The sequence below is a fragment of the Paenarthrobacter sp. OM7 genome (genome assembly GCF_029873575.1).
In the GTDB taxonomy this organism is placed as follows: domain Bacteria; phylum Actinomycetota; class Actinomycetes; order Actinomycetales; family Micrococcaceae; genus Arthrobacter.
On the sequence record NZ_CP123579.1, the window covers coordinates 2,228,463 to 2,286,133 of the forward strand.

Below are 57,671 nucleotides of genomic sequence, written 5' to 3' on the forward strand. Positions count from 1 at the left end.
CTTCGGCCGGCGGGAAGGATTCGGTCATGGAGTGCGGCATGGCGCCGTTCTTGTAGAAGTTGTTGGATCCTTCAGAAGGCTTCCAGGTGTTGGCGTCCCAGTCCGGGACGTAGTTGCGGTATCCGCCGGAGTTGAGCTCGACGCGGAGACCTGAGGGGTCGCGGAAGTACAGGAAGTTCTGCTCGCCCACGCCGTGGATGGAGGGTCCGTATTCCATGGGGGTGCCGTGTTCCATCATGACGTCTGCAGTGCGGAGCAGGTCTTCGGTGGCGTCCACCCAGAAGGCGATGTGGTTGACGCGGCCGGCGCGCTGGGAGGTGTCCAGGACCACTCCGAGGTCGTGGGACTTCTCGTTGGTGGTCAGGACTGAGAAGACCGTGATGGGTGCTTCATCCAGGTCCACGAAGGCCATGACGCGGAACCCCAGCGCTTCGTTGTACCACTGGGCGAACCCCCGGACGTCGGAGGCAGCCACCGTGACGTGGTCCAGGAAGCGTGGAGCGGCTGCGTGGCTGCTGCGGCGCTCGGGACGGTCCGGGTAGGTGGATTCGAAGCCGGGCTCTGCAACGAACTTCTCTACGTCGTAAAACAGGCGCATGTGGTGGCCGTAGGGACCGGTGAACTCATAGGCCTTGCCAAAGCCGTGACCACCCGCAGTCCACGTGCCCTGCACGCCGGTTGCTTCAACACGGGCTGCGGCGGCTTCGAGTGCGGCCTGGGAGTTGGTGCGCCACGCCATCCGGCCCAGGGATGCCTCGGGGCCTTCAGTGATGACCAGGCTGTAGCGGTAGTAATCGCCCCAGCAGCGAAGGTAGACATTGCCCTCCACGCGGTCGATGATGCGCATGCCGAACTTCTCCTCGTAGAACCGTGCCGAGGCGTCGACGTCCGGAGCGGTGATCTCGAGGTGGGCAAGATGGGAGAGGGGAGTTTCCACGATGAATTCCTTCTATGTACTGATGGCTCGGACAGTTCTCTGCAGGGTCCTGTAACCACCATGAGCCACATCACGTATCCGGAGAAGAGCAAGTATCTGATAGGAGCTATCCGTCAAACAAATAGTTGGAGTCGGTGCGGCTATCAGCCGTATGAATACCAGCTATACCCAAACAGCTATTCTCCGATGGAGTGAGGCTTGTCACAGTGATGGAAATCCCCTCGGCGACCCTGCCGGTACCAGGGACTCTTCAATGGCGAAGGAACACCCATGAGCATCATTGATCCCACTGCGCTCGAGTCGCGCCGTCCGGTCTCCACCCGGGAAGCGGGCAAGGCGCAAGCCGCACTTCTTGTGGCCGGAAGCTGTATGCCGGTCCTGGGCGCCGTTTTGCTGGCACCTGTCCTGCCCACCCTGAACCAGGTTTTCGCGGACACTGCGGGTGTCGCAATTCTTGTGCCGCTGGTCCTGACGCTTCCAGCGTTGTTCGTGGCATTGTTTTCGCCCTTGGCGGGTTACGTCGCTGACAGGATGGGCCGTCAGCAGTTGTTGATCTACGCCATGCTGGCCTACGCACTTTTTGGCACGGCACCGCTATGGCTGGACACCCTTGAGTCCATTGCCGCATCAAGGATCGGCGTAGGTATTGCAGAGGCAGCCATCATGACGTGCTGCACAACTCTGATCACCGACTACTATGCGGGGCAGCAACGGAACAAATACCTGGGCCTCCAAACCATGGTGAGCGCACTTGCTGCGACGGCATTCTTTGCGCTGGGTGGCGCCTTGGGCAGTATCAGCTGGCGGACGCCCTTCTGGCTGTACGCAGTCAGCGCCGTCCTGGTGGTCCCCATGATCTTCAAGCTCTGGGAACCAGCCAGGAGCCAAGCCACGGGCCTGGCAGCGAAACAGCCGGTGCCCTGGCGTCAGATCGGTGTACCTGCTGCTGTGACACTGTTTGGCGGCATGGTGTTCTACGCGTTGATAGTCCACCTGCCCTACGTCATCACAAGTTTGGGCGTCCAGGATGCCGCCCTCATAGGTGGTGCGGCTGCGATCGCTTCGCTTGCAACGGCAGCAGGGGCAATCTCCTTCCGTTTCCTGGCCAAGCTGGGCACCCGAAAACTGTTGGCAGGCGCTTTCGGCCTCGCCGCCGTCGGGCTCTGCGTTGTTTCCGTGGCGGGCAGCGTTCCCGTGGCTGTCCTTGGGGCAGTGATCGCCAGTGCGGGCACGGGTGTTTTGTTGCCGACGCTGCTGACGTGGGCGGTCAACGGGCTGGACTTCTCCCAGCGCGGCCGGGGCACCGGTATCTGGACTGGAACCTTGTTCATCGGCCAGTTCCTGACGCCTATAGTCCTGGGCGCGACAGCCGCTGCTCTGGGCAACCTGGGCCTTGCGCTCGGGGCGCTGGGCCTGGCCTGCGCGCTGGCGTTGCTTGCTGTGCTGATTCGTGGGCCGCGGCTGGTACCTGTCAGCCACTGATGAAGACCGTGGCTGGATAACCTAAGAGGATGAAGAACCTGGACCTCAACCTGTTGCCCCAATTGCAGGTGCTGTTGGAACTGCGGAACGTTTCCCGGGCGGCCGAGCGGCTCCAACTCAGCCAGCCGGCAACCAGTGCAGCCATGGCCAGGCTCAGGCGGCATTTCGACGACGAACTCCTGGTGCGTCACGGCCGCACGTACGATCTCACACCCTTTGCGCAGTCGTTGGTCCCGCTGGTGGATGAAGCCATGCTTCATGTCCAGCGGGCCACGCGTGTCCGGTCCGGATTCGATGCCACCACAAGCGAACGCGAGTTCGTCATTGCGGCTTCCGATTATGCAGCTGCCCTCATTGTGGGGCCGCTGCGGGGCATCCTGCAGCAGGAAGCACCACGCGTGGTGGTGGACTTCGTTCCGACCTCCGGACTTGAGGGCACCATGGCCGAATACTCCAAGATGGACCTGTTGGTGGGGCCCACTGGTTACAAGATGCAAGGCGACTCCAAGCAGCTTTTCCGTGACAGTTTTGTAGCAGTGGTCGATGCCGCGAATCCTTTGCTCCGGATGCCGGCCATGACGTTGACGGATCTTATTGGCGTCCCGCACGCGGTGGGGTACTTCGGCGAGGGGATCAGCACCCCGGCTGACAAACTTTTTGAGTCCCGGGGCGTTCGACGGCGGGTGGCAGCGACAGTGGCAGGCTTCCTGTCCCTGCCCCTCCTGGTGGAGGGTACGGACTTGGTGGCCTTGGTGCCGAGGATGCTGGCGTCCAGGGCCCAACGCGGGGCAAGGATCGAGGTTCTGGAGTTCACCGGAGACTTGGAGGCCTCATTGGTCGAGGCAATGTATTGGCATCCATCACAGACCGAAGATCCAGCCAACGCCTGGCTGAGGTCAGTGGTTCAGCGGGCCTGTTCCCAACTGCACGCTCTTTTCCCGGTGACGGCACATCCCATACCCGTCGCAGCAACGTATCCCGTTGGGTTGGACGGATGATGCTGTCGACGAACAGCATGCTTGATATGACAGACGCCATGGTGGTGATTACAGGCGCCAACGGTGGCCAAGGCCTGGCCGAAACCCTGCTGCTGGCCACTACCGGGGCGACCGTGCTCGCGGCAGATCTGACCGCGGAGCCATCCGCAGCCCTGAAGGCCGTAGCCGCTTCACACCCGGACCGCATTGTCTACCGCCAACTCGATGTCACCGAGCCAAGTGGGTGGGCGCACTTGGCGAAGCTCCTCCACGACGAATACGGCCGGGTGGACGGCTTGGTCAACAACGCCGGCATCACCCGACGCAGCCGCCTGCTCGAGGCAACACCGGCCGATCTCGCCGCCGTATCGGAGGTGAACGTTACTGGGCCTCTGCTGGGAATGCAGGCCTGCGTTCCGTTGATGAAGCCCGGGGCTTCCATCGTCAATGTTGGATCAGTGGCGGCCCTCAGCGGGCATTACCCTGTTGCCTACACCGCCAGTAAATGGGCGCTGCGGGGGCTTACCATCGCCGCCGCCACGGAACTCGGGCCGCAGGGCATCCGGGTGAACTCGGTTCATCCTGGATTTATCGAGACGCCCATGACGTCCGGAGCCAACCCGGCTTTCAGGGAAGCCAGCATCGCCGAGACGCCGCTGGGGAGAACCGGGACTCCCGAGGAAGTTGCGGCCGTCGTGCTTTTCCTCCTGAGCCCAATGGCCGCTTTTGTCACGGGAGTGGACCTGCCGGTTGACGGTGGACAGAGCAGCCACGGCGGAGCGAAATCAATCTCAGATGCGGTGCGTTGACCGATAACACGTGGCTAGCGCCGTTGAACTCCTAGGTCCCCGGGCCCACCAACCGGTAGTTCAACAGGACGATTCCGGACGGGTAATGACGGCACTCCATGAGTTCCAACTTCGTCCACTGACCCACCCGGCCGAAGAACGGAATGCCACCGCCCAGGATGACGGGGATCACGGAAATACCCAGCTCATCGATCAAACCCTGCTCGATGAATTCCGTCACCAACTCACCGCCGCCAAACAGGCAGATGTCTTTGTCCCCGGCAATGGTTTCCTTGATATGCGCAACGAGTTCCCGCAGATCGCCGGAGAACAGTTCGGTAGTGCCCTTGGTAGCGAGTGTTTGGTGGTGGGTGACCACGTACGTTGGGACCTTGGACACCCCGCCGCCCATCGCTGACACCTCACGGTAGGTGTTGGCCCCCATGATGTAAGCCCCGGTCCTGCGCTCGGTGGCTTCAAATCCGTAGTCTTCGTCCCTGGCCATGGCATCGTTCAGCCATGAAAGATCGCCGCCCTCTGAGGCGATGTATCCGTCCAAGCTGGAGGCCATGCCCCCGAACACCTTACTCACGGCAAGGATTCGGTGTCCGGGGCGATTTCAGTTGTGACGGCCGTGTCCGCCGCTGCGCCTTGCTTCCGGCTTGCCAGCAGGAACGGCACCGCGATCAGCTCGATGACGCCGGCCACAGCCAAGGATGCCGGGTAGCCGTAAAGATCAGCCCCCCGGCCAAGGAGTGGCTGGATGACCACGCCACCGCTGGAACCCATGAGCGAATCGAAACTGAGTACGGTGGCCCGTTGCTTCGAAGGGATCATGTCATTGATATACGCCTGTCTGACCGGAGTTGCGGCGGCGCCCACTACGCCCCACAGGGCCAGGAGCACCAACGCAAGCCAGAAGTTGCGGGTGAACCCGAGGATCAGCAGGATGACGGCACCCACCAGGCCACCAAGAATCAGGACGGACGTGCGTTTGTGGAACAGTGTTCGTGCGTGGGGAGCGAGCCAGCCGCCCAGGATCTGCGAACCAGCCACAATGGCGGCAGCCAGTCCGGCGATGGAGTAGGCGCGCGGGTCGCCGAACAGATCAAGCAGGAACGGCTGAAGGGCGTAGAAAACATAGATTCCGACGCCGGCGCTGAACGGTGCGGCGAGCATCACGTAGCGTACTGGCGGTTTTTTCAATCCGTTCTCAATGGACGCGGAAAGCACTGCCCGGGTAGCACGAAGGGGGTGCGTCGAGCGTTCAGGCGAGAACCCGACGTCGTGCATTAGGGCGAACGCTACTGCGAACATCGCTGCCAACACAGCTACCCGGAGGATGAACGGCACCCCGAGATTGCTTGCCTGGGCTATGACGCCGCCGGCCACGGAGCCGAGCAACATGGCCACGCCTTGCACCATTTGCCCCCTGCCCAGCACGGACTCGAGCCCGCCTTCGTAACCCGAGAAGCGCAAAGCGTCCACTAGCCAGGCCTCCACAGCCCCGGAGAAGAACGTAAAGCCCAAGCCCAGCAGGACGGAGACCACTGCCCACATCCAGAATGGCGCCGAGATCTGCCACAGCACAAAGTACAAATAGGTGGAGACGGCCAGCGTCACCGTGCCCAGCAAGAAGGAAACCCTACGGCCCCAACCGTCGGCGATGACCCCGGTAGGAACCTCGAAAAGGACCATCCCTGCTGTGAAGAACGCATTGGCGGCGAATGCCTCAAGGTTGCTCAGCCCGGCATCAAGCAGGAAGAGAGTGTTGATACCCCAGATGAACGAGGCAGCAATGGTGTTTCCCAGCGTCAGCGTGAGGTAGACACGTTGAATCTTGCGGGCTTCCTCGTTCACCTTGCCCACCTGCACCATCGACCGAGGGCCTTTTGGGCGGCCACGTCCGCCTGCAACCCATACTGATCGCCCATAGAGCCGTTCTACGCCGAAGCCACCGCGAATGCCAGACCACGGAGAAACTGCCGATGGCTGTCGAGTCCACCGGCAGTTTTCCAGCGTTGAAGCTTCTACGCCTGGACGAGTCCAGCGCCCGGGTGTGAAGCCAACAGCGGCGCGAAAAACCGGCCAAGTTCGGCCGTCGCGGTCAGGGGCAGCACATTGGCGACGTACTGGTCCGGGCGGACCACCACAACGACGCCGTCCCGGCTGAGTCCGCGCAGGTCGAAGATGTCGTTGTTGGGGTCGGTACCGAACACTTTTTCGAGGTAGGTGAGCTTGAAGGGTCCTACCGTGGGTTTGAAGGCCTCGGGTACGGCGTTGATGTCCACGTTGGTGTGGTCTTGTTGGTAGATCACCTTCACATCGAACCAGGCGTCGCGGTCAGCGTCCGACGGCGTCGCGGCCAGCGGCGATTCCGGTGAGCTCGCGATCCACTCGGCGAAGTCGGCTACCGGACCTGGGCTGCCCGCCTGGGCAGTATCGGCAAAGACGTAGATGCGCCATCGGCCATCTGCTTTGGCGTGATGGCCAAGGTGCATGGGGTTGGTGTCGCAGACACGGAGGACGGGTGCCGATTTGAAGCGTTTACCGACGGGGAAGCCGGTGGCGAGCTCCTGGTGCTGTGCCTCGGCAACCAGCATGGACGGGGCATATTGGGTCATGAAGCCAGCCGGGAATTCTGCGGTGCTGGTGTAGAAGGTCTCCAGTTCGGCGGGGTCTTCGAATTCTTCTGGTTTCTTGGCCATCAGTGTGGACCATTGCTTGTCGAAATCGATCAGGTTCTTGGCCACCACCTGGCGTTCGGCCGAGTAGCTGTCCAGTAGGCTTTCGGGGCTGCGGCCTTCCAGGACGTGGCCGAGTTTCCAGCCAATGTTAAAGCCATCCTGCATGGAGACGTTCATGCCTTGGCCGGCTTTCGCGCTGTGGGTGTGGCAGGCGTCGCCGGTGATGAACACCCGTGGCGTGCGGGTACCGCGGTCCTCCGGCAGAACGTCGTCGAACCTGTCTGTGAGCCGGTGTCCTACCTCGTAGACGCTGTGCCAGGCGACATTGCGGACATCCAGGGTGTAGGGGTGGAGGATGTCGTTGGCCTTGCCGATGATTTGCTCGATGGTGGTTTTCCGCACGGCGCCTTTGTCGTTGGGATTAACTTCGCCCAAGTCCACGTACATGCGGAACAGGTGGCCACCTTCGCGGGGGATCAACAGGATGCTGCCACCGGCGCCGGACTGGATGGCGCACTTGGTGCGGATGTCCGGGAAATCGGTGACGGCGAGGACGTCCATGACACCCCAGGCGTGGTTGGCCTGATCGCCGGCAAGGTAGCAGCCGATGGACTCGCGAACCTTGCTGCGGGCACCGTCAGCCCCCACCACATAATTTGCCCGGACAGTGCGCTCCCGGCCTTCCTTGGGACCGGACGTATGGGCCAGTGTGACGGTGACAGGGTAGTCGCCGTCTTCGGTGACTTTGAGGCCTTGGAATTCGTAGCCGTAGTCCGGCGTCATCCGCGTGGGGGAGTTGGCCATGAACTCGGCAAAGTAGTCCAGCACGCGGGCCTGGTTCACAATCAGGTGCGGGAACTCACTGATCCCCGCGGGATCGTCCACAGCCCGGGCGGCCCGGACAATGCGGGAGTGGTCGGCCGGGTCCGGCTTCCAGAAGGCCATCTCGGTGATGCGGTAGGCCTCCGCGATGATTCGTTCGGCAAACCCGAATGCCTGGAAAGTTTCGACGCTGCGGGCCTGAATGCCGTCGGCCTGGCCGATGGCGAGCCGTCCGGGGCGACGCTCCACAATGCGGGTTGTGATGTCAGGAAACTGGGACAGTTGCGCCGCGGTCAACATTCCGGCCGGGCCGGTGCCCACAATGAGAACGTCAACTTCGTCGGGCAGCTCGGCGGGGCGGTTGATGCCGACGCCGGCGGCCGGTTCAACTCGCGGGTCACCGGATACGTATCCGTGGTGGTGGAACTGCACGGGCTTTCCTCACTTCTTTGTGGGCCATCAATCAAGGTGTTCTATAATAGAACAGCTTGTTCTATTATCGCTCACACAATAGTAATGCCGCTCACAGCAGGCTTCAAGTGTCCGCAGTGACCCACCACCGAATCTGCCGGAGCTTCCTGCCCAAAGGGCTGTGGACGTGTCAGGATCAGGTATGCCGCGACTGATGCTTTTGGACACTGCCTCTTTGTACTTCCGCGCCTTCTACGGCGTGCCCGATTCCATCCGCCGATCCGATGGCACACCTGTGAACGCGGTGCGGGGGCTCATGGATATGATCGCCCGACTCACCACCGACTACGAAGCCACGCACTTGGTCGCCTGCTGGGACAACGATTGGCGCCCGCAATGGCGCGTGGACCTGATTCCCAGCTACAAGTCGCACCGGGTCGCGGAGATTGTTCCAACTGGTCCGGATGTGGAGGTTGTCCCCGACCCTCTTGAGGCGCAGATTCCCATGATCCGGCGAGTACTTGACCTCGCGGGGATCGCTGTGGTGGGCGTTGACGCGCATGAAGCGGATGACGTCATAGGGACCTACGCGAGCCAGTCCCGGATGCCGACGGATGTGGTCACGGGCGACCGCGACCTGTTCCAGCTCGTCGATGATGACCGTGGAGTCCGCGTCATTTACACAGCACGCGGAATGAAGAACCTGGAAGTCCTCACCGACGTCGTTGTGGTGGGCAAGTACCGTGTGCTGCCCCAGCAATATGCCGACTTCGCAACACTCCGGGGCGATGCCTCCGACGGACTACCCGGCGTTGCCGGCATCGGAGAAAAGACGGCGGCGTCATTGCTTGGCGAACACGGGTCATTGAAGGGGCTGCTTGAGGCGGCGGAAGCTCCCGACGGCGGGTTGTCGGCTTCTGTGCGCGCCAAGCTGTCCGCGGCGGCTGACTACCTCAACGTGGCGCCTACGGTCGTAAATGTGGTGCGCGACTTGGAAGTGCCGACGCTTGATGAAGCAGGTGCCGAGCTGCGTCCCGTCACCGGAGACGCGCGCACGGAACTGGAACAGCTGGCGACGGAGTGGAATTTGGGTGGATCGGTCAAGAGGCTGTTGGAGGCGCTGGACCGAGTCCGCTGACATCCACCCACAGGCTCCGGTTCACTTTCACAGCCGAATGACAGGTTCGGAACAGCCGGGGCTGTGGTGGGTCTCTCATCGTGTTAAGGAGGACGGAACCTTTGACCGTCCCTCAGACACCAGCCGTACCGACGGCTCATTGAGGAGAGGCACATGTCTAAAGTCAAGAGAATCACGCTGGGCGTAGCAGCCGGAGCACTGGCATTGGGCGCAGGCTTGGGCGCGACGAGTATCGCGACGGCGGCCACCACGCCGACGCCGAGCGCCACGGCGTCCCCAAACGGCACGTCGTCAGCGGAAGCAACCACCCCTTCAGACCGGGGCGGAAAGCCAGGCGGACACGGACACGATCGGGGACAGATAGCCGCTGAGCTGGCAACCAAGCTCGGTGTGGATGAGGCTAAGGTCACCGAAGCTTTGAAGGCATTCCGTGAGGCCAACAAACCCACCACGCCGCCTGCTGAAAGAACAGACGGAGCCGAAGGAACCAAGCCGGACCGGACGGAGCAGGACGCGGCACTGGCGAAATCTCTTGCTGTCGCCTTGGGCGTCGACGAAACCAAGGTCACCACGGCATTGGAAGAAATCCGGGCCGCGGGCCAAGCGGAACGCTCCGCTGCACTGAAATCCAGGTTGGACAAGGCGGTCACGGACGGCAAACTGACCCAGGCAGAGGCAGACGCCGTGACCAAAGCCGTGGAGGCTGGAGTCATTGGGGGAGGCGGCCGCTGACACTGCCAAGCTGACCAGCTGACCAGCTGACCGGCTGAAGCAAGGGATCCCCCGGGCGATATCCGGGGGATCCCTTGCGGTCTGGTCCGTACCTTGCTGGACGCACTTGAGCTGTGCTCGAACGCCGCCGAACGTACTGCGTTGGAGCGAAAGATCGCCGAACTGGCCGAGCAGTAAGGCCTCACGCCAATACGGCAGGGCCGCTTGAAGCAAGCCTGAAACGCCGGTGCCCGAGGACTGTCGCGCTTAATGTGGCTCTAGCCAGCGCCTTTACCACCCAGGAATCGGGCCGGGCCAGACGTGGGGTCAGGACATCACATACGGGGGCGCCGCCAGCATCAGGCCCGACCCGCCGCCCATCGATTTACAGGACAGTCCCCCCGTTATTCGGACAGTCCAGGGCGCCATATATGGGCGTGTTGTTGTTCTGCGGACGCTTTCCTATGTTCTGTGGGGTGTGTGGTGGTGGTTGCGTCGGGGTGTTTGGTGTGGGTCGATGTGGGGTGGGGGGATGAACCAGGGGATGCCGGTTTTGATGTCGATGCGCCATTGTTCTTTGTGGATGAGGTGGTGGTGGTGGCTGCAGAGCAGGGTGCCGTTGTCTGTTGAGGTGGTGCCGCCGTTGGACCAGTAGGTGGTGTGGTGGGCTTCGCACCAGGGTGCGGGCATGGTGCAGTCGGGGAAGGCGCATCCTTGGTCGCGGGCGGTGATGGCTTTGCGGATGTGGGGTGGGAAGATCCGGGTGGTGCGGCCGATGTCCAGGATGCGGGAGTCGCTGCCGAGCAGGACGGGGAGGATGTCGGCGTCGCAGGCGATTTTGCGGATGGTGTTCGGGTGCATCGGGCCGGTGAAGGTCGCGGCGCCGGTCCCTACCCCGGCCCCTATCCCAGTTACTGGTGCTGTCCCGGCTCCGGTCCCTATCCCAGCCCCAGCCCCAGTCCCTATCCGAGTCCCTGTTCGGGTGCCGTGCTGGTTCGGGGCGGTGCCGGTGCCGGGGTTGTGGTGGTGGTTGTGGACTTGTTCGAGGAGTTCTTGGTATCCGATGGTGACGGTGAGTTGGGGTGGGAGGCCGCCGTTGGCGGGTAGTTTTTCGGTGCGCATGGCGAGGCTGCAGGCGCTGGTGAGGCCGTTGAGGAGTTTCTGTGGGCGGCTGCGCCGGTCCAGGTCCAGATCCGGGCCGGTACCTGTGCCTGGGCCGTTGTCTGGGTTGTTGTGTGGGGTGTCCCCGTTTTCGGTGTTCTCCGTGGTGCCTGTGCCGGGGGTGGTGAGGCGGGGGTTGGTGGCGACGTTCATGGCGGTGGTGAGGATTTCGTATTGTTCGTCGGTGGCGAAGATTTCGAGGTGGTGGAGGCCGTGGCGGCGTCGGCGGCGGAGGAACACGCCTTGGAGTTGGCGGAGGATTTCTTCGGTGGGTTCGGGGCCGTCGTGGTCGATGACGTCGATCCAGCGTTTGGCCATTGTGGTGACGAAGTCCGGGTCGGTCTCGACCGCGGTGGTGGTGAGGGCGTGTTCCATCCGGGCGAGGGTGTCCTCGTCGGTGAGGTGCCGGACTTTGTCCAGGGCGGTGCTGATGATCGACGCCGAACGGGAAGGCACCAGTGCGGAACCAACCGCTTGCGCTAGTATTGCGTGGCGGGCCGGGATGTCCTGCCCGGTCATCCCGGTCTGGGGGAGGACGTCCGGGGCGAGGGCGAGCCGGCGCTTGGCTTCTCCGATGCCGATCCGCAACCGTGCGCGCAGGAACTGGGCCGCGTTCCGGTACCCGTCATCCAGAACACTGGCCGCTCCCGGAACCGTTACGCCCGGAGCCGTTTCGCCCTTGGCCGGTTCCGTCCAGCCGGTCCGCCATTGCGGTGCTGCCGCCGAGGGTCCGGGCTTGGTTTGCTGGGCTTCGGTCCGGGTCCGTTCCACAGCCTGCGCCGCGACCACCTGCAAGTACTCCACCGACCGGGCGATCTCCTCGACCTCGCCGGCAAAATCCGCCGCTTCAACAAACCCAAACAGCCGCGCCTCACCGGCAGCGGACACGCGCGCGGAGTCCAGAAGTGCCGCGCTGTCGTCAAGGAACGCCGCCAGGTCCCGGCTGCCGGCCGCCTTGGGATCAGGGCGCTGGGTGTCGCGACGTTGGACTGGCGGGACGGTCGGGATTGATCTTGGACTTTGGGCCGAAACGCCGGCCGGGGCGAGGCCGGTGAGCGATGAAGCCCGGGCGGACTTCGTCTGACCGTTGGGCAGCCCGGTGCCGTGGAAGTGGCCAATCCAAGTGACGGTCGCCGTCGAATCCTTGAACCCGGCCTTCAGCACGTCCGGCATGCTCAAGACGCGTCGTGACCGGACAGCGGTCAGGGCAACCACAGCAGGGGAAAATTGCGCCCTGAGTGCTGTCGACTGCCCTGGTTTTTCCATAAAAACAGCATGTCAGGGGCTCTGACATTATTGAGCCGGTCGATGTCACCACGTGCTTTCGGCATCAAGTGAGAGCGTTGGAAGGGAATCAGCCGACATGGTGATGTGCGGAAAGCTACAGACCAGGCAGCGACCACGCGGGTTCGGGCCGGTGGACGCCGCGGGGCCTGTATCCCAGTGCTTCGGCGCTGTCCAGGATGTCGGCGAGGTACCAGATGATGGCCAGCCACATCTCCGTTCCTTGAAGTGTTGGGAGATGGTGGTCTCCGCTCTCCTCCGCAGCGCTGAAAGCCATTCCTTGGCCTGGATGCCACCGGCCCAAGGCCTGCTTCAGCTGGGCTCCGGCCCAGCTGTTGATCTCTGCCCGGCGATATGAGGTCTGCTTGGACGCCAGCCACAAAGGATGGACGACGTCCAGGACGTTGCAGGCATTCTGCCGCCCGGGGGAGAAATAGCGCGGATCCGAGGAGTGCTCCATGACAGTGTCCACGAGGCGTTCAACGTGGGGGACCGGTACCCCGAACTGCGCAAAAGTGCCACGAGTCAGGCGGTAATACCCATTGACGACCGTCATCCGGGTATCTGTCGTGGGCGTACCCCACGTTCCAGCCAACGGATTGACGTGCGTCAGCAGCCAGCCGAACAGCGCCTCCAACGAACCCACGGAGTTGGGATGATTCCGCGCAAGGTTCCAGTAAGCGGCAGTGCCCCATGCGTCCACCCAAGCACCTGATCCCCAGGCTTCCTTTCGCCACGGCAGCGCGTCCAAGAAAGAAATCAGCATTGCCGGGTCCATGTCGGCGATGCAGTACACCGGATGGCGGAACCGGCTCCCCAGTAGATCCAGGGCATAGCCTGCCGAGAGGACGTGATAGGTGGCTGGTCCCTGGCCAAAAATCAGGGGTGCACTGGTGGTGGAGCGGGCGGAGCCCAACTCCGGCACCAGCCCGGAGGTCGGATCCTGGAGTGCCTGGAGCTGCTCGATGTGATCCGCCCGGGTGAGCTGCGGTGGGGCGGAACCCAACAGCAGGTCCGCGATTTCAATGGCATCGCAGTGCGCCCTAACGGTCGGCGATGTGCCAGGACGGTCCATATAACAGCCGCCATCGGCGGAGGTCCAACTCCTTGAAAGAATCAGCGGAGCATCGGTGCGTGCCGCATCGGCGAAGGCTCCCAACTCTGCCAACAGCCCGCCGTCGGCCGCGGTCATATCCCCCAACGTCCTGGCCGGAGCGGCGTCCCGCCTGTCGCGGATCCTGCGGGCGGGGTTTCCGCCCACGATGCACCATTCGGGAACATCCTTGGTGACCACGGCGCCCGCGGCCAGAACTGCGTGCGAGCCAACTGTGACTCCGTCAAGGACCACCACGTTGGACCCAATCCAGACGTCGTCTCCGATGCGGATACCTGTGCTGGTCAACGGCTGTTTAAAAACGGGTTCGGCGGGATCCATGGAGTGGTTGAAGCCGAGGATGGAGGTGTGGGCGCCGATCCTCACGCCGTCGCCCATGGTGATGTCGCCTCGAACCACGGTAAAGGCGTTAACCGTGCAATCGTCACCAATGGTGACGGTACCCGTGACGTAGGCGTGGGCGGCTATGAAGGAGTCTGCGCCAATGGACAGTGAGTCGGGGTCAATACTGGCCATCGGAGACAGGAAAGCCCGCTCACCTATGGTGACGCCATCGCGTGCCGCGAAGCCATTTTGGTGTTCGTGCTGCGCTTCCCGTTCCGCCTCCGAGGCAGAACTCCAAAACGTCCAAGGAGAGTAGTCAAAATTGAGGTGGTGCTGGGGATTCACGTCGTAGGCTCCGCGGTGACAGGTAGTGGAAAGCGCTTCCCCCATTATTTGCGGCCCCTCCCACCCCGGTCAATGTGTCAGACGGAAACAATCAGGGTCGATCACTCCGGGTAGCCGTACTCCTCATCGGTGACCAACCCCACGCCGTCTCTGAGCCATCGGTAGCGCCGGCGGTTTCCCACCTAGCCAAATGACTCATGAAGTGATCCGGGGCAGCGCCATGCCAGTGCCACTCGCCAAGGGCGTGTAGACGGTTTTGCCCGCCGCGTGGGTGTGCCACGCTGTCCGGGAACACGGCGCGAACCTGACGATGTTCATCCTTAACTGCGATGGCTCTTCGCCCTTGGCGATGACGTCAAAATAAACGTCGCCGGTGAAGAGTTCCGCAGGCCCTTTGGTGCTGGTGGTCGCGGGCGGGATATCCATGAATTCCCTGATGAAGGTCTCAGTGATGGTGACGGATGGGCTCTGAGTCCGCGGCCGACGCGGGAGTGGTCGCAGCCCAGCTTGCGAGTAATTGAAGGGCGTCCGCAGTGCCCGTACCGGGTTCGGCGTTGTAGACGGTCAAGGTCAAACCGGCGTCAGCGGATAATTCGAGGGCCTCGTAGAGCAAGTGCAGGTCACCGACTATCCGGTGCCGGAACTGTTTCTTCCCGGTGAAATGCTGGCGGACATTGTGGGATGCCCAGCGGACACGGAATTCCTCGCTGCGGGTGGACAGCTCGCCCACAAGGTCGCTGAGCCCTCGGTCATAAGGATCACGGCCGGCCTCCGTTCGCATGATGGCCACGGTGTCGTTGGCGGCGCGTTCCCAGTCCGTGTAGAAATCGTGGCTGCGGGGATCAAGGAAGAGGAAACGTGCATGGTTGGGCGGTCCGGACGGGCTGTCGTAAATGTCTGCGTACAGGGCCCGACCCAAGGCGTTCGTTGCCAGAAGGTCCAACCTGCCGTTGCGGATGAAAGCCGGCGAGCCGGTGATCGCATCCAGCGTGAGTTGCACCCCCGGCCGGATGGCCTGCTTCCGGACAGGACGACGCCGGAACTTGCCGCCATCGCTTGCCGCGCGGGCGAGGTCATACAGATGGGCGCGTTCGGCGTCGTCCAGCTGCAAGGCGTTGGCCAGCGAGTCCAGCACACTTTCAGAGACCCCGGAGAGGTTTCCCCGTTCCAGCCGGGTGTAATACTCAACACTCATGCCTGCCAACATGGCCACTTCGCCGCGTCGAAGTCCGGGGACCCGGCGGTTGCCGCCATAAGCTGCCAGTCCCGCTTGCTCCGGCGTGATTTTCGCCCTTCGGGTGGAAAGAAAGTCACGCGTCTCAGTCCGGTTGTCCATGGTTTCAACGGTATGGCTTTTGTCCAGCTAAGGGAGTCCCTGTCATTACCCCTTACAGCAGTAACTCCTTGCGTCCAGGGAAACAAGGTTAGATGGAAATATCCACCAACGTTCACAACGCAGGAGAAACATGCCTACCGCTAACGCTTACGCTGCCCCCTCGGCTACGGGCGACCTGACCCTGACCACCATCGAACGTCGCGAGGTCGGCCCGAACGACGTCCACATTGACATCAAGTTCGCCGGCATCTGCCATTCCGATATCCACACGGTCCGCGGTGATTGGGGGCCGCAGCAGTATCCTCTGGCCCCCGGTCACGAAATCGCCGGCATCGTCACCGAGGTTGGCTCCGATGTGACCAAGCACAAGGTGGGCGACCGCGTTGGCGTCGGCTGCATGGTCAACTCGTGCAAGGAGTGCCGGAACTGCCTGGCCGGAGAGGAACAATACTGCCTCAAGGGAAACGTGGGCACCTATGGTGCCGTTGACCGCGACGGCACCATCACCCAAGGCGGATATTCCAGCCATGTGGTGGTGAATGAGGACTTCGTCGTCACCATTCCGGAGGGCCTGGAACTGGACGTTGCTGCTCCGCTGCTCTGCGCAGGCATCACCACCTACTCGCCCCTGCACCACTGGGGCGCCGGTCCCGGCAAGAAGGTTGCGGTTGTCGGGCTTGGCGGACTCGGCCACATGGCCGTCAAGATCGCCCATGCCATGGGCGCTGAGGTCACGGTCCTTTCGCAGTCATTGAAGAAGATGGAGGACGGGCTCGGGCTTGGCGCGGACCACTACTACGCCACCAGTGATCCCGCCACATTCGAGCAACTCGGCGGCACCTTCGACCTCATCATCAACACGGTCAGCGCTTCGATCGATATCAGCGCGTACCTTCAGTTGCTGACACTTGATGGCACATTGGTCAACGTTGGCGCCCCGGCCGAACCGCTGCCGGTGAACGTGTTCTCGCTGATCACAGGTCGTCGCCGGTTCGCTGGTTCCGCCATTGGCGGCATCCGGGAAACGCAGGAAATGCTGAACTTCTGCGCCGAACATGCCCTTGGCGCCGAAATCGAGGTCATCCCGGCCAGCAAGATCAACGAGGCGTACGAGCGTGTGCTCGCCTCCGACGTCCGCTACCGCTTTGTCATCGACGCTTCCACCATCGGCTAGAAACACTGCACGAGAGGAAAGGCCACGCCGGGTTCACACCGGCGTGGCCTTTCCGTACCACCGAACAGGGACAATGGTCTGGTGACTTTCAGACTGGACACCATCGGTAGGGGCCTGGTCTTTGCTCAATCCCTCGCGGACCTGACCGCGGCGCTGGAACGCCAGGGCGATGGCGGCGTGGCAGTCGTACAGGCGCCGCCCGGCACGGGCAAGACCACGCTCGTGCCTCCGCTGCTGGCCAACCTGCTGGCCGAACGGCAATCCGGCCAGCCACGTATCGTCGTCACCCAACCACGGCGTGTTGCTGCGCGTTCGGCTGCACGCCGGCTGGCGGCATTGGACGGCAGCCGCTTGGGCGGCAGAGTGGGTTACACCGTGCGCGGGGAGAGTAGGGCCGGCAAGGATACGGTGGTGGAATTCGTCACGCCCGGCATTCTCCTCCGCCGCCTCCTCAGCGATCCCGGACTGGAGGACGTTCACGCCGTGGTCCTGGATGAGGTGCACGAACGCGCGCTTGATACCGATCTGTTGATTGGCATGCTTGCCGAGGTCCGTGAGCTCCGTGGCGACCTGACGTTGATTGCAATGTCAGCAACCCTCGACGCCCCGCGTTTTGCAGCCCTCCTGAGGCAGAGCGGGACAGCTCACGACGACGGCGGCCCGGCTCCCGTGGTTGACTGCCCTTCTGCGCTGTACCCGCTGGAGGTTCAGTGGGCCCCCTCCGGTGAGCACCGCCTCAACGAACGGGGAGTGGCCCGCACGTTCCTGGATCACGTGGCCCGTACCGCCGCGGCCGCCCACGGACTGGCTTTGGCCGCCAACCCTGAAGTTGATGCTCTGGTCTTCCTGCCGGGCGCCCGTGAAGTGTCCGACGTCGCACATCGCCTTCGCGCCCAGGTTCCCCGGAACGTGGAGGTACTTGAGTTGCACGGCCAGATCGGTCCCGACGCCCAGGATCGGGCTGTGTCCGGGCGTGAGCCCGGCGGCCCGCCGCGGATCATTGTGTCGACCTCGCTGGCTGAGTCATCCCTCACCGTTCCCGGCGTGCGGCTCGTTATTGATTCGGGTTTGGCCAGGGAACCGCGGAGGGACTCGGGGCGTGGCATGTCGGGCTTGGTGACCGTCTCCTGCTCACGGGCTTCGGCCGACCAGCGTGCCGGACGCGCGGCACGGCAAGGGCCAGGCGCGGTGGTCCGTTGTTACGACCACCAGTCTTTCGCAGCGGCCCCGGCCCACCAAACACCCGAGATTTCGGTAGCCGACCTCACGGGAGCCGCACTGGTCCTCGCCTGCTGGGGCGCTCCGGGAGGCATGGGCTTGCAGCTGCCTGACGCTCCACCTTCAGGAGCCATGGACGAGGCTGTGGAAGTCCTCCGGGAACTGGGTGCAGTGGCCGGGGACGGATCCGTCACCGCGCTGGGCAAGTCACTGGCACGCATTCCGGCCGATCCCCGCCTGGCCCGGGCCTTGCTGGATGGAGCTGCAGTGGTCGGCACGCGGGCAGCGGCGGAAACCGTAGCACTCGTGGCTGGTGACCAGCGCGCACCCGGTGCGGACCTCACCGCCTTGCTGACGTCGCTGAGGTCCGGTTCCGATCCCGCCGCGCGACGTTTCGCGGAGGAGGCCAAGCGGATGGAGTCGATGGCCCGGCAGGAGGCGTCCGGCGTCGTGCCTTCACGACTCCCAGCGGACGTTTCCGCCAGGGAAGCGCCCGGCTTCGTGGTGGCGTTGGCTTTCCCGGACCGTGTGGGGCGTCGCGTTCCCGGAGGTGGATCCACATACCTGTTGTCCTCCGGGACACGGGCCGGGCTTCCTGCCGGAAGTCCGTTGTCCGGGCATGAGTGGCTGGCAGTGTCCGAAGTGTCGCGGGCACAGGGCCACGACGCTGCGGGAACGGGCGCGCTGATCCGCTCAGCGGCGCCGTTGTCCGCGGAACTTGCCCACGCTGCTGCCCCCGATCTCATGGTCACCAACGTGCAGGCGAAGTTTGACCACGGGAAGGTGACCGCCCGCCTGGAACGTCGGTTGGGAGCGATCGTCTTGTCCTCCACGCCTGTGCGCCCCAGCGCAGAAGCCGGACGCCATGCGGTGGGTGAGGCCTTGGCAAAAACCGGGTTGTCCATGATCGGGTGGTCAACAGCAGCCGACACCCTGCGGAGGCGGCTCGCGTTGCTGCACCACGAGCTCGGTGCGCCATGGCCCGACGTCCGTGAAGCCAGACTGCTGGCCCGACTCGAGGACTGGTTGACCCCGGAGCTGGAACAGATGGCTACCGGGACGCCTGTTAAGTCGATCAACCTTGCGGAGCCCTTGCGTCGGCTGCTGCCATGGCCGGAAGCATCCCGCCTGGACAGCCTTGCTCCCGAGCGTCTGCAGGTTCCCAGCGGTTCGCGGGTCAGGATCGATTATCCGGAGGTGTCGGAGAAAGGCCCGGAAGAGCACGACGGCGGCAGGCCGGTGGTGGCGGTCAAACTCCAGGAATGCTTCGGCTGGGACCGCACGCCACTGCTCGTCGACGGCAGGGTCCCTGTGCTGTTCCACTTGCTGTCTCCGGCAGGCAGGCCATTGGCCGTCACTGACGATCTCGCTTCCTTCTGGTCCGGTCCCTATTCCCAGGTCCGGGCCGAGATGCGTGGGCGCTACCCCAAGCATCCCTGGCCCGAAGACCCGTGGACTGCGCCGGCCACCGCCAGGACCAAGAACAGGATGCAGTCCGGCCACTCCAGCTAGGCGAGGCGCTCCAGCATGAACTGGATCTCACCGTCGACGAATGTTCCCAGGACCGCACTGGCAGCCAACTCGTCGGGGTCGGTGGTCAGGGGGTCGAGTTCGAAAGCCGTGAAGTCTGCCCGTTTGCCCACCGAGATGGAACCGGAGGCATCCCAGAGGCCTGCCGCTTTTGCAGCATGCGAGGTGTAGCCCTCCAGTGCCTGGTATGCGGTGAGACCCTGCGCCGGCGCGATGGGCTCTTGCTCGGGATGTCCGGATCGCCGGCGCAGTTGCGCATCCGCGATGATGGGAAGGGGCTCAAACGGTGCGATCGGCCAGTCCGAGCCGATGCCCAGTGTCACTCCCGCCTCGCGGAGGTCCCTGCAGCGCCAGGCCCGGTCCGCTCTCTCGGCGCCCAACCGGGTGGACCAGTTGTCGCTGTGGTCCGCCGCTGAATAATGGGTGCAGTGCGTTGGTTGCATACTGGCCACTACACCCGCACTCCTGAAGCGCTCCACGAGCCCGTCCGGAACTGTCTCGATGTGTTCAATGCGGTGGACGGTCCGGCGCAGGACATCAGCCGGCACCGCGCCGGGCAATGACTCCAGCGCATTCAACACGTGTTCCACGCCCGCATCACCGATCGCATGCGTCGCCGTCGGGATGCCCCGGGAGGCGAAGTAGCGGACCGCGGCCGAGTATTCCTCCGGCCTTGGCCAGAACGGCGCAGTGGATTGGCCGTAAGCGTCGGGTTCGTAAAGCCAGGCGGTTCCGTTGTCCACGGTTCCGTCGACGAACAGTTTGATGGCCTCAACAGACCACCGTCGCCCACCGGTCCCCACGGTGCGGGCCAGTTCCTTCCAATCGGATTCATCGGTGCCGGGCATGCACCACGGGGCGCTCCGCAGGCGCAGCGGCAGCCCGCCGTCGATCTCCAAAGCCCGGAAAAGGCGGGCGGATTCGTCGCTGTGGTCCATGATGTGGCCGCCGGTCAATCCTGCTCGGGCAAAGTCCTCCAGCAAGGCAGCGAGCCTGGCTTTCCGTTCGTCGAACGTTTCCTGGGGGATGTGCCGTTGGACGAGCTCCATGGCGGCTGCTTCAAGGAGGAGGCCGGTCGGAACGCCGTCGGCATCGCACACCACCTCGGAAGCCTGCTCGAATTCATGCCTGCCTCGGATGCCCGCCAGGTCCAGCGCCCGGCTGTTGGCGAGGGCTGAATGACCGTCGAACAACCGGATCAGCGCGGGCTTGTCACCGCTGACAGCATCCAGAACGCTCCGGTGCAACGGAACTGCGCCAAAGGCGTTGGGGTTCAGTCCCCAGCCACGCAACCAGCCGCCGTCGTTCTCTGATTCCGGCTGGAGCAGGGCGCGGACTTCCTCCACAGTGGCAGCACTGGACAGGTCAACACCGATGGTCAGGTCCAGCCCGAACACCGGATGGATGTGGCAGTCCACCAGGCCCGGAGTCAGCGTCGCGTTGCCAAGGTCGACCACGCGGGTGCCCGCGTGCGCCCAGTCCTGCGCTTCAACCCGGCTTCCGATGGCGGTAATCACTCCGTCGCGCACGGCTACGGCCTGGTGGGAATCGCCGCGGTGGCCGTCCATGGTGTGGATGGTGTCGGCAAGGACGATGAGGTCAGGAGTCATGTTTTTCGAAGCTTCCAATCCGGGCAAAGACGTCAGGGCGGGTGGTGCGCAGGCGTCGTGCAATCAGCAGGCCTGCCAGGAAAACAACTGGTGCCACCAGGAGGAGGGCGGTGTTGGTGAGGGGATCGGCAAACGTGAGGAGTTCGATGTTGATGGCGATCAACGCCACTACCCCGAACAACAGGATGGCCGAGGCCACGCTCACTGGAATGAGGAAACGGTTGGTCACGGCCGCCGGATGGCGGCGCAGATAGATGAAGGCGGCCACGGACACCAGGCCCTGCAAGGCAACGATTCCGACGATCCCCGGAGTGTTCACCCAGATCAGGAGCTGCTTGTATGGGTCGGCGCCGGCGATCGCACAAATGATGATGACGACGGCGGCCAGGATGGTCTGGATCTGGCCGGCACGGTGCGGGGACTTGTATCTGGGGTGGGTCCTGCCCAGGAACGCCGGGAGCACACCGTCTTCAGCGAGCATGTACACGTAACGGTTGATGGCGTTGTGGAAAGCCAGTTGTGATGCATAGACGCTGGTCACGATCAGGACGTACATCACCACCTCGGCCCACGGCCCCACGTACTGGTTGATGGTGGCGAAGAACATTCCGTCGGCCAGTTCACCGGCTGCGGTGACCACGTTCCCGTCGCCAAAGGCCTGAATGACTGTCCAGACAATGAAGGCATAAAACACGGACATGAATCCAACGGCGATGTACGTTGCACGCGGGACGGACTTGTCCGGGTTGCGGGCCTCGCGCCTATACAGCACGGTGGATTCGAAGCCCATGAATGCCGCGAAGCAAATAGCCAGAATCGCCAGGACACCCGGCGTGAAAGCGTGCTCGGGGGAGAAGGAGGCGAAACTGATGCCGGCAGCTCCGCCGCGGGCAAGGATCGCTGCGCCCATGATCCCCAGGATGGCGGTTTCGGCGATGAGCAGGACTCCGAGGACCTTGGCGCCGACGTCAATGCCGCGGAATCCAAGTAGCCAGACGGCAGCGATGGCAACCAACGCCACAACGGGCCATGGCACGTCCAGGCCAACGAGCGAGCGGAGCATGGCCTGGGTTTGGACGGCGAACAAACCGTAGACGCCGATCTGCAGGCAGTTGTAGGACACAATCGCCAGGATGGCCGCGGCCAGCCCGACTGTCCTGCCCATGGCAAGGCTGATGTACGTATAGAAACCGCCGGCAGCTTTGACGTGTTTGGTCATGGCCATGAAGGAAATGGCGAAAACCAGCAGGACTGCCCCGGCAATGACGTATCCCATGGGGGCGCCAATGCCCCCGATGCCGATAGCCACAGGGGCTACGCCGGCCATCACTGTCAGGGGGGCTGCTGCGGAGATCACCAGGAAGGCGATGCCGCCGGTGCCGATGGCATTCCGTTTGAGCCCATTTCCGGCATTTGCTGCTGGAGGTCGGGTTTCGAGGTCAGACATGGGGATCCTCAGGGGTATTGGGGGGAAGGAATGTTCAAGGAGTGAAAGTCATTAAGCGAAAGGCTTTCGTTTAGCGTAGGGCCTGGTGATCCAGAGCACAACACCTCGGTGCAAAGTTCTGGCTAGAGTCGTAACAACAACCTTGAATGGAGACACCCGTATGGCACGCCCGCTGGTCCCACTGATATCCATCGATGCCCTCGTCACCGCAGCCCTGGAGTTGGTGGACGAAGCCGGGGACTTCAGCCTGCCCAAACTGGCCAAGCGGATCGGCGTCAGCCAGTCCTCCATCTACAACCATGTGAGCGGACGGGAGGAAATTCTTGAGCTGATGCGTGGCAGGATCATCGGCGAGAGTCCTTATGTCCTGGAGGACGAGCAGGACTGGGAGGCGTCCCTTCGCGCCATTGTCCGGAGTTATCGCGATGCCTTCGCCCGTCATCCGAAACTCGCACCCCTGCTGGTGCTCCAAACAGTTCAAGACGATAAAGTGATGGCCCTCTACGAGAACCTTGCGGTTGCCCTTGGAGCCGCCGGGTTCCGGGGCCGGGACGTGATGTCAGCGATTTCCACCATTGACAGCTTCGCCCTGGGTTTCGCCTTGGACCTGGCAGCGCCGGACGTCGTCTGGGCTCCACCTGCGCACGGGTACCCGGCCCTGACCAATGCCCTGGCACAGGCTGGACCTGCTGTGGAGCGTGGCGAGGCAGCTTTCGACTTTGGCCTTGAGATCCTCATCGCCGGGCTGCATTCCCGCCTTCGGTCGACACGGCTGTGAGGCCGTCGGTGGAGGGCATCCGGAAGGCGCCATGACCCTCTTTCAAACGTGGTGGGACGCGGTGGTCCGCGGTTTCACCGAAACGCACACCACTGCGGTGCCACTACCGGCCTTGCTGGGCATCCTTGCGTGTGCCGTTGTCCTCAGCATTCCGCGTGTGACCTGGCGCTGGTTCGGGCTGTACGTCACGTTCGTCCACGAGCTCGGCCACGCCTATGCGGCACTGATGACAGGACGTTTTGTGCACGGGCTCCGTCGGGCTCGACCATTCGGGACGCCTTGTCAGCAGTGGCCGGAGTGCTTTTGGTGCGGCCTGGTCCGGGTTTTGGGGATACCCCGCACCAGCAGTGGTTGGCCTCGGGCTGATCGCCGCGTTTGCGGCAGGCCGTTCCGGCGCGGCGATGTCCGTCGGGGCCTTGATCCTGCTGGTGTCGCTCATTTTCCTGAGGAACCTCACCGGGATTCTCGTGGCCGTCGTGAGCGCTGCGGTAGCCCAGTTGCTGATCCTGTTCGCTGCGCCGGCAACAATGAACTATGTGGTCCTTGCCCTTGGCGTCGCCCTGTCAGTAGGCGGTGTCCGCGACCTCTTCAAACTGGCCAGTGTGCACACCAGCCGCCGGGACCGGATTGGGGCCTCCGACGCCTTCATCCTGGGCCGCACCACAGGCCTGCCGGCCTTCGTGTGGTTGACGGGGTTTACTGTGGTGATCCTCGGATGCGCAGCAGCATCTGCCTGGTTGCTGTGGGGATGCTCGCCCTGTAGTTCGTAGTTCTTACCGCGACCAAGGACCCGACGGCGGTTGGCCGGTTTTGCTGGCTGCCAGCCCTTGCCCTGTGGTCACCTCAGGGTGTCCAATCCTGTTTAACGTTCGAACAGGATGTGTTCGGACTCCGTGCCGGGATCCAACACCAGGAGGTGCCCATGTCCGCGAAGGGCACGCGCGAAACGCCAAGGGGAGCCGGGCCCGGCATGACTGAAGCCCGACGGAGTGACAACGGCCCGGCCTTGGCACCAAGGGACCCCTCCCGAATCCGGAATGTTGCACTCGTGGGGCATTCTGGAGCCGGCAAGTCGATGCTGGTGGAAGCGCTGCTCGCTGCCACCGGAGCCATCACCAGGATGGGATCCATCAGCGAAGGCACCACTGTCAGCGATTCCGATCCTTCCGCAGTCCATCAGCAACGCTCGGTGACCATGTCTGTCGCGCCAATTCTGGTGGGTGATATCAAGGTCAACCTGATCGACACCCCGGGCTACACCGACTTCACCGGCGAATTGCGCGCTGGTCTAAGGGCCGCCGACGCGGCCCTTTTTGTTGTCTCGTCTGCCGACGGCATTGACGCTGCCACCATTGCGCTGTGGGGCGAGTGCGAGAAAGTCCGCATGCCCCGGGCGGTGGTGCTCAGCAAACTGGACCATCCGCGCGGCGACTTCAGTGCCGCCGTCGTGCGATGCCAGGAAGCTTTTGGTGAGTCGGTGCTCCCCTTGTACGTTCCGGCGGTGGGCAATACCGGCCTGGTCAGCATCCTCAATGGGCCGGCTGATGGGGATCCGTCATCGATGCCGGATGGTGAGGAGGCGCGGGGCAACTTGATCGAAGGGATCATTGCCGAGAGCGAAGACGAAACACTCATGGACCGGTACCTCGGTGGCGAGGAATTACCACTGGCAGACCTCATCAAGGACCTGGAAACCGCTGTGGCCAGGGGGAGCTTCTTTCCGGTCATTCCGACGTCGGCGGAAACCGGGGTGGGCCTTCCCGAGCTCATGGCCTTGTTGACCGATGCCTTGCCATCGCCAGTGGAACGCACCACCCCCGCGGTGATGAAACTGGACGGTTCGCCCATGAAACCGTTGGAATGTGATCCTGCGGGGCGTCTGGCCGCAGAAGTGGTGCGGACCACCGTGGATCCATTCCTTGGCCGCGTGTGCCTGGTCCGTGTCTTTTCCGGGACGTTGCGGGAGGATTCCGCCATCCATGTGGGCGGCAGGGGACTGGCGGACAGGGGCCATGAGGACCACGACGCCGATGAACGCGTCACCCACCTTTATTCGCCGGTGGGCTCCAGCTTGAAGGCCGTTCCACAGTGTATTGCCGGGGACATTTGCGCCATCAGCAAGCTCGCCAGTGCCGAGACCGGCGATACCGTGTCCGACAGGGAAGCGCCGCTGCTGATCGAAACGTGGAACATGCCCGAGCCACTGATGCCCATCGCCATCGAAGGTGCTTCACGGAGTGATGAAGACGCGCTGGCAAAAAGCATCGGGAAGGTCGCGGCCGCAGACCCGACGCTTCGATTGGAACGCAACCAGGACACCCACCAGCTCATCCTCTGGTGCATGGGAGAAGCCCACGCCGAGGTAGTCCTGGACAGGTTGCGCGGCCAGGGCGTCAAACTGCAGACCGTGGACGTTATTACTCCGCTCAGGGAGACTTTCGCCGGCAAAGCTGTGGGACACGGACGGCACGTCAAGCAATCCGGGGGCCATGGGCAGTTTGCCATCTGTGACATCGAGGTAGAGCCCCTCGCCAGAGGTGAAGGTTTCGCCTTCACTGACAGGATCGTGGGCGGGGCGATCCCTGCAACGTTCGTTACCAGCGTGGAAAAGGGCGTCCGTTCCCAAATGCTCAAGGGCGTATCCGCAGGATTCCCGGTGGTGGACATCAAAGTGACGTTGGTGGGCGGAAAAACCCATAGCGTGGACTCATCGGATGCGGCCTTCCAGGCAGCCGGGGCGCTGGCCCTTCGTGAAGCTGCGGCAGCCACCAAAATCCAGTTGTTGGAACCTGTCTCATCGGTGGTTATCAGTGTCCCTGACGAGTACGTAGGTGCCGTGATGAGTGATCTTTCGGGCCGGCGCGGCCGGGTTACCGGCACTACCGCGACCGACGCCGAGGGAACGGACATCACTGCCGAAGTGCCGGACCAGGAACTTGTGCGCTACGCCATTGAACTGCGTGCCCTCACCGCCGGAACCGGTCGTTTCCGCCGGTCCTACCTCCGTCACGAGCCCCTGCCAAAGTAGTGCCCAGGGGACAGGCTTAGGAGTTGGCCCGCAGGAACGCAGCCACCACGGGCGCCAGCGACGCCCCGGTCTCGGCCGCCCCGCGTTTGACACCCTTGACCGCGAACGAATGGTCACCGCCTTCGCTCCACTGGAGCGTCGCTGTCGGGCCTATCTTGCCCACCACGGCCTCCAACAGTTCCGGTGTTGCGAACGTATCCCGCGTGCCTTGGAGGAAGAGCATGGGCGTCGTAACTCCGTAGAGGTGTTCGTCGCGCAGTTTCTCCGGCTTGCCGGGCGCATGCAGGGGGTAGCCGAGGTACACCAATCCGCTGGCAGGCATGCCGTCGGCCACTGCCATGGACGCCATCCGACCGCCGAAGGACTTGCCCGCCGCCCAGAGGGGCTCACCATCGCTTAATTCAGCGGCCTTGTCCATGACGGCGCGCCACGTGGCGATGGCCAGGGGAGGGCGGTCGGGGAATCGCCGGCCTGCCTCGCGATAGGGAAAATTGAAGCGGAAGGTAGCCACTCCTTCGCCCGCCATCGCCTCGGCGAAACCCTGCAGGAACGGATGTTCCATTCCAGCTCCGGCGCCGTGCGCCACCACCAACGTGGCAAACGGGCTCTCCGGCCTGATATGGAGGGCGGAAATGTTGGATTCACCAACCGTGACGGTGACAGGTGTTTCAGTGTTGGGCATGTAACCATCATTGCCCATAGCACCGAAAACGCCGTGGGTGCTGACGCGCAAGCCCTTTACGGGGTAGCTTGTGCCCATGGCGAGCGAAGCAACCACTGTCACTGTTCCCGGTCCCGACGGCCCCCGGGAGGTCCGCATTTCCAGTCCAAGCCGGGTGATGTGGCCCGAGGCGGGACTGACAAAACTGGACCTCGCCAACTATCTCATCGACGTCGGAGACGCGTTTGTGGCCGCCAACGGAGGCCGGCCCGTCAGCCTTCAACGGTATTCAGGCGATATTGAGGGCGAGATGTTCTTCTCGAAAAATCCGCCCAAGGGCGCGCCGGAGTACGTCCGTTCCGTCCCGGTGACTTATCCCAGTGCCCGGTCCCATCCGCAGCTGGTCATCGACGAGCCTGCGGCTGCTGTGTGGGCAGCACAGATGAACACCGTGGTGTTTCACCCATGGGCCTCGCGTGCCGGCGATCCCGATAACCCCGATCAACTGAGGATCGACCTCGATCCCCAACCGGGCACCGATTTCGACGACGCCATCCCCGCTGCGCAGGAGCTCCGGTCAGTACTGGAGGAAGCCGGGTTGACGGCGTTCATCAAGACATCGGGCAACAGGGGACTCCATGTCTACGCGCCCATCCACCCCAAGCATGAGTTCCTCGACGTACGCCATGCTGTGATTGCCGCAGGACGCGAGTTGGAGCGACGGCAGCCGGACAAGGTCACTACAGCCTGGTGGAAGGAGGAACGCGGGACCAGGATCTTCGTGGACTTCAACCAGGCAAACCGGGACCGAACCATCGCCGGGGCTTACAGCCCCCGCGCCGTACCCACGGCACAGGTGTCCTGCCCGCTGACGTGGGATGAGCTGGAAGGCTCGGATCCCGCGAAGTACACCATCACCACAGTCCCGGACCGTCTGGCGAAGACAGGCGACCCGTGGGCATCCATGCACGATCACCCCGGCGATATCGATGTGCTGCTCGAATGGTGGGAGCGGGACGTCAAGAACGGCCAGGGCGAGATGCCCTTCCCGCCTGAATTCCCCAAGATGCCGGGTGAACCCATGCGCGTGCAACCCAGCCGGGCCCGCAAGCCCGAGGAGTAAACCGGGAGTCTGCTTGCCGCGACGCCCAGCTCAGGGGGTAACGAGCCTCGCACTTGCGTGCGGGTTGCTTCTTTGTGGGTGCACCCGCACGCCGGACCCCTTGCCGACTCAGGCCACTACGCCGGCACTGCCTCCGGTGACGGCAACGGTGGCACCAACGACGACGGCCCCTCCTTTGGTGCCGGCGGTCACCCCAACACCAAGCGGGCTGCCCACGGAGACCACCTTAGTTTCGCCGGCCTTCCAGGAGCTCCGGGCCACCTTGGAGCTCTTCTCCCGGGAGAAACTGGAGGAAGGAGCCTCAGCGGTGCTCATCAAGGCAAAAGTTGGCCGGCAGGAGTGGACCAGCGCAGCGGGAGTAAGGAGCCGGGAAGCGCGCACTGCCGTGCAGCCCAGCGACAGTTTCCCTGTGGGCGGGCAACTCCGGACCATGCTGGCAGTGTCCATCTTCAAGCTCGCCGATGAGGGACTGCTGACGCTGGACGACGCCGTCACCACGTACCTGCCGGGTTCCGTTGCTGCGGGTAGCCCCCTCACCATTCGCCAACTCCTGGGAATCACCGCAGCTCTCCCGGACGTATCGCCTGCCCAGGCCGATGCCTTGCTGGGACGGGTGGTGGAGCAACTCCGTGGTTCCCCGTTGGAGGCCGTCCTGCGGGCCGACATCCTGACGCCCCTGGACCTCGGGGCAACCCAGCTGTTGGCTCCGGGCTCCACCGTGCCGGATGACCTTGTCCACGGTTACATCCAGGAGGGCGGGGAAACCGTGGACGTGACGTTTCCCTCAGCGCCACCAGGGGTTGCACCAGGTGGCCTGGTGTCCAGCATCGGGGACATCAGCGCCTTCCAGGACGCCTTGCTCAGGGGGCGGTTGTTGGCGCCGGCAAGCCTCATCGCCATGAAGGGCACAGTGTTCGCCGAGTACGGCCTTGGCCTGGACCATTGGGACGACCGCTGTACGAACGGCTCCTACTACGGCCATGCCGGAGATGTTCCAGGCTACGGAAGCGTTGCCCTCAGCAGTGCCGACGGCAACCGACAGTTGGCCATTTTTGTGGCCTATCCTCCGCAGCCCCTTATGACGCAACCGTCCGCACTTTCCCTGGAGATGACGGGTGTTGCGCAAGTGGCCTTGAACTCAGGCTGCCGTTTCCGGTTCCGCTGAACGTGCCTTCCAGGCATCCGCGCGGCTATTCGAAGCGCGAAGTATCGCCCATTCCGCTACGCACAACCTCGGCCACTCCGCTGGAGAAGTCGATCACGGTAGTGGGCTCTGAGCCAGTATCGCCGGCGTCGATGACGCCATCCACCTGGTTGTCCAGGAGCTCCTTGATTTCCCATCCCTGGGTCAAAGGTTCTTCTTCATCCGGCAGCAGCAGGGTGCTGGACAGCAAAGGCTCGCCGAGTTCGGCCAACAGCGCCTGGACTACCCTGTGATCGGGAATGCGCACCCCCACGGTCTTCTTCTTGGGGTGGAGCAGCCGCTTGGGGACTTCACGCGTGGCCGGGAGGATGAAGGTGTAGCTGCCGGGAGTGACGGCCTTGATGCTCCTGAAGATGTCGTTGTCCAGCATCACGAACTGGCCCATCTGGGCAAAGTCCTTGCACACCAGGGTGAAGTGGTGTTTGTCGTCCAACTGCCGGATGGTCCTGATCCGGTCCAGCGCTTCCCTGTTCCCGATCTGGGCCCCCAGAGCGTAGCAGGAGTCGGTGGGGTAGGCGATCAAGCCGCCGCCTTGGAGCATGCTCACCACTTGGCCGATGGCGCGTGGTTGTGGATCTTCCGGGTGCACGTCAAAGAATCTGGCCATGGGAAGAGCCTACGACAAAGCTAAGACAAGACGTCCTTGTTTGAGAATTTGGCGTAGGCCAGCGCGCCGCACACTGCCATGTACCCGGCCTGGAGAAGCGCGTTGTCGCCGAACGATGTCCAGGAGATGGGCTGCCGCAGAAGATCCGCGAAACCCAGCCAATGATGGCTGAAGAGCCAAGGGTGCAGCCATTCAAGTTGGGGGAGGTTGTCCAGAACTTGCGAGACCACCGACAGGACGATCGTGGCCGCCATGGCCCCCACCGGTACGTCCGTGAACGTCGAAATGAGCAGGCCGATCGCCGACAATCCCAGCAGCGACACAGTGATGTAGGCAGCGATCAACAGCGATCTCATGGCCGACTCGCCGACGCTGATGGTGTCACCGGACAGCAGGGTCACAGGCCCCACGGGAAAAAGTACGACGCCGGCCAGGGCGCCGGAGGCCGCGACAGTCGCCGTTGCGGCGAAACAGAAGGCAACGGCCCCGGCATACTTCACCAACAACAGCCGGATCCGTCCTGCGGGAGCCAGTAGAAGGTACCGCAAAGTTCCAGTGTTGGCTTCTCCTGCAATGGTGTCTCCGGCCACCACGCCAACGGTCAGTGGCAGGAACAGTGGAACGCACACCACCAAGGCAGTCACAGCCACGAAGAGTCCGTTCTGGGTGATGCGGTCCAGGAAAAGCGGTCCCCGCCCGGGCGTCGTGGGCCGGGACGACAACTTCACCGCCACGGCAATCAGCACGGGAACTGCAGCCAAGGCGATCAGCATGGCCCACGTGCGGAGCCGGCGGAACAGCACGGACAGCTCAGAACCCAGCAGTGCCCATCCGGCTCCGGGCCGGCCGGCGGCCGAGGTAGCGGGCGCCGCAGGTTCAGCCGACAACGTCGAACCCCTCTCCGGTCAGTGACACAAAGCGATCTTCGAGGCTCGCGTTTTCCACGGCGAAACCGCGGACCCGGACACCCTCGGCAACCAGTGCGGTCACGATCGTTTCGGGTTCCAGTCCATTGAGCCCAGTGCCCAACAACGCTGTGGTTCCCCAGGGGCTGCCGGTACCAGGAGCCTGGCCGGGAACCAGTCCCAGGCGAGCCAGGACGCCGGCGGCACGTTCGACGTCGGGGGTGTGGACCACAACGTGGGCCTGGCCGGCGGAACGCAGCTCTTCCAGGGGACCTTGAGCAACCAGACGGCCGGCACTCATCACGGCCACGTGGGTGCACATCTGTTCCACCTCAGCCAGCAAGTGGCTGGAAACGAACACGGTGGTCCCGCCTGCGGCCAGGGCCCGAACCAGGCCACGCACCTCACGCGTGCCCTGCGGATCCAGTCCATTGGTTGGTTCGTCGAGGACCAGCAGTTTTCGTGGCCTCAGCATGGCGTTGGCCAGGCCAAGGCGCTGTTTCATACCCAGCGAATATGCCCGGACCTTCTTGCCTGCGGCGTGGCCAAGCCCCACCCGCTCCAAAGCGTCGTGGACACGTTGCCGCCTGGTGGACGAGGCAGCATGGCGGTCGGCGGTGTCCAGGCGCATCAGGTTGCCCGTACCGGAGAGAAACGGATAGAAGCCCGGCCCCTCCACCAAGGCCCCGACGTCCGGCAGGACGGACGCCAGCGACTGGGGCATCTCCTGGCCGAGCACCCGGATGTCCCCACTGCTTGCCGATGCCAAGCCCAGCAGCACCCGGATGGTGGTGGTTTTGCCTGAACCGTTGGGCCCAAGGAAGCCGAAGACAGAACCCCGGGGGACCGCGAGGTCTATTCCATCAACGGCGGGTCGGTGACCGAAGAGTTTGACCAGGCCACGCGTTTCTATGGCGAAGTCGGAGGGTAAGGATCCGCTCACTGGGCGGCAGCGGCTGACTGGAGCCGCTCCAGTGGCACCATGCCCGCGTAAACGCGGCCGTCGTCGAGAATCAAGACACTGACCAGCGACGTAGTTAACGCACGGCCACCGGCGACAGGTTGCAGTGCCTGGGACAGCTGGGGGTTGGACGTCAGCCCGGCCGGGGCAGAGCCTGCCGGCAAAACTACAACCGACTCCCAACCCTCACCAGTGACGGTGGGGCGTGGGCGGTTAGCCTCAGGCGCGACCTCCGGTGTGGGTGTGCCGGGAGCTGCCATGGTGGGTACCGGCTTGGCAGGGAGTGTCTTCTCCGTCACGGTGGCGCCCGGTGGCGGGGTGAACTCGAACAACGCAGAATCCGGAGTGGACAGGTTCAACTCAGTGAAGCCCAGTGAATACGCGGGGTCGGTCTGGCCCTTGGCCCGCACTTCGACACCCAGGGGCAGGCCGGTGTCAGCATCAACATCGATCGCCACCGACTCAACCAAGGTCGCAGTGTTGCGGGGATGCAGGCTGATCCGGTACGCACTTCGGCCGGCAACCGAGGAGGAGTCGCCAACGGACACCTCGGTGGTGTCGTCGATTGCCGCCAGAAAACGGCTGGCCATTGCCTCGGGCGTGGGCAAATCCCGTGAGGACATGTCCGGTGAAGGCCGTTCCGGTGTGGAGGTGGGCGGAAGCGACGGCCTGGGGCCCGCGAAGGACGGGACCTCGGCTGGAGATGGCTGCGGCGCAATTAACCGCGTGGCGCTGTTGTCGGCCGAGTTGTAGAACCAGGCGTCCCGCCCGTTGATCACCACGTCACGCTCCGCCATGCGGTCCATGATCTGCAACCGGGCCTTGGACGGACCGTCGAGGTAAACCCTTGCTGTGTGGGAGCCGGTCAACAACTCCATCGCCGAGGCAGCCCCGGGGGCAATGCCCGGGCCCGCAACGGGGATTTCCGGCAGTCCCAAAGCAGCAGTTTGTTCTACGGTGCCGGACAGCGCCCGGACCTCTGTGCGGGCAATCATCGCGAGGATTTCGTCAGCGGTCTTGGCCGGGAGGGAAACGGTAGCACCCGCTTGCACCGAGCCGAACATGGCAGCCATCGCTACAACAAGGGCGATCACGCCGACAGGCAGCCACCGCTGCTTGGACCGCGCCATTGTTACCAACCGCCGATCGTGAAAGGCATGAACCCAGACTACTCCGGTTACCTGCGCGGATCACCTGTCCGGGCATCAGTCCCTTATGATTTGGCGTGCCAGTTCCACCGCCCCGTGGACCGGGGCTTGGGAGAGGATCCGGATCGATGACGGATCTTCCAAGGAGACCTTCCGGGCAACCGAGCCAGCGAGCTGGCTGTGGTTCACCAGTAAGCTGCCGGCCATGACCAGTGGCAGCTCGAGGCCGAGCTCTCCCAGTACCTGCCTGGCCAAACTTGCCAAATGATGGGCGGCCTCCGCCTGAATCCGCATGGCTGCCGAGTCGCCTTCGGCGGCGAGTTCCAGGACCAGCGGGGCGAGAGTCGCCCAGTGATCCGGCTCCGGCTTGGCGTAGAAGGCATCCATGAGCTGCAAGGCGTCCACATTGGCCGTTGCGGCCATCAGCGAGCGGACCAGCGTCCCGGGTTCCAGGCCTGCATAATACTCCCGGAGGGCTTCACGCACGGCGTCCCGCACCACGGAGTAGCCACCGCCCTCGTCGCCAAGCAAGTAGCCATAGCCACCGCTGCGGGCCTCCGCCCCGTCTGCGTTCCGGCCCCAGGCTACCGAACCGGTGCCGGCAACCAGCACAACTCCGGCATCCAGGCCTGCTGCAGCGAGGACGATGCGCGTGTCATGGACCACCTCAACGCGGGCGCCCGGAAAGTGCTCAGTCAGGAGCGCGGACAGCACAGCCCGGCTGGCTGGGGTGTCGGCGCCGGCCGCGCCGGCACATACGGCTTCGATTCCACTGCCCACACTCGCGGCAATCCTTCGCAGAACTGCGTCGGCTCCTTGGTGGCCCACTGAGGAAAGATTGGCGCTCGCTTCGGTGATTTCGACGCCCCCTCCCTCCGCGTGGGTTCCGTCCCAGCGAACGGCATGCGTCTTGGAGCCGCCGATGTGCAGGCCGAGAACCGCCGGCATCATCGCCGGGCCGCCGTTTCATCTGCCCCGGTCAACGGGGCGACGGTGGTATTGGAGCTGGCCCCGGACCTCTTCCCGCCGTTTTCACGGAACTTCTTTATATCCTCCAACTGATGTCCCTTCGTTTCCTGGCTTTGTCAGGTCAGCGTGGTCCTCATGAGCCCAGTTCACATTGGCATAGACCAATTCCGTTGTCTACAAGTAGGATGTCCAATATGCCCACAGACGTCGCGCCGGCAACGCCGAAGTACTACTTCCTCAAGACTGAGGTTCTGGGGCTCATCGCGGGCCTCCAGCCAGGAACGCTGATCCCCACCGAACGTGCACTGGCCGGGAAGTACGCCACGTCCCGTACTACTGTCAGGCAGGCAATCAGCGAGCTGGTGGCCGAAGGAAAACTGGGACGCATCCAGGGGCATGGAACCTTTGTGGCCCCACCCAAGGTGACGCACGTCAGGCAACTGACGTCCTTCTCCGATGACGCCCGCAACCAGGGGCTTCGGCCGGATTCCCGGCTGCTGGCCCTGGATGTGGTCGGCTCCGATGCCGGCGTCGCAGACCAGTTGGGACTTGCGCAGGGCGAACCTGTGACCCGGCTCGAGCGCATCCGGTTGATTGAAGGGGAGCCTCTGGCGCACGAGGTCGCCTGGCTTCCCGGCAGGCTGCCGCGCTTCAAGTCCAATCTGGCCAAAGCCGGTTCGCTGTACGCAGTACTGGCCGATGTCTACGGCCTCCGCGTCGCCGACGTTGAGGACACTGTGGAGACGGCCCTGGCTGGGCCGGAGGATGTCAGGCTGCTGGGGATCGAGATGGGCGCGCCATTGTTGGTGGTCCACCGGCTGGCCCGTGACGCCAACGGTGCCCCGCTGGAATGGACCCGCAGTGCGTTTCGCGGCGACAGGTTCCGGTTCGTATCCCGCGTGAAGTCGGGAGGTTGAGGTGGCCAACTCGTCCTCTGGAGAGTCAATCATCCGGCGTCTGGTCCGGCTGGTGGGAGCGTTCGACGACGCCCACCTCACCATGAGCGTCGCCACCCTGGCCAGGCGCTCCGGGCTTCCGGTGACAACCATCTACCGTCTGGTGGACGAACTCTTGAATGAAGGTTTGCTCGAGCGCGGAGCCAACGGCGAGGTGCGGATCGGCACCCGGCTGTGGGAGCTGGTGTCCAGGAGCTCACGCATGGTGGGCCTCCGCGAAGCGGCCTTGCCCTTCATGGAGGATGTGCAGTCAGTGGTCCAGCACTCCACTACTTTGGGAATCCTGGATTCGGACGAAGTCCTGTACATCGAACGGATCGGCTCCAGGGATTCCCTGGTGGACATCACCAAAGTTGCCGGCCGCCTTCCGGTTCATGGAACCTCGTCAGGGCTGGTGCTGCTGGCCTATTCGCCCCCTGCTTACCAGGACCTGTTCCTGGCCCGCACGCTGGAGAAGTTTACCGATGCAACCCTGACCCAGCCCACTGACCTGCGACGTCACCTGGCCAACATCCGGCAACAGGGGTTTACTTCCATGCCCGGAATCATCGTGCCGGAATCCAGCGGAATCGCAGTCCCTGTCTTTGGCCGTGCGAATGCGGTGGTCGCCGCCCTGAGCGTCGTGGTCCCCAGAAATGAAGAAAACGTCGCGGCCCGGGTTCCGGTCCTGATGACTGCTGCGCGCGGCATTTCACGGGCGCTCGGCTGGCGGGGCGAGCTCAAGGGCGCTGTCCGGCAAAGCAACGGAAGTATCTGATTCCCGTTCATCGGTAACCCTGTGGTTACACTCACAACCGCGCTGGCAGAGTAAAACCCAGCAGGGCATCACCGCCCAAATCTCCACCTCATCAGGGCCCCTGGGGCTCTGTTCCGTGCTGCCCTGCGTTGTACCTGGGTTTCAGCAGCCGCAACGCCGCGGCAGGAGGAGTTGGTCATGGAAACAGCAAAGCAGGCTGGGCAGGAGTCCGTCAGCGGGAGGGTGGCCGGCAAGGTCGCCGTGGTGACAGGAGGCAGGGGAGACCTTGGCGGTGCCACAGCCCGTCTGCTCGCCCAGCACGGAGCAAGTGTTGCCAGCCTGGACCGGGCGGGAACATCCACCACAGCAAGGCACCCGGGGATCACTGAATACGACGTCGATGTCACCAATGAAGCCAGTGTCGCGCAGGCCGTGCAGCAACTGACCGCTGAGCTCGGCGCACCGGACATCCTGGTCAACGCGGCAGGAATCATCGGCCCGGCAGGTGCCAGCCACACTGCCAGCGTGGACCAGTTCAACCTCGTCTTCGACGTCAATGTCAAAGGCGTGTGGCTCCTGACCAAACACGTTGTCCCGGCCATGATCGCCAAGCAGTCCGGCAGCATCATCAACTTTTCCTCCATCCACGGACTAACCGGCGGGCGCAACGTTCCCCTGTACCACGCCACCAAAGGAGCCGTCCGGCTCTTGAGCAAGTCTGACGCAGCGGCCTATGGCACCTACGGAGTCAGGGTGAACTCCATCCATCCCGGATCCATGAACACGCGGATGAGCAGGCACTCTGCAGAACAGTCGGACATCGGAGCGGAGGCCTACTACCAGCAACTGGTGGGCGGAAACCCGCTCCCGCGCCAAGGTGAACCGGACGAGATCGCCTACGGAGTGCTCTATCTGGCCTCCGATGAGTCCCGTTTCACCACCGGCTCCGAGTTGGTCATCGACGGCGGCTACACGGCCGTCTGACAGCCCCCAATCCATCACGCCCTTTGAGAGGTACCACCATGAAATACCTGAACGGCACACCCTCCACTGCCTACGACGTCGTCGTCGTCGGCTCCGGTGCCGGCGCTTTGACTGCAGCCGCCACGGCCGCGCGTGCCGGCAAGTCCGTCGTCGTGCTTGAAAAGACCCACTTGCTGGGTGGAACAACCGCCGTCTCGGGAGGCATGCTGTGGGTTGCTGACAACCATCATGCCCGCGAAGCCGGGCTGAGCGACTCCAAGGAAGCGGCAGCCCGGTACGTCCGCGCCGTTGCCCGGGGACGGAGCCGCGAAGAACTTCTGGAAGCGGCCCTGACCTACGGCGACACGATGCTTCGCTTCACTGAAGACGAATGCGGAGTCCGGTTGATCTTCCTGGACAACTTCCCGGACTATCGGCAGGACCTGCCCGGTTCCGTGGAAGGCGGCAGGACAGTTGAACCCGAGCTGTTCAACATTCGTGAAGCGCTCGGCGGCCTCGCCGCCCATGTCCGGTCCGATGGCCGGGCCCCGTTCACCATGCAGGAGTACGAGACCTGGGGCGCATTCACCAAGTTCCCGTGGGCGCAACTGAAGCAGCGGCAGGAGCAGGGGCTGGTTGCCAAAGGCCAGGCTCTGGTCTCCATGCTGTTGGCCAGCCTGGTGCGGGATGACGCTGCGCTGGTGGTTGGCGCCCGCGGGCATCGACTGCTGAACGACGGCGGCAGGGTAGTGGGCGTGCAGCTCACGTCAGGCGAAACCTTCCATGCCAACGACGGCGTGGTCCTCGCCACGGGCGGCTTCGAATGGGACAGGGCGCTGGCTGACTCGCTGCTGGCCTCACGCCTGTACGTCATGTGCTCGCCGCCATCGAATACCGGCGATGGGCTCAAGATGGCCCAGCGGGTGGGGGCCCACACCCGGGGAACCCGGGAAGCCTGGTGGGCTCCCATGTCCATTACGGGAGACACCCGGGACGGTGAACCGGTTGGTACGCTTCTGCGTTTTGAGCGGCAAGGACCGGGATCGCTCATGGTCAACCGTCATGGCCGGCGTTTTGCCAACGAATCCCAGAACTACAACGACCTCGCCCGCTGCCTCCAATCGTGGGATTCACCCAACAACCAGACCCTGAACACCCCTGCCCATGTGGTGTTCGATCACAGCTACCTGGAGCGCTACGGTATCCTCGCCCACCGGGCGGGCCAACCGACGCCGGCTTACCTGACGGAAGCCCCCACGTTGGCCGAACTGGCCGCGAAGATCGGTGTCCCTGCCGATAACCTCGCGGCCACCGTTGAACGCTTCAACCACTATGCAGTCAAAGGCGAAGACCCGGATTTCGGCCGCGGCGAAAGCGCCTACGACAAGTACTGGGGTGACGACGACTGCCCTTGGCCCAACCCTTCCCTCGGTCCGCTGCAGTCCGGTCCGTTCTACGCGATGGAGGTGGTCAATGGCGCCTTCGGCAGCAACGGAGGCGTTGCCACGGACGCCTTGGCGCGGGTCCTGGACGTCGACGGAGAGCCCATCCCCGGCCTGTACGCCGCCGGAAACACAACGGAGAACGCCTACGCTGCGGGCTACCCTGGGGCCGGTGCCACCCTGGGGCCCATCATGACCATGGGCTACCTGGCAGGACGCACCATTGCAGGCGAGCCGGCGGAGTACACGCCCTCGGCATATAGGGGCGCAGCAGCAGGAGTTGAAGCATGATTCGCCACGTGGTGCTCTTCAAGTTCAAGGCCGGCTTTCCCGAGGCGGACAAGGCTGCCTGGCAGGAGGGCCTGGACAGGATGAAGGGCAATATTCCCGGCCTGCTGGAGCTCACGCACGGGCCGGATGTCCTCCACCAGGATCGGTCCTTCGACTACGCCATTGTGGCTGACTTCAGTACGGTCGAGGACCTCGACGTCTACACCACGCACCCATTGCACGAGCCGCTGAAGAAGTACTCCTATCCCAACAGCGGGCAGATCATTGCCGTGGACTTCGCGCTCCAGCCTTGAGCCGTGCAGTCGCGCAGTGCTGTGCACGTCAGTGAAAGCACTGGAGCCCAGTCAGGCGATGGCAGCGCCTGCCGTTTCCTTCAAGGTCCGGCGAACGAACTCCGCACTGGGCTCCGCATAAGCGGCAACCGTCCGGCTGAACAGTGCCGAACCTTCGGCCCCGGGCCAGTCCTCCGGCAGGAATGCAGGAGGCAGCCCGGGGTCCAGATACGGGATGATCCGCCAGCGGTCGATGCACTGCACGTAGGTGGAAAAAGCTTCAGCAGAAGGCTCCACCGTCCGCACGGGAGACGCAGGAGCGCGATCAATGGTCGCGCCGGCCGAACCGTGCTCACGGATAAAGTCCCTGTGCAGCGCGGCCACTGCTTCCAGGTCCCACCACTTGGAGGCTGCGTCGCGAAGGCTGCCGCCAACCATGGGCGTTCCCGTGACGAAGATCGTCGCCATGTCCCGGAGCGACAAGTCCATCAGGATTTCCTCCACTTCGCCTCGCAGCGAATCAGGACAAATCCACAAACCCGCTGCCACGGTCCCGCAACCGATCCAGTGGAGCCGACGCCGCAGCTGGTGCCGCTTTTCGCGTTCCGTCTCAGGAATGGAGAAGGAGATCAGGCACCAGGGATCCTCCAGTGACATGCTCCGTGGGTTGTAGATCCGGCGGTCTCCGCGCGCCAACATGGTGGCGGCCCCGTCTGTAAGCGTGAAACCGGGGACCCCTGCGCGCGTCTCCTGAAGCACCACATCCTTTTTACGCAACCGGCCCAAGGCGGTCCGGGTTACTGTTCCTGTCGTGCCCAGGGCCTCCATGAGTGCCACGATGTCCTTGGCGGACATCCATCCGCCGGCGTCGCGCAGGTACAGGCCGATCACGGTACGCAGCAACGACGTTGTACTCCCTGGGCGGGAGTCCATGTCATCGAGGACAGCACTCATTTCCGGCTCACTGCGCTTGGGAGAGTGCGTCGCGGATGGCTGCCACTCCCAGTTCAACTTCGGCAAAGCTTGTGCTCAAGGGGGACAGGCCAACGCGCAGGCCGTGCGGGGGACGGAAATCGGGGATGACACCCTTTTCCCAAAGCCTCGCTGTAACATCTGCGAACAACGGGTGGTCCACGGTGATGTGGGAGCCGCGCTCGGCCACATTCCGGGGGCTCACGATTTCCGCGCCGAGAGGCACCAGGAGCTCCTCTGAGAGTGCGATTGCGTACTCCGTGAGCTTGATGGACTTTTCCCGGACCGCGTCCATCCCTACGGAGGCAATCAGTTCCAGCATGTCTTTCATGGGCTGCATGGCCAGCACGGGAGGTGTTCCCGTGATGAACCTGCGTATCCCTTGCGCGGGACGGTAGGCGTCCGTCATGCCAAACGGGTTGTCGGCCCCCATCCAACCCCAGATGGGTTGCTGCAAACGGTCCTGCTGGGAAGCGTTGACGTAGGCGAAGGCGGGCGAACCGGGGCCACCATTGAGGTACTTGTAGGTGCAGCCGACTGCGATGTCCACGCCCCACTTGTCCAGCTCCATGGGCACGGAACCTACGGAGTGGCAAAGGTCCCAAAGCATCAGGGCACCTGCTTGATGAACCTTGGCAGTGATGCCCTCGGCGTCGGCCAGGAAGCCTGACCGGTACGCAACATGGCTGAGGACCACTACGGCGGTCCTTTCGCCCAGCAGTCCGTCCAGGTCCTCCGGGCGAACACCGCTGGCGGGGTTCGCAGCGATCCATTTGATAGTCGCCCCACGCTCGGCGGCGATGCCCTCGATGATGAACCGGTCGGTGGGGAAGTTGTCGCGGTCAATGATGATCTCATCCCGCCCCGGCTGGGCATCCACTGCCGCGCGGATCATCTTGTAGAGCATCACGGAGGTGGAGTCGCCCACGGTGGTCTGCCCAGCGGCAGCGCCCAAGGTCACCTCGCCGATGCGGTCGCCAACGACCGTCGGCTCATCCATCCATTGCTCGTCCCAACCCCGGATCAGCCGGCTGCCCCAAGCCTCGTGCACAAACGAATCGAGGTTCCCTGCCGTGACCTTCAGCGGGCGGCCCAGTGAGTTGCCATCCAGATATGAGGTGAGTTGGGCGGCGTCGGGCGCGTAGAAGGCCTCGCGCTGGGCGGCGAGGGGATCAGCGGCATCCAGTTCGGCCGACGTTGGCCGTTGGGTTTGCTGTGCTGTGGACATGGTTCCTCCTGCGGAAGTGTTGGGCGGCAATGCTGGATGTTTGCCTGGGTGCTTAGTTACCGATTTCGGTGCGTACGGCGTAGAGCTCGGGGAAGAAGGTCAGGTCCAAGGCGCGCTTCAGGAAGTCCACGCCCGAGGATCCTCCGGTGCCGACTTTGAAACCGATGGTTCGTTGAACCGTCCGCAAATGGCGGAAGCGCCATGCCTGGAAGTTGTCCTCAATGTCCACCAGGTCCTCGCACGCTTCGTAAAGGCCCCATGGGGTGTCATCGGATTCGTAGATCTTCTGGAAGATGGGGACCAGGTCCTTCCGGAAGGTCCACGGCTCGCTGGTGTCCCGCTCAAGGATGTCGGCGGGAATGTCATAGCCGGCGCGGGACAGCACTGCCAGGAAGGCGTCATACAGCGTGGGCTCCTCCAAGAGCTTGCTGAGCAAAGCGTGGGCCTCGGGTTCGCTTTCGAATACGCGCAGCATCCCGCGGTTCTTGTTGCCCAGCAGGAACTCGACACCGCGGTACTGATAGGACTGGAAGCCGGACGAGCTGCCCAGGAACCCGCGGAACTGGGCGTATTCACGCGGCGTCAACGTTCCCAGGACCGACCATTGTTCCGTCATGGTGCGCTGGATGGCCTTGACGCGGGCGATGCACTTCAGTGCCTTGCCCAAATTGTCCGCGTCAAACAGCCTGCGGGCTTCCAAAAGTTCGTGAAGGACCAGCTTGAGCCAGAGCTCGCTGGTCTGGTGCTGGATGATGAACAGCAGTTCATCATGGTGTTCCGGCTCGCTCAGGGGGTGCTGGGAGCTGAGCAGGTGATCGAGGTCCAGGTATCCGCCGTAGGACATCGCATGACGGAAATCGGTGCGGACGGTGTCCTCGATGTCCCGGACGCTGTGGGCGGAATGGACTGTGGGCTTTTCCATGGTTTGAGATTATCACTTCCATGACGCACGTCAAGGTATTGATTTCCGGTTCGCAGGGTCCCACCGTCACGTAGGCTGAAGCACGACCATTGGGGAAGGGGAGTGCGGATGGAAAGTGTGGAAAAGACTGCCGCGCCCGTGTCGATCTACCTCGACGTCGACGGCGTGGTGAACCCCTTCAGTCCGGTGGGAACCACTGATTGGGGTGGCGAATGGACCACCGCCGACGCGGGGATCCTGGAGGTTGCCTTCGCGCCGGAACTCGTGGCGGGACTTAATGACCTTGCCCGCCATCCAGCCGCGCGTTTCGTGTGGCTGACCACGTGGGAGCGCCTTGCACCCGAGTTCCTCTGCCCGGCTATCGGCCTCCAGGGGGAGGACTGGCCGGTACTGTCCAGCCAGGGCTGGGACCAAGGCCCGGAGTGGTGGAAACTTGTCGCCCTCCAAAAGGACCTGGCGGCTACGGGGAGCCGGCGGATCGTGTGGCTGGACGACCAGCTCAGCCGGGAATCCGACGCCCGCTCCTGGGCTGAATACCAACAGGACCGTGTGCTTTGCATCTCACCCGATCCCCGCAAGGGACTGTCCCCGAGCCACCTTGCAGCAGTAAGGGAGTATCTGGGCTGAGGGGAAGGCCGTGTACGTTTGTCCGCTCACTGGATGCCACGTAAGATTCTTAAGGTTTCAAGCCCGCCAGAGTGAATTCCGCAAGCCCGGTCAGTTGAACACTTGCTGAACTATGCTGTGGATGGCAGGTACGGGGAAGTGAAACTGCTGAACGTCGACGACTCTGCAGATTGGGCAACAGGTGGATATCACCTTCATGGTCGCGCTGGTAATAGCGTTGGCCCTTTTCTTTGACTTCACCAACGGGTTTCACGACACAGCGAATGCGATGGCCACGCCTATCGCCACGGGGGCGATCAAGCCCAAGGCGGCCGTTGCCTTGGCCGCTGTGCTCAACCTCGTCGGCGCGTTCCTCTCCACGGAAGTGGCCAAGACCATTTCCGGTGGACTGATCCGGGAAGGCTCGGATGGTATCCACATCACTCCGGACATCATCTTTGCCGGACTCATGGGCGCAGTTCTCTGGAACATGGTCACGTGGCTCAAGGGCCTGCCATCGAGCTCCTCCCATGCCTTGTTCGGCGGCCTTATTGGCGCGGCAGTGGTGGGCATCGGGCTCCATTCCATCAACTTCGAGACCGTGCTGCAGAAGGTGATCCTGCCCGCGATCTTCGCGCCGCTGATCGCCGGCCTGGTGGCTTACATCTGCACCCGCCTCGCCTACGCACTGACCTCGCGCCACGATCCCGAAACCGGCGACAAGCTCACGCAGAAACGCGGCGGCTTCCGCACCGGACAGATCTTCACGTCCAGCCTGGTGGCTCTGGCGCACGGCACCAACGACGCCCAGAAGACCATGGGCATCATCACCTTGGTTCTTATCGCCGGTGGAACCCAGGCTCCGGGCAGCGGTCCGCAGTTCTGGGTAATCGCGGCCTGTGCCTTCGCCATCGCCATCGGAACCTACGCGGGCGGCTGGCGGATCATCCGCACCATGGGTTCCGGCCTGACCGAGGTCAAGCCCGCCCAGGGTTTCTCTGCCGAAACCAGCACGGCTTCGGCCATCCTCGCTTCGTCCCACCTCGGCTTCGCCCTGTCCACCACACAAGTCGCTTCGGGATCGGTCATCGGCTCGGGCCTGGGCCGTAAGGGCACCTCGGTTCGTTGGGGTACCGCAGGCAAGATCGCGTTGGGCTGGCTCTTTACCCTCCCGGCCTCGGCCATTGTCGGTGCACTGACGGCGCTCTTGGTGAGCATCGGCGTCGTGGGCGTCATTATCGCGGCAGTTGTTGGAACAGCAGCGGTGCTCTTCATGTTTGTTGTCTCGCGCAAATCGCATGTGGGCCACCACAACGCCGTCGAGGTTGAAGAAGCCGGCCATGCCGTCCGGTTCCGCAAGAAGAAGAAGACCCGTAAGACCACCCAGAATGAGGATGTGCGGCGATGAAATGGTTGGAATTGCTGCAGGTAGGAGGAGTCACCCTCGTGGCGGCCGTGACTTTGGTGGTCCTTTACTCCCTGGGGGTCCGCCTCACGGCCATCGCCGGTGACGCCCAGCAGAAGTCGCCTGTCCTGGTCCGGTCCCTGGCCTACGTTTGCTTCGGCGTGTGCGCCGCGGCCGTCCTGTTCGGGATCTACCTGATTGTTCCCTACTTCGGAAAGTAGCAGTCTCTCTGGCAGTCGGGGGCTTTCGGGAGAATAATCAGCAGTGTAGTTATGCACATAACTGCGTGGTTGTGATCCGGCAGATGCGGGGCTGTCATGAATTGCCCATCCCGAAGCCATCTCATCCGACTGGCTCTGGTTCCGGCCTTGATGCTGGGCCTCTCCGCCTGCCTTCCGCCCGCAGCTGAGGGCGGCGGATCATCGCCTCCGGTTTCCACCCCCTCCACAGCCGCCACCACTGGGAAACCAGTACCAAGCACGATCGCTCCTACAGCCACCCAACCGGTTGGTCCGGCAGGCCCCGGGGCGCCACAGGCGGATGCTCCAGTGGTTCGCTGGGTCCCCATCGGACCGATTGGTCCGAACGATCCCACCTCCGGCCAGCGATATCTTTTGCTCCAGCAGTTCCAATGCGATGCCTTGGTCCAGAGCGTGGAGGGTGCCGACGACGCGGCAGTCTGGCTGGCCGGCGCCGCCGTGTGCAAGGCACTTCAGAGCGGGAGTCAGCAGGATTGGCAGCGGGCTTCCATTGCAGTTGCTGCCACGCCGCGGATACCGCAAACCCAGTGCCTTGAATTCCGGGTCGCCGCCACTTCGGCGTCGCTGCTCGCCCAACACCGCAGCAATCCCGACGCTGTCTTCATCGTGGAGCCGGGACAGGGCGAAGCATGCCCGAGGCAGTTGGTTGGATTGACCGTGGTTGACGAAGAGCTCAGGCCGATCCCGGGGCTGGCACGCGCCTCCGGGCCCAGCAGTGGTGGCACGATTGTTCGCTTGGACGGCTACTACGTCCGGGTGGGCGATGTCCTGTTCGACGGCGTTCCCGTGGACGCTGAGTTTGTTGGCGCCAGGGACGACTACCAGCCCGTCTATCTCCGGATGCCCTCGTCAGCCGGCCGGGACTCGATCCGGATCTCCATCACGGACACCGTGGATATTGCCGGAACGGTGACCTTCTTCTACGACGACCCCGGTACCGCCACCGGCTCCGTGCCACCCCCGGAGACCGCAAGCCCGGGCACTGGTTTGCCCGGCCACAGTCCCTCCGCCACTCCACCCCCAACTGCGCCGCCGTCAGGCGCTGCCTCCCCAACGGCTGCCCCGTGAGCGATACACCCGATACCGAAGAAGGAGTCAACAACACACGCTGGCAGCGGACCCTCGAAGTCCTCTCGGTCATCGGCCCGCCGTTGACCATCGTCACGGCGCTGCTGGTCTATTTCGGTTGGGCCCGCACTGACGCGCAGGCCAAAGCCATGGGCCTCGATGTCAGCCTGTTCGGTTACACAGTCCAGGACTTTGTCCTGAGGAGTATCCAGTCGCTGTTCCAGCCGTTGGCATGGCTCGTGGTCATCGGTTTGCTGTGGTTCATGCTGGACCGCGCAGTATCGCGGCTTGTTGAAGCCGGGCGGCACAGAAAAGCCGTCCATCTGACCGCCACCCTTGTGATGTTGCTCGGCTTTGCCTATGCCGCGGCGATGTGGCTGGCCGTTTCCGCACGTCCCGGCCAGATCGTGCTGTACGCGCCCTTCCTGATCGCCGGGGGATTGGTGGTGGGGGCCTGGGGCCTGAGTGTGCGACGCCGGGCCGTTGAGCGCGGCCATCCTGCGCAGAGGACCACCCCAAGGGCCCTCGAGAGGTCCCTGGTGTTCGTGCTGGTCACGCTGCTGCTGTTTTGGGGTACGTCGGATTACGCGCAGGCACTGGGGCGCGGTGCTGCCCTCGACTACCAGGAACGTTCCAGCCTTTTGCCCACGGCGGTGGTCTACAGCAAGGAACGTCTTGCGGTCGGTGCCCCGAACGTCCGCGAGGAGTCTGCGGGCTCGGATACGGCGCCCCTGTATAGGTACACCGGGCTGCGGTTGCTGGTGGTCAGCGGCGGACGGATTTTCCTGCTCAACGAAGGCTGGTCCCTCGAGCGGGGCCGGGTGGTGGTGCTGCAGGACGACGGCAGTGTCCGCGTGGAGTATGGGAACCCCGCGTCGGACTGACTAGTCTGGGCCCATGTCGACGTTTCAGTACTACGTAGCTTGCACCATCGACGGCTTCATAGCCTCCCCGGACGACGACCTCGGCTGGCTCCTGCAGTTCGACCGGGTTGAGGGTGTGAACCAAGGCATTGAGTCCTTCATGGCGGGCGTCGGGTGCATCGTCATGGGTGGGGACACCTACCGCTGGCTGATGGAACACGAGCCCGGCCAATGGCCCTATCCGGACACTCCCTGCTGGGTGTTCACCCACCATGAGTACTCGGCTCCAGCCGGAGCGGACATCACCTTCGTCCGCGGAGACGTCCGCGAGTTCGCCCCGGACCTGCTCAAAGACGCTGGAGACAAGAACGTCTGGTTGGTGGGCGGAGGCGACCTCGTGGCCCAGTTCGCCAATGCCGGGCTGCTGGACGAGATGATCGTCACGATCGTTCCCGTGGTGCTGGGCGCGGGGAAGCGGCTGTTGCCGCTGAAAGGCCCGACGGCGCCACTTGAGCTGGTCTCGCACAAGATCATCGGCGGGGCCGCGGCCGAGCTTCACTACAGGCTGCCCAAGGGCTCGGATTAGATGGTCAGTGCCGGTTGTCCCGGATCATATTGGTGATCCGGGCGGTCGAAAGCCGCCGGCCCTTGTCATCGGTCATCACGATCTCATGGGTAGCAAGGGTGCCTCCCAGGTGAATCGCCGTGCACGTGCCCGTCACCAGGCCGCTGGCAACTGAACGGTGGTGTGTTGCGCCCACTTCGATGCCTACCGCATGGCGGCCCCGGCCGGCATGGAGGGACGCCGCGAACGATCCCAAGGTCTCGGCGAGGACAACGTGGGCCCCGCCGTGAAGGATGCCCGCTACCTGCGTGTTTCCTTCCACCGGCATGGTGGCGACCATTCGTTCAGCACTCATTTCCGTGAACCGGATCCCGAGCTTCACCACCAGTGCACCCACACCGTGTGCCGAGAGCCAATCGTGGAATTCTTCGGGCACCCCTGCCTCGGCGAGCTCATCGGCAAAGGGGTTCGGCGTGAAATTGTCCATCATGCCAACTAGGCTGGCACCTGTGAGTGAAACAACCAAACCGGACCAGGTTCCAACGGCCCAAGCTGCTGCCATTGCGACAGCCCCCACCCCCTCTGCCACAGTATCGGCCAGCACCGCGGGGGAGGGCCGGCCCAGGCTGCTGGTCCTTGACGGCCACTCCATGGCGTTCCGGGCTTTCTATGCGCTTCCGGCCGAGAATTTCTCCACTGCCAGGGGCCAGTACACCAACGCAGTCCATGGCTTCACCTCCATGTTGATCAACCTGATCAAGGACCAGAAGCCCACGCACGTCGCCGTAGCTTTTGACGTCTCTGACGACACCACGTTCCGCAAGGCCGAGTACAGCGAGTACAAGGGCGGGCGCAACGCGACGCCTGCAGAGTTCGCGGGCCAGATCGGTCTCATCGCCAAGGTCATGGAGGCCTGGGGCATCAAAACGATCGCCATGCCCGGATACGAGGCAGACGATGTCCTGGCCACGCTGGCCGCGCAGGGCGACGCCGCAGGCTTCGAAGTCCTTCTCGTTTCCGGCGACAGGGATGCGTTCCAGCTGATCAACGACAACGTCTTTGTGCTCTACCCCAAGCAGGGCGTGAGCAACATTCCCAGGATGGACGCTGCGGCGATTGAAGAGAAGTACTTCGTCAAGCCCGGCCTGTACTCGGACCTCGCCGCCCTCGTTGGCGAGACCGCTGACAACCTGCCCGGCGTCCCGGGCGTTGGCCCCAAGACAGCTGCAAAGTGGATCAACCTGTACGGCGGCCTCGAAGGCATCCTGGAAAACCTTGACTCCATCGGCGGCAAGGTGGGCGGTGCGCTGAAGGAGAACCTGGAGAACGTCAAGCGGAACCGCCGGCTGAACCAGTTGCTGACCGACCTCGACCTTCCCCTCACCTTGGCTGACTTGCACGAGCCCCGTCCGGATCGCCAGGCGATCGAGGAACTCTTCGAGGAACTCGAGTTCAGGACCCTCCGTACGCGGCTGTTCGATCTCTACGGTGATGACACCGCAGGAGAGGCTCCGGACACCATTGAGGCCCCGGACTATTCGGTCCTCACGGACGCCGCGGGACTTGAGTCGTTCTTCGCCGCCGGATCCGGTGTGCGTTCGGCACTTGCAGTGCAGCTTGTCCCCGGACGCATCGGTGATGATGCGGGTGCCCTGGCTGTTGTCAGGAACAACGGAGCGGCCTATATCGAACTGACGGGGCTGGACGCCGCAGCTGAGTCGGTCTTGGCCCGCTGGCTCAAGGACCCCGAAGAAGCCAAGGTGCTGCACGAGTTCAAGTCGGCACTCAAAGCTCTTCATAACCGTGGACTCGGCCTGGAAGGCGTGGTGGATGACACCTCCATCTCCGGCTACCTGATCCAGCCGGACCGCCGCAGCTACGATCTCGCAGAACTCGCGCAAGTGCATCTGAAGATCTCACTTACCGCAGCCGCTGCCCAGTCCGGGCAGCTGGAGCTCGACCTCTCAGGTGAAACAGACCAAGCCGCCGCCGCAGCGCTCGTCCAGCATGCCGCCGTCGTACATGCCCTCAGCAAGCACTTCGAAACGGAACTGTCGGACATCAAGGCTGATGCCCTGTTGACCACGCTGGAACTTCCCGTTGCACGCGTGCTGGCGCAGATGGAACTCACAGGAATCTTTGTGTCCACGGACCGCATGGACGAGCAACTCGCGGACCTCACCAAGGTGATCGAGAACGCCCAGGAGCAGGCGTTCGCGGCGATCGGACACGAGGTCAACCTCGGATCACCCAAACAGCTCCAGACTGTCCTCTTCGAGGAACTCGGGCTGCCCAAGACCAAGAAGATCAAGTCCGGCTACACCACCGATGCCGCGTCCCTGAAGGGCCTGCTGGAAAAGACCGGCCACGAGTTCCTGGTCCAGCTCATGGCCCACCGTGAGTCCTCCAAGTTGGCCCAGATGGTGGAGACGCTCAAGAAGTCGGTCGCGGAGGATGGCCGTATCCATACCACGTACGCCCAGAACATCGCAGCCACCGGCCGCATCTCCTCCAACAATCCCAACCTGCAGAACATACCGGTCCGCAGCGAAGAAGGCCGGCGGGTCCGCGGAATTTTTGTGGTCAGCGAAGGCTACGAGTGCCTGTTGTCGGCAGACTACTCGCAGATCGAAATGCGCATCATGGCGCACCTTTCCGGTGACGAAGCCCTGATCCAGGCGTACCGCGACGGAGAAGACCTGCACCGTTTCGTGGGTTCGCGGATCTTCAATGTAGACCCGTCCGAAGTCACCAGCGCCATGCGATCCAAAGTGAAGGCGATGTCTTATGGCCTCGCGTATGGACTCACGTCCTTCGGACTCTCCAAGCAGTTGGAGATCTCCGTGGACGAGGCACGGACTCTCATGAAGGACTACTTCGACCGCTTCGGCGGCGTGCGCGACTACCTGCGTGGTGTCGTCGACCAAGCACGGACTGACGGCTACACGGCCACCATCGAAGGCCGCCGCCGCTACCTCCCTGACCTGACCAGTACCAACCGCCAGGCGAGGGAAGCGGCAGAACGCATCGCCCTCAACTCGCCCATCCAGGGCTCCGCGGCAGACCTCATCAAGCGCGCCATGCTTGGCGTGTCCGCCGAGCTCGCCAGCCAGGGCCTGAAGTCACGGATGCTGCTGCAGGTCCACGACGAACTCGTACTGGAAGTGGCACCGGGAGAGCGCGAAGTCGTGGAGAAACTGGTCATCGAGCAGATGGGATCAGCTGCCGAGCTGTCCGTTCCCCTCGATGTCCAGATCGGCGTTGGCTCCAGCTGGTACGAGGCCGGACACTAGTCCGGTCCCGGAATTCCGGGTATCAACGCAGGACGCGCCGCCGGGATGGTGGCGCGCCCTGCGGCGTCTGGCTAGGCTCGGGATCGTGGCTGATCCCAATGAACCAACCTCCCGGAAATATTCCGTCCAGCGTTTCCCCGCTGTGGCCGATAAGGACGACTCCGATGCCTACAGCCGCTGTGCCACCTGGGTGCAGGCTGTATCGCACGGATTTCACCAGCAACGTCGTGATGACGAGTACCTTGCAAAGACCCTCGCCGCCTACCAGGCGGACGGGCGTGAGCTGACAGGCGTCTACGTCAACGGAGTCGTACCAGAACACTCCCTCGAGGCGAATGTCCCGGTGGCAACCTACGCCACCATGCGCAAGGACCTGAATATCGGTTTTGGCCGGCAGCTTGAGTCCAACCTGGTGACGGCTGTAACGGTCCGCGGAACACACCGCCGCCAAGGAATCCTGCGTGGCATGATCACGGCTGACCTGGCGGGCGCCAAGGATGACGGCCTGGCCATGGCGGCACTGACGGCTTCCGAAGGATCCATCTATGGTCGTTTCGGTTTCGGCGTTGCTACCTTTGAGCGCAGCATCAAGGTCGACACCGGACCCCGCTTCCGGATGAAGGGGCGACCGGAGGGAACTGTGGAAGTCGCGGATCCTACCGTGCTGCTTGACGTGGCGCCCCGGGTGTTCGAGCGCGTCCAGCGGCTGTCGCCGGGATCGGTGGACCGGCAGGAGTATTACCGGCTTGCTGCCTCCGGCTCCCTTGGGCAGGACGGCAAGCCCGACACCAGCGTCCGCTGTGCCCTGCATTACGACCTTTCCGGAGCGTTGGACGGCTACGTCTCCTACCGGTTCAAGGGTTGGGACCACAAGCCATACACCATGGAAATTGTGGACCTCGTTGCCGCTACCAACGCTGCCTACCTGGATCTGTGGCGTTTCCTGGGCAGCATTGACCTCATCGAGGACGTGACGTGGGCTGAAGCCCCTGTGGATGATCCCTTGGCATGGGCCTTGGAGGACCCACGGTGCATCGAGGCCTCCGAGGTCCGCGACATGCTGTGGCTCCGGATCCTGGATATCCCGGCCGCCTTGCAGGCACGCCGCTTCGCCTCCGCAGGACGCCTGGTCCTGGAAGTGACGGACTCACTGTCGCTGGCTGGCGGCACCTGGGTCCTGGAGTCCGACGGTGGGGCTGCGGCGGTCGTGACTGAAGCCTCGGGCGAATCAGCGGATCTGACGATGGACGTGGCCGACCTCGCGTCCATCTATCTTGGTGCGGTGTCTCCGGTAACCCTTGCTGCTGCGGGACGCGTCCGTGAAAAATCAGCCGGTGCCGCATTCCTGGCCCAGCAACTGTTCGCGGTGGAACGCCCGGCGCATTGCCTGACGCACTTCTAAACTGCACCACGTCATCAAAAGCACATAGACACACCTAGTTAAGGACATCCATGGGGGATTCCACGCGGCGGCCTATGGCCGGCCGGCGATCAGTGCTGCTTGGAATGGCGGGCCTCGCATCAGCTGCGTTGGCGGCTTGCGCATCGGTGGACGGGCCGTCAGGAGCGGCATCACCATCGATTGCGCCGCCGACAGGCCCGGCCACGCCACCGCCGTCGATTGCTGCCACATCAAGCCAGCAGGCCGCTGCTGCCCTAGCGCCAGCGGCCATCGCCACAGTGCCCGACAAACAGCAGATCCTGGCCGAATTCGCTGGCAGGCGGCCCAGCGAGTGGGGGCTGCACATTACGGGAGTGGTGAACAATTCGCCGTCGAATCACGTGGCGTTGACATTCGATGCGTGCGGCGGCCCTGGGGGCACTGGTTGCGACCACGCCCTGCTGACGACACTCCGCCGGCTCAATGTCCCGGCGACGCTCTTCATCAACAGCCGATGGCTCCACGCCAACCCAGCGCTGGCCGCCGAGCTGGCCGCCGACCCACTGTTCGAACTTGCCAACCATGGCACCCTTCATCAGCCGCTCTCAGTCAACGGGAGGTCTGCCTACGGGATCCCTGGGACGGCCAATGCCGCGGCTGCCTACGACGAGTTGATGGGAAACCAGGCGCTGATGCGTGAACTCGACGGCTCCGCTCCCAGGTTCTTCCGGCCGGGAACCGCCTTCTACGACGATGTCGCTGTGGAGATGACGCGCAGGCTTGGGATGCTGCCGGTCAACTTCACCATCAATGGGGACGGTGGGGCCACCTATCCGGCGGCCACCGTCGCAGCCGAGGTGGCTCGCGCAGCTGCCGGCGACATCGTTATTTCGCACTTCAACAGGCCGGCGGCGGGCACTGCCGAAGGCTATGCCCGGGCTCTGCCGGGGATGCTGGACCGGGGCGCCACGTTCGCCCGCCTGGGAGACGTGCTGACCACGTGACACTCCTTTTGACCCTGCTTTGCCAATGCGACTAGAATAAACGGGCGTGTACTACGTGCATGCATCCATTTTGTATTAATCCACAAATCAGGATGACCCGGTATTTTGCCGTGTTCTGCCGTCCGGACCCGGACGGCAGCGGTTTGCCTGACCGACTCACTATCCACAACGGAGCCCCTACTACATGACCATCACCTCCACCGAGAAGCCCGGTACCCCCGTAGTCGCTATTAACGACATCGGTACCGCTGAGGACTTCCTCGCAGCTGTCGACGCCACCATCAAGTACTTCAACGACGGAGACCTCGTCGAAGGTACCGTCGTCAAGGTCGACCGCGACGAAGTCCTGCTCGACATCGGTTACAAGACCGAAGGTGTCATCCCTTCCCGCGAGCTTTCCATCAAGCACGATGTTGATCCCGGTGACGTTGTCGCCGTTGGCGATCAGGTCGAAGCTTTGGTTCTCACCAAGGAAGACAAAGAAGGCCGTCTGATCCTCTCCAAGAAGCGTGCTCAGTACGAGCGCGCCTGGGGCGACATCGAGAAGGTCAAGGAAGAAGACGGTGTCGTCACCGGTACCGTCATCGAGGTTGTCAAGGGTGGCCTCATCCTGGACATCGGCCTGCGTGGCTTCCTGCCCGCATCCCTCGTCGAGATGCGCCGCGTCCGCGACCTCGCTCCGTACATCGGTCAGCAGATCGAAGCCAAGATCATCGAGCTGGACAAGAACCGCAACAACGTTGTGCTGTCCCGCCGTGCATGGCTCGAGCAGACCCAGTCCGAGGTTCGCTCCACGTTCCTCAACAAGCTGGAAAAGGGCCAGGTTCGTCCGGGCGTTGTTTCCTCCATCGTCAACTTCGGTGCCTTCGTGGACCTGGGCGGCGTAGACGGCCTCGTTCACGTTTCCGAGCTGTCCTGGAAGCACATCGACCACCCCTCCGAGGTTGTCGAGGTTGGCCAGGAAGTCACCGTCGAGGTCCTCGAAGTGGATCTGGACCGCGAGCGTGTCTCCCTGTCGCTCAAGGCTACGCAGGAAGATCCGTGGCAGACCTTCGCCCGCACCCACGCCCTCGGCCAGGTTGTTCCGGGTAAGGTCACCAAGCTGGTTCCGTTCGGTGCGTTCGTTCGCGTCGAAGACGGCATCGAAGGCCTCGTGCACATCTCCGAGCTGGCTGTCCGCCACGTGGAGCTCGCCGAGCAGGTTGTCTCCGTTGGCGACGAACTGTTCGTCAAGGTCATCGACATCGACCTCGAGCGTCGCCGTATCTCCCTCTCCCTCAAGCAGGCTAACGAGGGCGTTGACGCTGACAGCACCGAGTTCGATCCCGCTCTGTACGGCATGGCCGCTGAGTACGACGAAGAGGGCAACTACAAGTACCCTGAGGGCTTCGACCCCGAGTCGAACGAATGGCTCGAAGGCTACGAGACCCAGCGTGCAGCTTGGGAGCAGCAGTACGCTGACGCCCAGACCCGTTGGGAAGCCCACAAGAAGCAGGTTGCCCAGCACGCTGCTGACGACGCTGCTGCTGCAACCTCCGGTGAGAGCGATTCCGGCACCACGAGCTACTCCTCGGAGCCGGCTGCTGCTGAGTCCAACACCGGCGGCGGTACCCTGGCGTCCGACGAAGCACTCGCCGCACTGCGTGAGAAGCTGACCGGCAACTAATTCCGCCTCCCTCACGGGATGTGCTGAACAGCCAAAGAAGGACCCCTGCCTCCGGGCAGGGGTCCTTCTGCTTTAAGCCTTCGCGATGCGGGAACTGCTCAGCGGCGGACGTCTACCCACTCAGTTCCCTGGGGCCGCAGCTCAAGATGTCCAGCCGTGAGGGAAGCCAACCGCGCGCGTGCCTCGGAGATGGCCGTTGCCTCGTCGGGCAAGGCGAGGTGAAGCACCGTGTGCTGGGGTTCGTATCCGGTGTCCGCCATGACGTACCCGGCGCCGCGAAGCTCGTTTTCCAAGCGGCCGGCTTCGGCATGGGGGACGTCGATGGCGCACAGACGCAATCTTCGCCGGAGAACCAATGGAGCCTCGTCCAAACCAGCGGACACCGATTCGGAGTACGCGCGGACCAGTCCGCCCGCGCCCAGCAAAATCCCACCGAAATAGCGCACGACGACGACACTGACGTCGCTGAGGTCCGTCACCCTTGGTGAAGTCTCCCGTTTGATGAGCGCCTCCAGCATGGGGATACCCGCAGTTCCCGACGGTTCCCCGTCGTCGCTGGAACGTTGGATCATCCGATCCGGACCTATGACGAAGGCTGAGCAGTGGTGTCGGGCGTCGTGGAATTCACGCCGAAGATCATTGACCAGTGAGCGCGCGGTTTGCTCATCAGGTGAGCGCCGAAGGACTGTGATGAACCGGGACCGCCGGATCTCCAGTTCGTGGCGGAAATCCGGACCAACCGCGAGGGTCGTATACGTTGTCGCGCGGCTGTCATCCTCATTTTCCACCGCTTCAGTCTAGTGTTGGAGGGTGCTGAAGATTGGGTTGACGGGCGGCATCGCCTCGGGGAAATCGCTGGTGGCGTCCAGATTGCGGGAATTGGGTGCAATCCTTGTGGACGCTGACCTCCTTGCGCGGGAAGTGGTGGAACCTGGAACTCCTGGGCTGGCCCGCGTTGTGGAAGCATTCGGCCCTGGAATCCTCGACTCTGATGGAAGGCTTGATCGGCCCAAACTCGGAGCTATCGTGTTCCACGATCCTTCGCAGCGCGAGGTGCTCAATGGCATCATTCACCCGCTGGTCCGCGAAGCAGCAGCGGCGATCGTTTCAGCAGCCGGCCCCGGCGATATCGTTGTCCAGGACATTCCACTGCTGGTCGAAACCGGGCAGGGCAGCAACTTCCACTTGGTGGTGGTGGTGGATGCGCCGGAGCCGGTGCGCGTCCAACGCATGGTGGATTTCCGGGCGATGACTCCCGACGATGCCCGAGCCCGTATCGCGGCCCAGGCCACGCGGGAAGAACGCAACGCGGCTGCCGATGTTGTCCTGGTCAACGACGGTGACCGCGAAGAGCTCCTCGCGAAGGTTGAGGCGTTATGGACGGACAGGCTGTTGCCTTTTGCCAGGAATCTCAGCCAGGGAACAAGGGCTGAACGGCACGTAGGGCCGGTCATGACGCCATACAACAGCGACTGGAGCAGGCAGGCTGACCGCCTCGCCGCCCGTATTGCCGTTGCTGCCCCCCAGCAGATCCTCGCGGTGGACCACGTCGGCTCTACATCGGTGCCGGGACTGGCGGCCAAGGATGTGATCGACCTTCAGGTGGCGGTGGCCGATCTCGAGGCCGCCGATCTGATGGCGAATCAACTCGCTGCAGCAGGGTTCCCGGCAATTCCGGGAGTCAACCGGGACACACCAAAACCCGCCCGGCCCGATCCCGCAGAATGGCAGAAGCGGTTCCACGCCAACGCCGATCCCGGCCGGCCGGTGAATCTGCATGTCCGCGTGGCCGGGTCGCCGGGGTGGCGGTATGCCCTGCTGTTCCGTGACTGGTTGCGCTCTGAACCCTCCGCTACCGCGCTGTACGAGGCGCACAAGCGCACGTTGGCGGCCACGTTTGCGGGGGAGAGCGGCACCGCTGCCTACGCCGATGCCAAGGAGCCTTGGTTTACCGACGTTGCCTGGCCACTCATGGATGAGTGGGCCAAACGCACAGGCTGGCTGCCGCCGTCGTATTTGTCTTCAGCTGAAGGCAAACGCGGACAGTAGCTGTCCTGGGGCAGGGGTAGATTGGTTTTATGAGCCTTGCCCAGGAAATCAACCGTGTCGTCGCACCTTTCGAAGTAATCAGTGAGTTCAAGCCCGCCGGTGACCAGCCGACAGCCATTGCAGAACTGACGGAACGCATCAACAACGGTGAAAAAGACGTCGTCCTCCTCGGCGCCACGGGTACGGGTAAGAGTGCCACCACGGCGTGGCTCATCGAGCAGGTCCAGCGACCCACCTTGGTGATGGTCCAGAACAAGACACTCGCCGCGCAGCTGGCCAATGAGTTCAGGGAGCTGCTGCCCAACAACGCAGTGGAGTATTTTGTCTCCTACTACGACTACTACCAACCCGAAGCATATGTAGCACAGACGGATACCTTCATTGAGAAAGATTCCTCCATTAATGAGGAAGTGGAGCGCCTCCGGCACTCTGCCACCAATGCCCTGCTGACCCGTCGCGACGTCATCGTGGTGGCCACGGTTTCCTGCATCTACGGTCTGGGCACGCCCGAAGAGTACATCGCCGGCATGGTGACGCTCCGCAAGGGGGCGGAAATGAATCGGGACCACCTCCTGCGCAAGTTCGTCTCCATGCAGTACGCCCGCAACGACATGGACTTCCACCGGGGAACGTTCCGCGTCCGTGGTGACACCGTGGAGATTATCCCCATGTACGAGGAACTGGCCATCAGGATCGAGTTCTTCGGTGACGAGATCGAGAACATCCAAACCCTCCATCCCCTGACCGGAGAGGTTCTCCGCGACGAAGAGGAGATGTACGTTTTCCCGGCATCGCACTATGTTGCCGGTCCGGAGCGCATGGCCCGTGCCATCAAGCGCATCGAAGATGAACTCGCTGACCGTTTGAAGGTCCTCGAAGGCCAGAACAAGCTGGTGGAGGCGCAGCGCCTCCGGATGCGCACCACGTACGATCTCGAGATGATGCAGCAGATGGGTTTCTGCAACGGCATTGAGAACTACTCCGTGCACATTGACGGCCGTAATCCCGGGACCGCCCCGCATTGCCTCATCGACTACTTCCCGGACGACTTCCTGCTGGTCGTCGACGAATCACATGTCACCATCCCGCAGATTGGTGCCATGTATGAGGGCGACATGTCACGCAAGCGGAACCTCGTGGACTTCGGCTTCCGCCTCCCATCCGCCATGGACAACAGGCCACTGAAGTGGGATGAGTTCCTGGAACGCATCGGTCAGACGGTGTACCTGTCCGCAACTCCCGGTAAGTATGAGCTCGGCAAAGCTGACGGTTATGTGCAGCAGATCATTCGTCCCACCGGCCTCATCGATCCCGAGGTAGTGGTCAAGCCCACCAAGGGTCAGATCGACGACCTGCTCGGTGAAATCAGGACCCGCACGGAAAAGAATGAACGCGTTCTGGTCACCACGTTGACCAAGCGCATGGCGGAGGACCTCACAGATTACCTGGTGGGCCACGGCGTCAAGGTAGAGTACTTGCACTCCGACGTCGACACCCTCCGGCGCGTGGAACTGCTCCGTGAGCTGCGAATGGGCGTGTTCGATGTCCTCGTAGGCATCAACCTCCTCCGCGAAGGCCTTGACCTGCCTGAGGTTTCCCTCGTGAGCATCCTCGACGCTGACAAGGAAGGTTTCCTGCGTTCTTCCACCTCGCTCATCCAGACCATCGGCCGCGCAGCGCGTAACGTGTCGGGCCAAGTCCACATGTACGCGGACCGGATTACCGACTCCATGGCCCACGCCATTGAAGAAACCAACCGGCGCCGTGCCATCCAGGTGCAGTACAACACGGACCATGGCATTGATCCGCAGCCGTTGCGGAAGAAAATTGCTGATATCACGGACCAGTT

General features: G+C 63.3%; 51 protein-coding genes and 1 pseudogene (2 of these 52 cut by a window edge). 30 read left to right on the forward strand and 22 right to left on the reverse strand.

Annotated elements, in window-relative coordinates:
• Positions 1-937: the 5' portion of a VOC family protein gene (locus QEH68_RS10275; RefSeq protein ID WP_280627881.1), read on the reverse strand. It extends 83 nt beyond the left edge of the window; only the first 937 of its 1,020 coding nucleotides appear in the window; it begins with the start codon at positions 935-937; the stop codon falls past the left edge of the window.
• Positions 938-1,207: 270 nt separating this feature from the next.
• Here QEH68_RS10275 and QEH68_RS10280 point away from each other — a divergent pair, with 270 nt between their 5' ends.
• Genes QEH68_RS10280 through QEH68_RS10290 form a run of 3 tightly spaced genes read left to right on the forward strand, consistent with a single transcriptional unit; the run spans position 1,208 to position 4,205 of the window.
• On the forward strand, positions 1,208-2,419 hold the full coding sequence (locus tag QEH68_RS10280; protein ID WP_280627882.1) for an MFS transporter: 1,212 nt from the start codon (positions 1,208-1,210) through the stop codon (positions 2,417-2,419).
• Between the two features lie 29 nt (positions 2,420-2,448).
• Positions 2,449-3,417 carry a LysR family transcriptional regulator gene (locus QEH68_RS10285; RefSeq protein ID WP_280627883.1) on the forward strand — a complete coding sequence of 323 codons (969 nt, stop codon included), beginning with the start codon at positions 2,449-2,451 and terminating at the stop codon, positions 3,415-3,417.
• Between the two features lie 26 nt (positions 3,418-3,443).
• The gene (locus QEH68_RS10290; protein ID WP_280627884.1) at positions 3,444-4,205 is read left to right on the forward strand and encodes an SDR family oxidoreductase; all 762 of its coding nucleotides are present in this window, start codon (positions 3,444-3,446) and stop codon (positions 4,203-4,205) included.
• Between the two features lie 31 nt (positions 4,206-4,236).
• On the opposite strand, the gene QEH68_RS10295 is transcribed toward QEH68_RS10290, so the two are convergent.
• The 3 genes from QEH68_RS10295 to QEH68_RS10305 all read right to left on the reverse strand — a co-directional run bounded on the left by QEH68_RS10295 (position 4,237) and on the right by QEH68_RS10305 (position 8,125).
• A complete protein-coding gene (locus QEH68_RS10295; protein ID WP_207597375.1) occupies positions 4,237-4,755 on the reverse strand; it encodes a dihydrofolate reductase family protein in 519 nt (172 codons plus the stop codon).
• Positions 4,756-4,772: 17 nt separating this feature from the next.
• Positions 4,773-6,044, reverse strand: a complete 1,272-nt coding sequence (locus QEH68_RS10300) for an MFS transporter (RefSeq protein WP_280627885.1) — start codon at positions 6,042-6,044, stop codon at positions 4,773-4,775.
• Between the two features lie 170 nt (positions 6,045-6,214).
• The gene (locus tag QEH68_RS10305) at positions 6,215-8,125 is read right to left on the reverse strand and encodes an FAD-binding monooxygenase (RefSeq protein WP_280627886.1); all 1,911 of its coding nucleotides are present in this window, start codon (positions 8,123-8,125) and stop codon (positions 6,215-6,217) included.
• 181 nt (positions 8,126-8,306) lie between these two features.
• Between QEH68_RS10305 and QEH68_RS10310 the strand changes: the two genes are divergently transcribed.
• Positions 8,307-9,242, forward strand: coding sequence for a 5'-3' exonuclease (locus QEH68_RS10310; protein WP_242703600.1), 936 nt, complete (start codon positions 8,307-8,309; stop codon positions 9,240-9,242).
• Positions 9,243-9,395: 153 nt separating this feature from the next.
• Positions 9,396-9,974 carry a hypothetical protein gene (locus tag QEH68_RS10315; RefSeq protein ID WP_280627887.1) on the forward strand — a complete coding sequence of 193 codons (579 nt, stop codon included), beginning with the start codon at positions 9,396-9,398 and terminating at the stop codon, positions 9,972-9,974.
• Positions 9,975-10,415: 441 nt separating this feature from the next.
• Here the strand turns inward: QEH68_RS10315 and QEH68_RS10320 are convergent, their stop codons facing one another.
• From QEH68_RS10320 to QEH68_RS10335, 4 genes are all read right to left on the reverse strand, one after another.
• A complete protein-coding gene (locus QEH68_RS10320; protein ID WP_280627888.1) occupies positions 10,416-12,380 on the reverse strand; it encodes an HNH endonuclease signature motif containing protein in 1,965 nt (654 codons plus the stop codon).
• Between the two features lie 115 nt (positions 12,381-12,495).
• Positions 12,496-14,226, reverse strand: coding sequence for an acyltransferase (locus QEH68_RS10325; protein ID WP_280627889.1), 1,731 nt, complete (start codon positions 14,224-14,226; stop codon positions 12,496-12,498).
• Positions 14,227-14,376: 150 nt separating this feature from the next.
• Entirely contained in the window at positions 14,377-14,607 is a 231-nt protein-coding gene (locus QEH68_RS10330) for a hypothetical protein (RefSeq protein ID WP_280627890.1), read from the reverse strand.
• Between the two features lie 19 nt (positions 14,608-14,626).
• The gene (locus QEH68_RS10335) at positions 14,627-15,517 is read right to left on the reverse strand and encodes a helix-turn-helix transcriptional regulator (RefSeq protein WP_207597382.1); all 891 of its coding nucleotides are present in this window, start codon (positions 15,515-15,517) and stop codon (positions 14,627-14,629) included.
• A 130-nt stretch (positions 15,518-15,647) separates the two neighbouring features.
• Here QEH68_RS10335 and QEH68_RS10340 point away from each other — a divergent pair, with 130 nt between their 5' ends.
• Both QEH68_RS10340 and hrpB read left to right on the forward strand, forming a co-directional pair.
• A complete protein-coding gene (locus tag QEH68_RS10340; RefSeq protein ID WP_280627891.1) occupies positions 15,648-16,691 on the forward strand; it encodes an NAD(P)-dependent alcohol dehydrogenase in 1,044 nt (347 codons plus the stop codon).
• Positions 16,692-16,772: 81 nt separating this feature from the next.
• Positions 16,773-19,421: an ATP-dependent helicase HrpB gene (gene hrpB, locus QEH68_RS10345; protein WP_280627892.1), complete on the forward strand. Its 2,649-nt coding sequence runs from the start codon at positions 16,773-16,775 to the stop codon at positions 19,419-19,421.
• Here hrpB and QEH68_RS10350 read toward each other — a convergent pair.
• Together QEH68_RS10350 and QEH68_RS10355 are read right to left on the reverse strand one after the other, a co-directional pair.
• Positions 19,418-21,049 (reverse strand): amidohydrolase, encoded by a 1,632-nt coding sequence (locus QEH68_RS10350; RefSeq protein WP_280627893.1) that lies wholly within the window; start codon positions 21,047-21,049, stop codon positions 19,418-19,420. The genes hrpB and QEH68_RS10350 overlap by 4 nt on opposite strands.
• Positions 21,039-22,496, reverse strand: coding sequence for an APC family permease (locus tag QEH68_RS10355; RefSeq protein ID WP_207597386.1), 1,458 nt, complete (start codon positions 22,494-22,496; stop codon positions 21,039-21,041). The genes QEH68_RS10350 and QEH68_RS10355 overlap by 11 nt, the downstream gene beginning before the upstream one ends.
• Before the next feature lie 160 nt (positions 22,497-22,656).
• Between QEH68_RS10355 and QEH68_RS10360 the strand changes: the two genes are divergently transcribed.
• The 4 genes and pseudogenes from QEH68_RS10360 to QEH68_RS10375 all read left to right on the forward strand — a co-directional run bounded on the left by QEH68_RS10360 (position 22,657) and on the right by QEH68_RS10375 (position 26,302).
• Positions 22,657-23,274, forward strand: a complete 618-nt coding sequence (locus QEH68_RS10360) for a TetR/AcrR family transcriptional regulator C-terminal domain-containing protein (RefSeq protein WP_280627894.1) — start codon at positions 22,657-22,659, stop codon at positions 23,272-23,274.
• Positions 23,275-23,305: 31 nt separating this feature from the next.
• Positions 23,306-23,470 (forward strand): annotated as a pseudogene (locus QEH68_RS10365) (M50 family peptidase); the annotation flags it as partial.
• A 43-nt stretch (positions 23,471-23,513) separates the two neighbouring features.
• Positions 23,514-24,044, forward strand: a complete 531-nt coding sequence (locus tag QEH68_RS10370; protein ID WP_280627895.1) for a M50 family metallopeptidase — start codon at positions 23,514-23,516, stop codon at positions 24,042-24,044.
• Positions 24,045-24,196: 152 nt separating this feature from the next.
• Entirely contained in the window at positions 24,197-26,302 is a 2,106-nt protein-coding gene (locus QEH68_RS10375; protein WP_280627896.1) for an elongation factor G-like protein EF-G2, read from the forward strand.
• Between the two features lie 16 nt (positions 26,303-26,318).
• Here the strand turns inward: QEH68_RS10375 and QEH68_RS10380 are convergent, their stop codons facing one another.
• On the reverse strand, positions 26,319-26,984 hold the full coding sequence (locus QEH68_RS10380; RefSeq protein WP_207597390.1) for an alpha/beta family hydrolase: 666 nt from the start codon (positions 26,982-26,984) through the stop codon (positions 26,319-26,321).
• A gap of 76 nt (positions 26,985-27,060) precedes the next feature.
• Here QEH68_RS10380 and ligD point away from each other — a divergent pair, with 76 nt between their 5' ends.
• Entirely contained in the window at positions 27,061-28,086 is a 1,026-nt protein-coding gene (ligD, locus tag QEH68_RS10385; RefSeq protein ID WP_280627897.1) for a non-homologous end-joining DNA ligase, read from the forward strand.
• Positions 28,087-28,194: 108 nt separating this feature from the next.
• Here the strand turns inward: ligD and QEH68_RS10390 are convergent, their stop codons facing one another.
• Entirely contained in the window at positions 28,195-28,401 is a 207-nt protein-coding gene (locus QEH68_RS10390; protein ID WP_280627898.1) for a hypothetical protein, read from the reverse strand.
• On the opposite strand from QEH68_RS10390, the gene QEH68_RS10395 reads away from it, so the two are divergent.
• Positions 28,394-29,251, forward strand: a complete 858-nt coding sequence (locus tag QEH68_RS10395; protein ID WP_280627899.1) for a serine hydrolase domain-containing protein — start codon at positions 28,394-28,396, stop codon at positions 29,249-29,251. The two genes, QEH68_RS10390 and QEH68_RS10395, sit on opposite strands and share 8 nt — an antisense overlap.
• Before the next feature lie 25 nt (positions 29,252-29,276).
• Here the strand turns inward: QEH68_RS10395 and QEH68_RS10400 are convergent, their stop codons facing one another.
• From QEH68_RS10400 to QEH68_RS10420, 5 genes are all read right to left on the reverse strand, one after another.
• Positions 29,277-29,897, reverse strand: a complete 621-nt coding sequence (locus QEH68_RS10400; protein WP_280627900.1) for an L-threonylcarbamoyladenylate synthase — start codon at positions 29,895-29,897, stop codon at positions 29,277-29,279.
• A 20-nt stretch (positions 29,898-29,917) separates the two neighbouring features.
• Positions 29,918-30,784: an ABC transporter permease gene (locus tag QEH68_RS10405; protein ID WP_280627901.1), complete on the reverse strand. Its 867-nt coding sequence runs from the start codon at positions 30,782-30,784 to the stop codon at positions 29,918-29,920.
• Positions 30,774-31,745: an ABC transporter ATP-binding protein gene (locus tag QEH68_RS10410; RefSeq protein ID WP_207597395.1), complete on the reverse strand. Its 972-nt coding sequence runs from the start codon at positions 31,743-31,745 to the stop codon at positions 30,774-30,776. The genes QEH68_RS10405 and QEH68_RS10410 overlap by 11 nt, the downstream gene beginning before the upstream one ends.
• On the reverse strand, positions 31,742-32,857 hold the full coding sequence (locus QEH68_RS10415; RefSeq protein ID WP_348537386.1) for a DUF2092 domain-containing protein: 1,116 nt from the start codon (positions 32,855-32,857) through the stop codon (positions 31,742-31,744). The genes QEH68_RS10410 and QEH68_RS10415 overlap by 4 nt, the downstream gene beginning before the upstream one ends.
• Before the next feature lie 111 nt (positions 32,858-32,968).
• A complete protein-coding gene (locus QEH68_RS10420; RefSeq protein WP_280627902.1) occupies positions 32,969-33,862 on the reverse strand; it encodes a BadF/BadG/BcrA/BcrD ATPase family protein in 894 nt (297 codons plus the stop codon).
• 203 nt (positions 33,863-34,065) lie between these two features.
• Here QEH68_RS10420 and QEH68_RS10425 point away from each other — a divergent pair, with 203 nt between their 5' ends.
• From QEH68_RS10425 to QEH68_RS10445, 5 genes are all read left to right on the forward strand, one after another.
• Positions 34,066-34,797: a GntR family transcriptional regulator gene (locus QEH68_RS10425; RefSeq protein WP_280627903.1), complete on the forward strand. Its 732-nt coding sequence runs from the start codon at positions 34,066-34,068 to the stop codon at positions 34,795-34,797.
• 1 nt (position 34,798) lies between these two features.
• On the forward strand, positions 34,799-35,593 hold the full coding sequence (locus QEH68_RS10430) for an IclR family transcriptional regulator (protein WP_280627904.1): 795 nt from the start codon (positions 34,799-34,801) through the stop codon (positions 35,591-35,593).
• 177 nt (positions 35,594-35,770) lie between these two features.
• Positions 35,771-36,556 carry an SDR family oxidoreductase gene (locus tag QEH68_RS10435; protein WP_280627905.1) on the forward strand — a complete coding sequence of 262 codons (786 nt, stop codon included), beginning with the start codon at positions 35,771-35,773 and terminating at the stop codon, positions 36,554-36,556.
• A gap of 38 nt (positions 36,557-36,594) precedes the next feature.
• Positions 36,595-38,268, forward strand: a complete 1,674-nt coding sequence (locus QEH68_RS10440) for an FAD-dependent oxidoreductase (protein ID WP_280627906.1) — start codon at positions 36,595-36,597, stop codon at positions 38,266-38,268.
• Positions 38,265-38,561 (forward strand): Dabb family protein, encoded by a 297-nt coding sequence (locus QEH68_RS10445; protein ID WP_280627907.1) that lies wholly within the window; start codon positions 38,265-38,267, stop codon positions 38,559-38,561. The genes QEH68_RS10440 and QEH68_RS10445 overlap by 4 nt, the downstream gene beginning before the upstream one ends.
• A gap of 51 nt (positions 38,562-38,612) precedes the next feature.
• Here the strand turns inward: QEH68_RS10445 and QEH68_RS10450 are convergent, their stop codons facing one another.
• From QEH68_RS10450 to kynA, 3 genes are read right to left on the reverse strand one after another with little or no spacing between them, the layout of a single operon-like run.
• Positions 38,613-39,494: a PaaX family transcriptional regulator C-terminal domain-containing protein gene (locus QEH68_RS10450; RefSeq protein ID WP_280627908.1), complete on the reverse strand. Its 882-nt coding sequence runs from the start codon at positions 39,492-39,494 to the stop codon at positions 38,613-38,615.
• 7 nt (positions 39,495-39,501) lie between these two features.
• Positions 39,502-40,740 carry an aminotransferase class V-fold PLP-dependent enzyme gene (locus QEH68_RS10455; RefSeq protein WP_280627909.1) on the reverse strand — a complete coding sequence of 413 codons (1,239 nt, stop codon included), beginning with the start codon at positions 40,738-40,740 and terminating at the stop codon, positions 39,502-39,504.
• A gap of 52 nt (positions 40,741-40,792) precedes the next feature.
• A complete protein-coding gene (gene kynA, locus QEH68_RS10460; RefSeq protein WP_207593486.1) occupies positions 40,793-41,662 on the reverse strand; it encodes a tryptophan 2,3-dioxygenase in 870 nt (289 codons plus the stop codon).
• A 108-nt stretch (positions 41,663-41,770) separates the two neighbouring features.
• On the opposite strand from kynA, the gene QEH68_RS10465 reads away from it, so the two are divergent.
• The 6 genes from QEH68_RS10465 to QEH68_RS10490 all read left to right on the forward strand — a co-directional run bounded on the left by QEH68_RS10465 (position 41,771) and on the right by QEH68_RS10490 (position 46,450).
• The gene (locus QEH68_RS10465; RefSeq protein WP_280627910.1) at positions 41,771-42,289 is read left to right on the forward strand and encodes an HAD domain-containing protein; all 519 of its coding nucleotides are present in this window, start codon (positions 41,771-41,773) and stop codon (positions 42,287-42,289) included.
• A gap of 181 nt (positions 42,290-42,470) precedes the next feature.
• Entirely contained in the window at positions 42,471-43,676 is a 1,206-nt protein-coding gene (locus QEH68_RS10470) for an inorganic phosphate transporter (protein WP_280627911.1), read from the forward strand.
• On the forward strand, positions 43,673-43,894 hold the full coding sequence (locus QEH68_RS10475) for a hypothetical protein (RefSeq protein WP_089595031.1): 222 nt from the start codon (positions 43,673-43,675) through the stop codon (positions 43,892-43,894). Before QEH68_RS10470 ends, QEH68_RS10475 begins: the two co-directional genes overlap by 4 nt.
• Positions 43,895-44,221: 327 nt before the next feature.
• Entirely contained in the window at positions 44,222-45,001 is a 780-nt protein-coding gene (locus QEH68_RS10480; RefSeq protein ID WP_280627912.1) for a hypothetical protein, read from the forward strand.
• Positions 44,998-45,885: a hypothetical protein gene (locus tag QEH68_RS10485; protein ID WP_280627913.1), complete on the forward strand. Its 888-nt coding sequence runs from the start codon at positions 44,998-45,000 to the stop codon at positions 45,883-45,885. The genes QEH68_RS10480 and QEH68_RS10485 overlap by 4 nt, the downstream gene beginning before the upstream one ends.
• Before the next feature lie 13 nt (positions 45,886-45,898).
• Complete coding sequence (locus QEH68_RS10490; RefSeq protein WP_207593490.1) at positions 45,899-46,450, forward strand: dihydrofolate reductase family protein; 552 nt, start codon at positions 45,899-45,901, stop codon at positions 46,448-46,450.
• 4 nt (positions 46,451-46,454) lie between these two features.
• Here the strand turns inward: QEH68_RS10490 and QEH68_RS10495 are convergent, their stop codons facing one another.
• Positions 46,455-46,919: a hotdog fold thioesterase gene (locus tag QEH68_RS10495; protein ID WP_280627914.1), complete on the reverse strand. Its 465-nt coding sequence runs from the start codon at positions 46,917-46,919 to the stop codon at positions 46,455-46,457.
• Between the two features lie 160 nt (positions 46,920-47,079).
• On the opposite strand from QEH68_RS10495, the gene polA reads away from it, so the two are divergent.
• From polA to rpsA, 4 genes are all read left to right on the forward strand, one after another.
• Positions 47,080-49,722: a DNA polymerase I gene (gene polA / locus QEH68_RS10500; protein ID WP_280627999.1), complete on the forward strand. Its 2,643-nt coding sequence runs from the start codon at positions 47,080-47,082 to the stop codon at positions 49,720-49,722.
• A gap of 85 nt (positions 49,723-49,807) precedes the next feature.
• Positions 49,808-51,124 carry a GNAT family N-acetyltransferase gene (locus QEH68_RS10505; protein ID WP_280627915.1) on the forward strand — a complete coding sequence of 439 codons (1,317 nt, stop codon included), beginning with the start codon at positions 49,808-49,810 and terminating at the stop codon, positions 51,122-51,124.
• Between the two features lie 50 nt (positions 51,125-51,174).
• Complete coding sequence (locus tag QEH68_RS10510; RefSeq protein ID WP_280627916.1) at positions 51,175-52,107, forward strand: polysaccharide deacetylase family protein; 933 nt, start codon at positions 51,175-51,177, stop codon at positions 52,105-52,107.
• Positions 52,108-52,291: 184 nt separating this feature from the next.
• Entirely contained in the window at positions 52,292-53,773 is a 1,482-nt protein-coding gene (gene rpsA / locus QEH68_RS10515; RefSeq protein WP_026540604.1) for a 30S ribosomal protein S1, read from the forward strand.
• Between the two features lie 98 nt (positions 53,774-53,871).
• Here the strand turns inward: rpsA and QEH68_RS10520 are convergent, their stop codons facing one another.
• Complete coding sequence (locus QEH68_RS10520; protein WP_207593495.1) at positions 53,872-54,561, reverse strand: YigZ family protein; 690 nt, start codon at positions 54,559-54,561, stop codon at positions 53,872-53,874.
• Between the two features lie 22 nt (positions 54,562-54,583).
• Between QEH68_RS10520 and coaE the strand changes: the two genes are divergently transcribed.
• A complete protein-coding gene (gene coaE / locus QEH68_RS10525; protein WP_280627917.1) occupies positions 54,584-55,822 on the forward strand; it encodes a dephospho-CoA kinase in 1,239 nt (412 codons plus the stop codon).
• Positions 55,823-55,851: 29 nt separating this feature from the next.
• A protein-coding gene (gene uvrB / locus QEH68_RS10530; protein WP_011774759.1) for an excinuclease ABC subunit UvrB crosses the window boundary here: on the forward strand, positions 55,852-57,671 show its 5' portion. It continues 280 nt past the right edge of the window; 1,820 of the gene's 2,100 nt are visible here — the first part of the coding sequence; it begins with the start codon at positions 55,852-55,854; its stop codon lies beyond the right edge, outside the window.

Bases quoted from the DNA above. Each gene is read 5' to 3' on its own strand.
- QEH68_RS10455 (WP_280627909.1), bottom strand. From the start codon at position 40,740: ATGTCCACAGCACAGCAAACCCAACGGCCAACGTCGGCCGAACTGGAT.
- QEH68_RS10440 (WP_280627906.1), top strand. From the start codon at position 36,595: ATGAAATACCTGAACGGCACACCCTCCACTGCCTACGACGTCGTCGTC.
- rpsA (WP_026540604.1), top strand. From the start codon at position 52,292: ATGACCATCACCTCCACCGAGAAGCCCGGTACCCCCGTAGTCGCTATT.
- QEH68_RS10335 (WP_207597382.1), bottom strand. From the start codon at position 15,517: ATGGACAACCGGACTGAGACGCGTGACTTTCTTTCCACCCGAAGGGCG.
- QEH68_RS10435 (WP_280627905.1), top strand. From the start codon at position 35,771: ATGGAAACAGCAAAGCAGGCTGGGCAGGAGTCCGTCAGCGGGAGGGTG.
- QEH68_RS10360 (WP_280627894.1), top strand. From the start codon at position 22,657: ATGGCACGCCCGCTGGTCCCACTGATATCCATCGATGCCCTCGTCACC.
- QEH68_RS10325 (WP_280627889.1), bottom strand. From the start codon at position 14,226: ATGGGGGAAGCGCTTTCCACTACCTGTCACCGCGGAGCCTACGACGTG.
- QEH68_RS10290 (WP_280627884.1), top strand. From the start codon at position 3,444: ATGACAGACGCCATGGTGGTGATTACAGGCGCCAACGGTGGCCAAGGC.
- QEH68_RS10280 (WP_280627882.1), top strand. From the start codon at position 1,208: ATGAGCATCATTGATCCCACTGCGCTCGAGTCGCGCCGTCCGGTCTCC.
- QEH68_RS10420 (WP_280627902.1), bottom strand. From the start codon at position 33,862: ATGATGCCGGCGGTTCTCGGCCTGCACATCGGCGGCTCCAAGACGCAT.
- QEH68_RS10350 (WP_280627893.1), bottom strand. From the start codon at position 21,049: ATGACTCCTGACCTCATCGTCCTTGCCGACACCATCCACACCATGGAC.
- QEH68_RS10375 (WP_280627896.1), top strand. From the start codon at position 24,197: ATGTCCGCGAAGGGCACGCGCGAAACGCCAAGGGGAGCCGGGCCCGGC.
- QEH68_RS10380 (WP_207597390.1), bottom strand. From the start codon at position 26,984: ATGCCCAACACTGAAACACCTGTCACCGTCACGGTTGGTGAATCCAAC.
- QEH68_RS10295 (WP_207597375.1), bottom strand. From the start codon at position 4,755: ATGGCCTCCAGCTTGGACGGATACATCGCCTCAGAGGGCGGCGATCTT.
- QEH68_RS10450 (WP_280627908.1), bottom strand. From the start codon at position 39,494: ATGAGTGCTGTCCTCGATGACATGGACTCCCGCCCAGGGAGTACAACG.
- QEH68_RS10495 (WP_280627914.1), bottom strand. From the start codon at position 46,919: ATGATGGACAATTTCACGCCGAACCCCTTTGCCGATGAGCTCGCCGAG.
- QEH68_RS10315 (WP_280627887.1), top strand. From the start codon at position 9,396: ATGTCTAAAGTCAAGAGAATCACGCTGGGCGTAGCAGCCGGAGCACTG.
- QEH68_RS10390 (WP_280627898.1), bottom strand. From the start codon at position 28,401: ATGAGCACCGCTGAGGCTCCTTCCTCCAGTTTCTCCCGGGAGAAGAGC.
- QEH68_RS10310 (WP_242703600.1), top strand. From the start codon at position 8,307: ATGCCGCGACTGATGCTTTTGGACACTGCCTCTTTGTACTTCCGCGCC.
- polA (WP_280627999.1), top strand. From the start codon at position 47,080: ATGGCGTTCCGGGCTTTCTATGCGCTTCCGGCCGAGAATTTCTCCACT.
- QEH68_RS10355 (WP_207597386.1), bottom strand. From the start codon at position 22,496: ATGTCTGACCTCGAAACCCGACCTCCAGCAGCAAATGCCGGAAATGGG.
- QEH68_RS10285 (WP_280627883.1), top strand. From the start codon at position 2,449: ATGAAGAACCTGGACCTCAACCTGTTGCCCCAATTGCAGGTGCTGTTG.
- QEH68_RS10445 (WP_280627907.1), top strand. From the start codon at position 38,265: ATGATTCGCCACGTGGTGCTCTTCAAGTTCAAGGCCGGCTTTCCCGAG.
- QEH68_RS10510 (WP_280627916.1), top strand. From the start codon at position 51,175: ATGGGGGATTCCACGCGGCGGCCTATGGCCGGCCGGCGATCAGTGCTG.
- QEH68_RS10425 (WP_280627903.1), top strand. From the start codon at position 34,066: ATGTCCAATATGCCCACAGACGTCGCGCCGGCAACGCCGAAGTACTAC.
- QEH68_RS10475 (WP_089595031.1), top strand. From the start codon at position 43,673: ATGAAATGGTTGGAATTGCTGCAGGTAGGAGGAGTCACCCTCGTGGCG.
- QEH68_RS10320 (WP_280627888.1), bottom strand. From the start codon at position 12,380: ATGGAAAAACCAGGGCAGTCGACAGCACTCAGGGCGCAATTTTCCCCT.
- kynA (WP_207593486.1), bottom strand. From the start codon at position 41,662: ATGGAAAAGCCCACAGTCCATTCCGCCCACAGCGTCCGGGACATCGAG.
- QEH68_RS10400 (WP_280627900.1), bottom strand. From the start codon at position 29,897: ATGGCCAGATTCTTTGACGTGCACCCGGAAGATCCACAACCACGCGCC.
- QEH68_RS10490 (WP_207593490.1), top strand. From the start codon at position 45,899: ATGTCGACGTTTCAGTACTACGTAGCTTGCACCATCGACGGCTTCATA.
- QEH68_RS10330 (WP_280627890.1), bottom strand. From the start codon at position 14,607: ATGGATATCCCGCCCGCGACCACCAGCACCAAAGGGCCTGCGGAACTC.
- QEH68_RS10340 (WP_280627891.1), top strand. From the start codon at position 15,648: ATGCCTACCGCTAACGCTTACGCTGCCCCCTCGGCTACGGGCGACCTG.
- ligD (WP_280627897.1), top strand. From the start codon at position 27,061: ATGGCGAGCGAAGCAACCACTGTCACTGTTCCCGGTCCCGACGGCCCC.
- QEH68_RS10465 (WP_280627910.1), top strand. From the start codon at position 41,771: ATGGAAAGTGTGGAAAAGACTGCCGCGCCCGTGTCGATCTACCTCGAC.